Below are 57671 nucleotides of genomic sequence, written 5' to 3'. Positions count from 1 at the left end.
GGTAAAGAAGTAGTCGCTGAGTTGGTACTTATGGGTCGCCGAGTAAATCCCGATGGGAATAGCCACCATCCAAGTTAAGACAAGACTGCTCAAGGAAATGGCCAGGGTGGCTCCCAGCCGGGGCCAGATCACTTCTCCCACCGGCCGGCCATATTGGAAGGAATAACCGAAATCTCCTTTGAGGATAATGTTTTTCATCCAAGTTAGATATTGATAAAGAAAGGGCTTATCGAGGTTATACTGCCGCCGTAGGTTTTCTACCAGCTTCATAGCTTCCTCGCGATTAACCCCTTCCTGGGTGATCAACGTTCGCTGATAGGTGCTAAGGAAATCGCCCGGAGGCAGATTAAGAACCACAAAGGCAAGAAAGCTGACCAGGAGCAATAGCGGAATCATGTATAAGAGCCTGCGTGTGAAGTAGTTCAGCATGATAAAGGCGGGTCCTAAGATGGGATTACCCGTATCTTAGGACCCCTTACCTCCCCTCAATAACGGAAGCAATTATTGAAGCTCTTCAGGAATCCAGATCGTCCAGGGGACTGTATACTGGCGGTCATCCCAAAGCATCTGAATCGCAGATGGGTGCACGTTTCTAAACCGCTCCGAGACTGCATGGGCCCGGCGTCTGGCAATCAGCCCCACACAGTAGACGTTCTCGGTGTAGACCTTGTGCAGCTCATTCATAATTGCCTTTTGCTCCTCAAATTCAACGGCAGTCTCCAGTCTAAAGGCCAGATTCCGCAGCTCCACTTCAAAGGGCATTAGATCCCGCTCATCATCGGGACTGGCCATATGCCATGCCGGCGAAGACTGAGTAATGGGAGCCAAGGTGTCCAAGTTAGCCAAGGGTGTAGCACCAGAACTACCGCGATCGATAGTAATGTCATAGGTGCCGGCATCCTGTCGACTGGCAATTAGATTGGGATTCTGCACCCGCAGTTGAGCATCCAACCCGACCTTCTGCAGCTCCCGACAGACCAGTTCAGCCATGGTTCGGATGTCGTTGGCATCGGAAGAGGCCAAAATAGTGAAGGTAAAGGTCTGTCCCGCCAGCGGCGAATCGGCGGGGTAATCCCGGAGTCCATCGCCATCGACATCAATCAGGCCGATCTCATCCAGTAGAGCACTGGCCTTGTCAATATCATAGGTGTAGGCAACTTGGATTTCAGGGTTGTAGAACTCCGACAGCGGCGAGATGCCGGCCACCGGGGCCACCGACAACACCGGGGCAGGTCCAAACAGAGTCATGATCCGCTCTCTGTCAATAGCATGGGACATCGCCTGGCGGAACTTGAGGTTGCGGAAGATGTTGCGAACCTCTCTATCCCTCTCCGGCTCCTGCATGCTTTCTTCCCACGTCATATAGTTGAGGCGCAGGGTGTACACTTCATGGGCTTCGGGTATTACTACCCGGTAGTTACCCCTCTGCCGATTGGCCATCCAAGTCGGGAACTGAGAGGGATCATCCATGTTAGCCCAGTCAATGTTACCAGCCATCAACTGTAGGGTGGATTGGGCCGTTTCTTTTCCAAAGATGTAGTGAATTCGGTCAAGATAGGGTAGCTGTTTTCCTTCCTCATCCACTTTGAAGTAGTAGGGATTACGGATCAACTCGGCAACTTCATCGGTCTTGAATAGATAGGGAATGAAGGGACCAAGGACTACCGGAACGCTGGGAACCATAAAGGCGTTTCGGAAGTCTTCGTAGGTTGCCTCGGGATTGTACTTCGGATGATACTCCTCATAGACGTGCTTGGGCTTGGGATTCAGTTTCATCAAGCCGTAGAAGATCTGATTGGTCTTCTTAGGCAGATGAATGTTGAAGGTGTAATCGTCGATCTTCTCCAGCTCCGCGTAGACCCCACCCACGGACCAGCCGCTGATGGTGGCAGGGACATTACCATCTCGATAAACATCGTAATAGGTGAACAGGACATCATCGACTGTGAACTCGACACCGTCAGACCAGCGAACACCTTCCAACAAGTGAACCGTCAGGATTACTCCGTCGCCGGATTCCTTCTCAGACCATTCCCAAGAGACTGCCAGGTTAGGCTGGGGAACCATACCCTCTTCAAGGAAAGTGGCTTTGAAATCACCGATCAGCGGCTCGAAATACATGTCGTCTAGACCAAAGGCACCGGTAGATAACCCAGAGCCCCAGTTGTAACTAACCGGAGGATAGGCCGAGAAGTCACGCCAGGTACCCCCGTACACACCGATCCCATCTGGCATCGCTGCAGCCTTGATCACCTTCGGTGTTTTAGGCAATCGTTCAGCTACGGGTTCCAGAGTTTTACCCTTGAGATATGGAATCTCGTCAATCGGGAACTGTCCAGAGCTGATCAAAGGCGACTCTTGATAACTATCAAAGGCCCTAAACTCCATGGCGTCTTTCAACTTGATTCTGGGCTCCGCCGCCGACACACCTAGGGTTAGAGCGCAAAGCACTAGAATAGCGGCCCATAGGCAGAAAATCGAACGTTTCCTCATCAGCATTTCAACCTCCCTGTTTTCCGCGAAATCATGGGACTCTTCTGGAACACGTCTCAGCTACTTGTTCTAGGCTAGCAAATTATCGTCTGGCCCTAAGAGATTTGGTATCGATTCCCCCCTTCCCCAAGCAAAAGCTCAAGCTTAGAAGACCTCGCATCAAATTCACAGTTTCGTCTTAATCTTACGCCTTCCTCTTATTTTCCGCTGCTTTCTGAATACGCAGTACGGGTTTGAGTGGCATAACGATAAAGGAAAAACCCCATGGTGGAGGACGCCTTCCTCCTCCACCATGGGGTGCAGGTTCAATAACTTGATTTCCAACTCAACAGTGTCCGCTGTCGCAGCAGCGTCACGCTAATCGACTTCGACAATCATCTCAATTTCAACGGTGGTATCAAAGGGAAGTTCATGGGCAGAGACCGCGGAGCGGGCGTGCTTACCCCTTTCGCCAAAGATCTTCACCAACAGCTCCGAGGCCCCATTTACCACCGCCGGTTGCTGGTTGAAGCCCGGGGCGCTGTTGACCCAGGCCAAGAGCTTCACTATCCGCTTCACCCGGTCGAGATCCCCAATTTCTGCTTTCAGGACCGCCAAAGCATTGAGGATCACCCATTGCGCCGCCTGATACCCTTCTTCCACGGTGTAATCGGAGCCTACCTTACCTTGGTACTTCCACTCGCCATTGACATTGGTGCCTTGACCGGAAATAAACACCAGGTTCCCCGTTCGCACGGCAGGAACATAGGCAGCCACCGGACTCGGTGGTGTCGGTAGTTCAAATCCCAACTCACGCAGCTTATTTTCCACTTGACTCAAATTATTCACCTCACGTTTTTCTGGACCCTGGTTCATATCTATCCCTGAGTTTGCCGCAACTGCCCCACAATCTCCCGCAACCGATGGATAATTACACCCACCTCATCCTCCCTCAAGGTCATGGGATTGAGATATATTCCCCCTTCATCGGCGGGTATGGTGTAGATGGCCGGTGTGCCGGATTTCAGGAGGGCAATTAACTCCGCAGTGGGAGGAGCCCATGAAGCAATAAGCCGAAAAATAGCTCTGGGTAGGGGTTGTCCCGCCTCATTGGGGAAACTGCGAACCACCTCGACATCGGCATCGTCGGCAAAGGCCTCGATGAACCTGTTCACTTGTGTCTCACACCAGGCCCTCCGGGCGATGTGATCACAGCTGACGTATTGTTCTACGGCACTTAACAGACCTACCATTTCCTCCCGCCCCACCTTCAGCATCCGGCCGATTCCATGGGTGGGGAATCCGGTATCGAGAATTAGGTCCACTAACCACTGTTTACCCACCAACAATCCACTAGCCTGGGGACCCCTCAGATCCTTACCGCCACTGAACACCGCTGCCGCAGCTCCGGCTTCGGTGAAGCGCCACAGGTTTTCCATGGGCGGCAGCTGCGCCGCGGCATCGACGATGACGGGAACGTTGTAACGGCCGGCTATCTCCAGAGTTTGGGCCAAGGTCAAGGCTCCTGGAGGCACCCACCCTCCCGGCTCCGTCCAGGCATAGAACAATGCCACGGTGTTGTCATTGATAGCCTCCAGCAAATCCTCGGGTTGGGTAGGAGACATGTCGTTGGGATATCCGATGTCAACTATTTTCACCCCTAGCTGGCGCAGGGCCCAGTCATAGGCATTGCGGTGGGCCCGATGTACGATGACCTCACAATCGGCAACCACATCGGGAGTCAACCGCGCCAAGGGGCGCTGCAGCTTCTTGGCTGCGCAGGCTGCGATGCTTAAGTACAGTGCGGCGGCGGCTCCGCAGGTCACGTAGGCCGCTTCGTTTCTTGTTAACTCAGCCAAGCGCCGCCCAACGGCCCGCTGCAGCTGCGGCAGATCTACATGATATGCCGCAGCTTCTGCCATCGCCTGTAGGGTGGTTTGACTCATCCGGGAACCGCCAATCACAGTATAGGTGCCCGCGGCGTTGATCATTTTCTTTACCTGTAACCGCTCGTAGATATCCATTTTGCCCTCCCCTATTGCTCCAACTCCCTTAAGAACCGAGAGCTAGCCTGCCACCATTTCGTACCATAGATAGTATACCTAGGTTGAAAGAATCTGGAAATACTGAGGCCATCACCCAAGGAGTCTGCAATGACAATGCCTCCGGCACCGTCGGTTCCAATTCTTTCTACCAATTCAAATACCGTCAACCGTGCCTTAGCTCCCACCTGAATTTGCCCCCAGTTTGGCCGACGCAGAAACTCTGCGGGTTTGACGGTGACCGCGGCTATCACCGATTCCAGAGGCATCCCCAAAGCTAATAGTTTGGACATGGTGGTAGGTAAGTCCCAGACCGGTCCATCTACACTCCAGCCATGGAGATCAGTAGAAATTGTGTGGGGATAGATTCCTGCCTCGATGGCTTGTCTTGCCACTCGATAGGAAAAACTAGCCACACCGTGACCGACATCAATCCAGATACCCCGTGCCAGCGCTGCCTGCACTTCCTTCCCATAGTGAAGAAAAGTGTTGTTCTCTTTACCATGGAAAATGTGAGTCACCATATCCCCTGGCCGCAACAAAGAGAGAATCTCCGGTAACGTCGGCTCTGCCAGTCCGATATGGACGATGAGAGGCAGCCCCAGGACGTCGGCAACCTCTCGGGCCTGACGCAGAGGTGTAATCCCAGCTTCGCCAACCACCTCGCCACAACTGCGTACCTTGATGGCGCAGATGTAATCCGAATACCGGCGAGCACATTCGATGGTTTCCTGGACATGAATTGAGGTTGGAAAGGCTACCTCACTGACCCGATTGGCAGCAACTAAGCCAATGGAGCCGATGTTCAAACTTGCTAGGATGGGAAACTCTGCCGGTTCAATGACGTACCGGACTAGGCCGGAGAAGTTTCCCTCACCGGCACTGCCGGCATCAACTAGGTTCAACACTCCCGTTGTTGGGCCGATTAACTCCGGCGATAAACTAAAGTCGCTTCCCCCGGTATAAATATGAGTATGTAGATCTGTCCATCCAGGGGAGATCATCAGCCCGGAACAATCTAGACTAGGACACTCAAGGGACAGGCTAGACCGAGGACCGGCTCCCACTTGAACAATATTACCGCTGTCGTCAATGAGGATGTCTACGATGGCATCGCTGACAAAGACCTGCTGGGCCGCCTGCACTTTGACTCCAGGCGCCGGCCGGACCCCTTCTAAGAGTAGCGACACAAGGCTCACTTCCTTCACAGCACACTGAATTTTTCGTATAAGAGTGGCGCATTATTTGGATATTTTTAGAACGATTTATGCAGGGTTATCCTGGCCTAGTTCGAATATGAGAAGGTGCGTTGCAATATAACCGCAATTTACCAAATATTCCGAGAGTGAGGTCGAAGCACTTTGGCACTAAAGGCACTTCATGGCATCCGCTGCAGTCTAGTTGACAGGCTTGGCAGACTATTCGATTCAGGTTACGATCTATCCAGTCCTATTGTTGTGGAGATATCAGAGATACTAGATGAAGTCATCCATGAAATCATGAAACAGGAGCATCAGTATACCAGTGACAGTACTATGCTAAACGCAGCCTATCAACCTGCCCGTGCCTACCCTCAAAAAAGCAGTCACACAAAGGTTTCCTAGCAAGTCCCAGCGCAAGCACCAGCCATGGTCCATGAAGGTTCCCAAGGGTTTCTCCTGCTCAGGAGTTCTTCCCTCGCGCCTTCCAGCAGGGAAATCCTTGAGAGCAGCGCTGGTTAAGCCCCCCACTAATTCTCCACAAAGTCCGCCACGCCAGCAATGCCGAGGGAGAATTGACTGGCGTCCTACTCTACTTTCATAGGTTAACTCCCGGCGCACTGCCACCCACCGCTCGCCCTCGCGGTTGACGCACAAACCGATTCAAGAAGGTAAGGGGAACATGGTATAACAGTGCCGTCAAACCAAGGGAGACCAGGAACACCACCGGTGTATACACCAGCTCAAACCAAGGATTCTGGTGCAGCCGAGGGCTGTAGAAACGGGAAAGGATCATGTGCGGCGCTAAGTGCACCAAGTAAATCCCGAAACTATACTTCGCAAGCCGCGTCAGCACAGTGTCCTTCATCCAGTGGGGATTGACCAAGCATACCAGCAGCAAGGATACCGACAAGGGAATTAGGGACAGATAGATATTATAGTCCTTGGGAATTCCCTTCGCCTCCAAGGTCACCGCCTCGACGATAAGCAGCGCCAGGGAAGCCACCAGGGCGAGACCGTAAATCCGCCGGCGGTCCCTTTCCACCGGATAGAAACTAACTAAATATCCCGCTGCAAATAGGGGAATCCCGAAGAAAAAGCCGTTGCGGGTCGTCCACAACTGACGGGTAATCCAGGCAATCAAGGGGTTCTTGGCAAAGAGTCCGTAATAGGTGTCCCCCATTACACCGATTCCATACAGGATCAAGGCGATCACAACCAAAGGCCACCTTCTGTCCCCCAGATAGCGATGGTACAGCGTGATGGCAACGATGGCCATGATGAGAGCTGCCATATACCACAGATGGTATTGAATACCGTTAAAGAACAGATTAATTAAGAAGTTCTTTACTGCCCAGCGAGCAAAGAAGATCCGATGCCCCTCGACAAAGATCTGGTACATGCGATACACCAGCGACCACAACAGGTAGACACTAACAAGATAGGAGAGTCTGCGGCGCAGAACGGACCAAACACTGGTGGCGGCCTGCAGTCGTAATGCATACAAATACCCCGAAACAATAAAGAAAAAGGGAACGGCAAATCGTCCGAAAATGTTAGTTAAGGCGAAGGTGAAGTTAGGATAAATCTGTTCAAAGGGAACCGTATGAATCGCTACAACGGATAAAACCGCTATTGTCCTTAGAGCATCGATGCTGTACCAATACCCTGACCCTGGACTCGTTGCTTTCCTTTTTTCCATCATCCCTGCCCCCATCTTGTAAAGTTCAAACAAGTCCTATTCTCCCGATATATTAGGGGCAACTAGCCTGAACCCTCCCAAGAAAAATAGATACAACAAAAGGGCCCAGGGTTATCCCCAGGCCCTTACTTGACTTAGACCAATTTATCAATGCTTTTCTCTTGCGTCCTGATGGGGATCAAGGGCATCCCTTAGCCCATCACCGACGAAGTTAATACTCAGCACAATCAGCAGAATGGCAATCCCCGGTGGAATCCACATCCAGGGCATATTCCGCAGAATATGCAAGGGCCGCGCTCTATTGAGCATATTACCCCAGGAGGGCGCCGGTGGTGGCACTCCCAATCCTAAGAAACTCAGTCCCGCCTCTGACAGAATCGAGGATGCTACACCCAGCGTAGCCGACACCAACAGGGGAGCAATCGCGTTGGGAAGCATATGCCGGAACATCGTCCGCTTGCTCTTGGCCCCAATGGCAACGGAGGCAGTGACAAACTCCACGTTTTTCAACCGGAGAAACTCCGCCCGCAGCAACCGAGCCGGACCGGGCCAGGACAGGACACCGAGGATCATCATGATGTTGTAGATCGACGGGCCCAACAGTGCCGTAGCCGTGATGGCGAGAATCAAAAAGGGAAAACTGTAAAACACATCGGCCACCCGCATGATCAGGGCATCCACCCAACCGCCGAAGTATCCCGACAGGGCACCCAGAATCACACCGAGACTTAGGGAAATTCCCACCGACACCAAGCCCACCGACAGGGAGATCCGACCGCCATACAGGGTTCGGGTTAGGATATCCCTACCCATGTCGTCGGTTCCCAACCAATGCTGTCGAGACGGAGGTTGGTTGCGGGCCCGAAAATCCGCTCGGTTGGGATCATAGGGAGTCAGGAAGGGAGCAAAGATCGCCAGCAGCACAAAAATTATGATTACTACCAAACCAATTACTGCCAAGCGATTGCGCTTAAATCTCCTCCAGACTGCCCGCATCGGAGATTCAATGGTCGGAGACATCTCCTGTTGATTCACTTCTACCTCAAGACTAGCCATCGATATCCCTCCTTTACTCATAGCGGATCCGTGGATCGGCTAGTGCGTAGGATACGTCCGCGATGATGTTCCCCAAGAAGATCAAAACAGCAAACATCAAGTTGATCCCCATCATTACCGGGTAATTACGCTCGTGGGTAGCTTGGATCGCCAAGGAGCCTAAGCCCGGCCACGCAAAGATATCTTCGATGATCACCGCCCCGGAAAAGATACTGGGAATCATAAACCCGACCAAGGTCAAAATCGGCAGCAAGGCATTGCGCAGGGCATGCTTGTAGATCACAATTCCCTCACTTAATCCCTTGGCCCGGGCTGTCCGGAGGTAATCTTCTTGGATCACGTTCAAGAGAGCCGACCGCATATAGCGGGCAATACTGGCGATACTTCCCAGGCCCAAGGTCAAGGCCGGCAGACAGAGATAGCGAAACATGCCCAAAATGGTAAAGGGTTCTCCGGCCATGAAAAAGCCACCGGCGGGAGCTATATTCAATCGCAGAGCAAAGACATATAAAAGGATTAGTCCAAAGAAAAAGCTGGGAACTGAGATACCCAAAAAGGCCAGAACGGTGATGGTGTAATCTAGCACCGTGTACTGATACCGCGCCGATAATATTCCCACCGGAATTCCAATTGCCCAACTCAAAATAATCGACGTGGAGGATAGTAGAATCGTGGCTGGCATCCGCTCGGCAATTAACTCCGCCACCGGTCGGCGAGAACTGTCGAAGGAACGCCCCAAATCCCCTCGCAAGACGTCACGGAGCCAGTTAACGTACTGAACGATAAAGGGCTGATCCACTCCCAACTGGGCCTCACGCTGGGCAATGACATCGGGGTCTAGATTAGGTACCCCCCGCAGATGTTGAACAGGACTACCGGGAGCCAGGGTGATTAATAAATAAAGCAGCAGGGTAAAGCCAAAGAGCACCGGGATGCCTTGGACAACCACTCTGCGAACCAAATATTTCCACATGGGACCACCTCATGAAACGGGAACAGCAAACCGGATATCCAGTTGCTGTTCCCCCATATATCTTGACTTATTGAATCTACTCTATTTGCCCTCAGGCGAGAGCCACAGGCTGCGCAGCAGCAAACCACCCTCTAGCGGACCCAAGGGGCCGGGATTCTCATCGATACCCTGAACCCTCTCATGGATGGCACCGATGACTACTCCGTAGCTCAGGAAAATGTCCGGCAGTTCATAGTTGATCACTCGCTGCCACTCAGCATAGATCTCCTTCCGCTTTTCCGGATCCGTCTCCTCCCGTCCCATTTCAATTAGCTCGTCGGAACGTTCGTTAAAGAACCCGGGGTCATTCCAGACCGAAGAGGAGTGCCAAATTCCGTAAGGATCGGGATCCACGCTTAGGCTCCAACCCATGGTGAACATGTCGAACTCACGGGCGTCAACCCTGTCAACGGCAGCGTTGAACTCCATAAAGACTAGGTTAATCTTAATGCCAAGGTCCGCCATGTTCTGCTGGAACAATAGAGCCATTTGCTCGTTGGCTCGAGAGCCCTCGGGAACAAGAAGCTCTAGCTCCAGACGCATACCATCCTTCTGCAAAATTCCATCTCTTCCAGGCTTCCAACCGGCCTCAGCCAACATCTTCCGGGCCAACTCAGGGTTATAGTCGTAGGAGTTGATACCCTCATCGGTAAAGGCCCAGGAAGCCTGAGGCATCGGTGCATTGGCCTTGATGGCAAAACCTTCCCGAATTACTTCCACATAGGTATCGCGATCGAATCCATAGGTCATTGCCTGCCGGACCCGAACGTCGGCCATTCGCTCCTGCCGCAGGTTAAAGGCAATGTAATTGTAGCTGAGAGCCTCGTACACATAAAGGTCGACAAAATCGATTGCATCCACCTCAGGATACTGTTCCGGAGCAATCTCAACAAAGTCTACTCGACCCTGCTGGATCCAAATCGGCACAGCATCGGTGGCAATCTTTTGAAATACCAGGGTGTCAATATTGGGACGACCCCGGAAGTAGTTGTCGTTAGCCGTGAGAATCACGTGCTGATCAGTCTTGAACTCTTGGAACACAAAGGGTCCAGAACCGATGGGATGGCTGTTGAAGTCTGCCGTCTCCAGCTCACCCACCGGAATATCGGCTAGCAGATGAGCCGGCATAATTCCATAGCCAAAGGATGTCAACAGCGGTGCATGGGGCTTTTCTGTGTTAAAGCGAATTGTGTAATCATCGATAACTTCAATGCCCGGCACCTCGTCGGATTCTCCGTTCTTATAGGCTTCCGCACCTACAAGCACACGGAAGTCACCGTACCGAACCCCAGTATAGTGGGGATGAAGGATGGTCTTGTAAGTATACTCCACGTCTCTGGCGGTGAGCGGAGCTCCGTCATGGAAGGTAATTCCTTCATGGAGGTAAAAGGTAATTGAGCGACTATCTTCGGAGATCTCCCAACTCTTGGCAACGCAGGGTTGGGGAATCAAGTTGCGATCGATTTCAATCAAGCCATCAAAAACTTGGTCAACAATGTACCGGTCGTAAACCTCGGTGTTCAAAATGGGATTGAACATGCCCCGGGGATTGGTGGTAATTCCATACCGGAAGGTTCCACCCTGCACAGGTCCTTCGGCAGCAAAGGCCATGCTGGACACTGCGAAGATCACAGCCAACAACAACAAACCAATCTTCTTCACATCACTACCTCCTTAACTAATGCCTTCCCCGGTGGGCCACGGTAAACTATGGACCCCGGCCGGTGGTCTCAGCCATCGGTTCAGCGGCACTTTCTTTATAATTATGCACTAACCCGAAATTTCCTTGTGTAATCATGCAATTAATATAATGTTAACATAGTTGGATTCCCAAGGCTAGAAAAATCGAAGGCCTAGGTTCGGAAGGGCCTGTGGCCTGCCACGGGCTCACCACCGACCACAACTAGCTATCATCTTCAGGACTCAGCCAAAAGTACATAAGGGATCCGCTTCTCCCTAGTATAACGCCAAATCCCTGCAACGGAAAGCCTTAGTTACCTAGCCAATTTTTCCACGGCAAGCAGCCTGCCATCGGTGTCACTGCCTCATCCCCACTGCGCTTTATGCCCTTAATGCCGACTCATATCCAGTGAAACCAATTATGACCAGAACTATCCATTCTGGCACTTGCCGCCTATTCAACGCAGCGGTCCCCCAAAATGCTGAAGTTACCTGCATGATTTCCACCCTTCGGCGTTGAAGTTTGTCCTAAGACAAAGGAGGGACCAGGACAAGATGACACAGCCCGGTTGGGGAACGTTGTTTCCATATATGCTGAGTTTTGCCGTAGTGGTTGCGGTGCCTCTGGTGATATTCCTCAAAAGACAGCGAGAAAATGCCGGTAGCGGCCTCGTCCCCGAGGACCCGGCCGTGGACCAACTCCGTGACCGCTACGCAGCCGGCGAGATTTCCTGGGAAGAGTATCAGGAGGAAAAGGCGAAATTAACCAAATAAGTGCCGGGGTAGAACCCAGTCAACGAATTGGGTTACCCCTGCTCTTTTTTCGTTTGAATTGGGATTTAATGGGTAGATGGTTGATTAAAGAATAATTCCTAACTGGGAAAAGGGGTGACGGACACTAGATGATGTGGAAGGAAAAGTACCGGGTGGGCGTTGATTTAATTGATCACCAGCACTACGAACTCTTCAGTCGGGTCTCCCAATTCTTGCAAGCGATGCAGGAGGAGGGTGACTGGGATAGCAAGCTTGACGAGGTAAAGCGTACCATGGTCTTTATGCAAAATTACGTAGTTGAGCACTTTACCGACGAGGAGAGATACCAGCGGGAAATCAGTTATCCCGGGTACGAGGCCCACAAGAAGGCCCACGACGATTTTAAAGCCACTGTCGGGGAGTATGCCAAGAGTTTTGAGAGCGAAGGCTATACCCAAGAGTTGGTGCAGGAGTTTGGAGCCAAGCTGATGACCTGGCTGATCATGCATGTGGCAGCGGCTGACCAGAGGATTGGAGCCTATGTCCGGCAACAGGGGGGCGAAGGCCAATGAAAGCACAATACATAGATCCCTTCTATCAGGCAACGAAAGAAGTTTTCCGCCTCATGCTAGACTTAGAGGTGCAAAGGGGTGCTCTGCGGATAGCGAAGGACCTCATTCCCAGCAAAGAGGCCAGTGTAATCATCGGGGCCACCGGAGATTTGTCCGGCTCCATCCTGTACAGCTTTCCCAAGGACATGACTTTGACCATGGTGAAAATTATGTCGGGAATGGAGCTGAACAAGCTAGACAGCTTCGTCGTCTCAGCCCTGGGCGAGGTCGCCAACATTATCAGCGGCAATGCGATGACGCTGCTGAGTGCCAACAACTGGCACTGCGATATTACCCCGCCCCAGGTGGTAATCGGGGCCTCCGATTCCCTGTCGATGGCCACCGACGTGGCCCTAGTCATCCCGATGCAGACAGCCATTGGAGACTTTGATATCAATATTACCCTTAGAGAAAACAAAGCCTAATCTTAAGTCCGCTTACCGCCAGAGCTCCCACCCCACCGGTGAGGGCTCTGTTTATGTTTACAGGGAATCTGCCCGTGGGCTGCGAATTGTGACAAAGAAGTTCAAAGAGATGGAGACGATTACATGGACAAGGATAACCAACGCACTTTGAAGGTGTTAGCCATCGGCAACAGTTTCAGTGAAGATGCAACCTACCACCTATATGACATCGCAGCAGCCTGTGGAGCCCAGGACATTAAGATTGGAAATCTGTACATCGGCGGATGCAGCCTAGCCACCCACTGGGAAAATGCCAAGGGGAATATTCCAGCCTATCGCTACGACAAAAACACCGATGGAACCTGGCGATACGCGGAAGACCGGACACTGCTTGAGGGCCTGCAAGACGAAGCCTGGGACATCATCACTCTCCAGCAGGTCAGCCACTTCAGCGGGCTTAGGGCTACCTACACTGAAGACGATGTGTTGACCAACCTAATTGATTATGTCAATACCCATAGGGCCAACCCCGATGCCCAACTGGCTTGGCATATGACCTGGGCCTATCAGGCCGACAGTACCCACGAGTTCTTTCACTTGTATGATCATGATCAAACCAAGATGTATAACGAAATAGTAACCACCGTCAAGGAAGAGATCCGGGGAAACCAAGCCTTCGCTACCATCATCCCCACGGGCACCGCGATCCAAAATGTCCGCACCAGTCCCGTCGGGGACACCCTAACAAGGGATGGTTTTCACTTAAGCTGGAACCTAGGCCGATATATCGCAGCCTTGACCTACCTGGTTGCGTTGACGGGTTGGTCCATCGATGAGCTCACCTATGTTCCCGATGACCGAGAGATTCCACCGGAATATCTTCCGATTATCAAGGAAGCCGTCGCGGCCGCTGTAGAAAACCCCTTCCAGGTCACACAATCCAGCTATCGCTAGAAACTAGGCCCACCCCCTTGGGGTGGGCCATAGCTTTGCTTTGCTTTGCTTACCTTGCTCCCCAGCCATCGTTGGGCCGAGGTCCCATCTTGAGAATAAGCTCACCGCCCTCGACGATATCAGCGTGGTTAACCCAAGGCTGGTCGAGGCTTCTTCCGTTAATCCCCGCCCCTTGAATATACTTGTTCTGCTGGGATACGTCTTCCGCCACGATGCTGAAGCTGGCACCACTCTCCAAGTGGATCCTAACCTCTTCGAAGAGTGGGCTGCCCAGATCGTAGATGGGACGTCCGGGGCACACGGGATACATCCCCATGGCACTAAAGACATACCAGGAAGACATCGCGCCCCCGTCTTCGTCGCCGCAGATTCCCAAGGGTCCGTCCCCGTACCAAAGGTCCATAATCTGTCGGACCCGACGCTGGGTCTTCCATGGAGCTCCGGCGTAGTTATAAAGATAGGGGATGTGAAAACTTGGTTCGTTACCTTGGGCATATTGACCAATCAGACCGGTGGCATCGGGAAACTGCTTGAGGAAAAAGTACTTAGGCACATCATACTGTTCCGTAAAAAGAGCATCTAACCGCTGCTCAAAGGCCTGTGGTCCACCCATCAGCTCCATCAATCCGGCAATATCGTGCTGCACGTGGAAGGTGTAAATCCAGGAGTTGCACTCGGCAAAGTAGTCCCTACCCCCCTGACCGCCACCTAGTTTTGGATCGAAGTCTTCGACCCAGTTGCCAGCAGCATCCTTGGGTGCCATGAAACCAATCTCAGGATTGTACAAGTTCCTATAGTTTTTGGACCGCTCCATGAAGTATTCGTAGTCATCCTGGAGATTAAGGGCCTTGGCTAGTTGAGCTAGACACCAGTCGTCATAGGAATGTTCCAGGGTAACGGAAACCGCCTGCCGCCGCTCGAAGGAGTGTACCTGGGAAACCGTCTCCTCTTCACCCTTTTGTAAGGCCGGAAAGAACCCCTTTTCCAAGTAGATTTCGTCTAATTCCGTCTTGGGCCCTATTCTCCAGGGCAGCTTTGTGCCCTCCATAGCATTTTTCTTCAGGGCTTCATAGGCAAGGGGAAGATCAAAATCCCGGTAGCCCTTCATATAGGTGTCGGCAATCAGTGCCGCTCCATGGTTTCCCAGCATGATGGGTAAGGCTCCCTGCAAATGGGGGAAGGATGGAAACCATCCACACTGTTCATACATTCGCAGATAGGAAGCAATCATTTCCAGTTGCCGCTGGGGCTCAAGGAGCAGCTGTAGTGGATGCATACAGCGATAGGTATCCCACAGGCCATCATTGACATAGAAGTCATGGCCCTGGGTTAAGTGCACTTTCCCGTCAAAACCACTGAAATAGCGGCCAGACTCGGTGATGTTGACCATCCGACCCATAGCTCGGTAAAGGGCAGTATAGAAAATGGTCCGCTGCTTAGTGGTTCCACCCTTGACTTCGATTTTGCTCAAGGCCGAGTTCCACTGATCCCGAGCTCCGCTGACCACCCCGTGCCAGTCCCACCCAGGAATTTCATTATGGAGATTTTCTCTAGCCTGTTCCACGCTTATGTAGGATAGTCCCACCTTCAGTTCAATCACACTGCCTCCTACCCCGGCAAAATCCGCGACAACACCGGATTGCCGCTGGCGAATCTCACCCGTCGGCGAGGACAGCTCAAGATAGAAGTAACTGGCCACACCGGCCAAATCCGCCCAGCCAGCTATTGTGGAATTGTCAGCAAACTCCACCTGCCCCCTATCACCGACGTTAATCCAAAGCCTCACCACTTCCTCGGTCCTGGGAGGATGGAAGCGAAAATAGGCGGCCCTTTCCGTTACGCTATACTCAACGGAAAGATCATAGTCCTCCAGCAGAACGGAGTAGTAGTAGGGCGTGGCCGTCTCAAAATCATGATCATAAAGGGAGGCCAAGTCATCGGGATTGTCGGCAACCCCTCCCACCGTGGCCATCAGGCTGGCACCTCCGATGGGGAAGTCGTAGATTTTGTCTGCTAAGTAGCGATCAACAACTCCCGGGGCGGTTCGGGGAGCGATTCGCATCATACTGTGGGGCAGCATCACCGTCGGAGACGTAGCAGTTAGCAAGTGGCCAATTCCCCCGATATTGGGATTAACGTAATCAACGGGTGACATGGCGTCCTTCTTCATTCCATTCCCTCCTGCACTAAATCCAAAATACCACAGAAAGGGGGGCATGCAGCCCCCCTACATCAAAAGCTACCTGTAGTTAGCTCCTAACCAATAATACCACCGGCTAAACTAGCTCTCCTGCAACCCGACCTTCAAACTAACGGTGCGATAGGGTGCGATGGTGAACGTCGCCCGTCTCCCTTGAACCAAGATATCACTGTCACCGATCATCTCTTCATTGATGTCAACGAAGTAGGCGTATTTCACCGGTTGGGCAAAGTCGATCACCACTTCACTGGACTGCCCCTGGGCCTCATAGAGCCGCAACAGGATTTCGCTGCCCTCGATCTCTGTCTCAGGGCGCTTCACCGCGGCCAACACTGCCCCGCTGACAACCTCCAAGAAGCTCCGATTCAAGGGCAGAGATCCTCCCTTTGCCTTCCTGCTGGCGGAAAGCGCGGTCATAGGATGATTGGCGTCATAGGCCCGGTTAATAGCCAGATGGTTTTCCTCCGACAAATCGGGATACAGCGAGAGTCGGAAGCGATGAATCTTGCCGTTTTCCGGATAGGGATCGGGATCAAAGGAGCTTCGGATCAAGCTCACCGCCAGGGAATTGTCTACCCCACGGAATCCATATTTCGAGTCCGTGACGATGGCAAATTGGCTTTTGCCCGAGGAATTTACCGCCAAGGCCCAGCTGTTGGCGGGAACATCTCTGTCCATGGGCTCCCGCTCCACCACGCCATAGGGAATGTCGTATTTGTACTTGGCACAGTCATAGGCCAAGGGCACACAGTAGTTAAGCTGCGGAACCCCCTTCTCTCGGTTGCCAATCTCGTGCCAATCGCACTCGACGACTAAGTCCAGCTTCGGCGAACCCTTGTCTAGGATCACGGTAACCCGCAGTTTGGAGCTTCTCACTGGAACTTCATAGGTAATGCTTTGGCGAAGCAAACCCCTTTCGATCTTAGTAACCTTCGCATCCTGAGTGATGTTGTCGATCCGCTGATACCGGCCGATGCGCCAAGCGGTACCCCGATCGATATCCTCATCGATCATCCGGAATCTCGCTCCCGACGGGCCGATCAGTTCTTCGCCGGTGTCCTTATTGAGCAAGGATACTAGGTTGCAGTTGACGGGATCCAGCACCGCCTTGAGCCTTTCGTTTTCCAAGGTTAGGTCGGGGATGGGCTCCACCCGAGGATCCCGCGGGAAGATAATTTCTCCCTTGGCAACTGGGCTCTCCGTAGCCGCATAGGTGCTGTAACCACAGGCGGGAACCTTAGCCTCAACTAGCACCTTGACATAGGTGTGACCCCAGTAGTGTCCCTGGTCAATCACCTGATGACCGACCGCATTGCCAGCGGTATCCTTCCATTCCAGGCGCTCAAGGTCATAGTCCCAGTCCCACAACAGCACTTCGACCAACTCCTGTCGAGAATGGGCCGAGGGATTGAAGACATGGAAGACCCTGGTTTTGCCGGCACCAACGGAGGATTGGGAGATCTGGAAGTTCTCAACGCCGAACCCAACTCCGGCGCCCTCGGACCGGGTAGCAGAAATGTCTTCCTCGGGGATCAGCGAGGAGGTGTCGATTTGCTTACTCAGGGCAATTAGGGCCCGCTTCTTGGCGCTGCTGGCAATTCCCATCGCCTCTTGAAAGAGTCCCAGAGCATGCTCTCGAGTTCCGATGACACAGGATCCCGGGAGGATGTCATGAAACTGGTTAAACAGTACCTTCTGCCAAGCGGAGGCAAAGGCTTCGGCAGGATAGGGAGCTCCCACAGTTTGCGCGATACTGGCGAAGGTCTCGGCTTCGTTCAAGGCGGCCTCGCCTACCCGGTTTGCTTGCTTGATGCGGCTTTGGCTGGTATAGCAGCCGGTGAAAATGAAGTTCTTCTCCACCTGGGTCACCGGCAGATTGTCCTTGACCGCCTCCACAGCCTTGAAAAACTCGCCGAAGGTACCAAACCGAAGGCGAGGGAAAATCGGCCAAGTCGCCATATCCCGAATCCTCTCGATATCTCTTCGGGTCGGTCCACCGCCGTGATCGCCCACACCGTAGACCTTAAGCCACGTGGTCAGGCCATATTGCTCACACAGTTGAGGAATGGCATAGGCTAGACTCGGCTCGATATTGGCGTTATACCAGAAGGGCTCCCGATAGACAATGATGGAACTGCCCGAGGGCGCCTTCCATTGCTCCAGGTAGTCTCCTTGGGCACCCCGACAGTGATAGTAGTACTTCACGCCGCCATTGGCCAAGATCTCGGGAACATTGGCATTGTGTCCAAAGGTGTCGGGTTCAAAGGCGATATTCAAGGATTCCGGAGCAATGTCCAAGAGCCTAGACAAATATTGCTTGGTGTACAGGATATGCCGGGCCATACTCTCGCCATTGGGCATGTTCTTGTCAGCCTCGACCCAAGCTGAGGCGGTAACTTCCCACCGGCCTTCCTTGACCCGCTTCTTGATCTGGGCCAGCATCTGGGGATCATGCTTTTCCACGATTTCGTAGACGGAAGCCTGGGATTGAGAAAAGGTATACTCAGGATACTCTTCCATCAAATCCAGCATCGTCCGGAAAGTATCTAGGGTGATGACCACCGTTTCATCCCAGCGCCACATCCAGTTCATGTCGATATGGGCGTGGGCCGCGCAAAGCACTTCATACTTCTTCGCTGCCTCGACTATGGGCTGCAGCTGCCCTTCCGCTTCCTCGACAAGGCCTTGGGTAATTGTCCCCAGTTCCCTGTGGCGCTGGGCGACAAACTCAATTACCTCAACCAGAAGCTCATCATACTTGCCGGCGTTAAGTCGTGAAAGATGATAACCATAGGTGAGTTCCGCTCCGATCCGTTCGCCCCAGTATCCAGCTTGAGCAAAGTCATCTACCTTAGTCAAGAGGATATTTAAGTCCCCCATCGACCTATAACCTCCCTGTGATGGCATTTATGCATTAACCCTTGATTCCCGTTAAGGTAACACCTTCAATAAAGTGCTTCTGACCTATGAAGAAGAAGACAATTACCGGCAGAATCATCAACGCGGTGGCAGCCATCAGCATACCAAACTCGCTGGTGGCTCCTGAGGTCTGGGCTTGAAATAGTCGCAGTCCTAAAGACAGCGTATACTTGCTTTGGTCGTTGATGTAAATCAATGGGCCCATGAAGTCATTCCAGGCTCCCATGAACCGAAAGATGGAAATAGTGGTAAGTACCGGTCGAACCAGGGGAAGCATAATCTTGGTATAGATCTGAAACTGATTGGCTCCATCGATCTTGGCGCTTTCCTCCAGCGACTGGGGTATCGTCATAAAAAACTGCCGCACCAAGAAAACGTTGAAGGCTCCCCCTCCAAACCATGCTCCCAGCCAGAGGGGATAATAGGTGTCAACCATTCCCCACCGGGAGTAAAGGACATACAGGGGAATCATAGTTACTTGACCGGGAATCATCATGGTGGCTAACACCAAGATAAAGAGGGCATCTCGTCCTGGCCAACGCAGCCGCGCAAAGGAATATCCCACTAATGGCGCGGTAATCACTACACCGGTAACATTCATAAATACAACAAACACTGTGTTCTTGAGAAATTGCAGGAAAGGGAAGTAAGTCCACATGCGTACGTAGTTATTCCAATTCACCGGATTGGGAATGATGTCCGGGGGAACTTTGAAAATATCTGTATCCAATTTGAGGGAAGTGGAGAGCAGCCAAATTAGTGGAAACATGAATATGATGGAACCCAGGATCAGAAATATATGTCGGACCAGCTTTGCCACCTGTTTGCGATGGGGGTTGAATAACGCCTGGTATCTCTCCTTAAGCGACGCCGGAGCAAAGGCAGTGTTTTTCGCCACAGTAGGTCCTCCTCTCAAGCTTGTTCATAGTGCACCCAATGTCTCGAACCAATGAGATTGATCAGAGTGAAAATCATGATTATGACAAATAGGACCCAGGCCATACCCGATGCATACCCCATGCGCCAAAACTGGAAGGCATTGCGATACAGATGTAATACATAGAAGAGTGTTGCGTCGTTGGGTCCTCCGCTGGTCATGATAAAGGCTTGGGTAAACACTTGAAAGGATCCGATTATCCCGGTAACCAACTGGAAGAAAAGTGTAGGTGAAAGCAGTGGCAAGGTGATACGCCAAAATCTCGTCCAGACACCGGCTCCATCTAGTTCTGCAGCCTCATAGTAGGTTTTAGGGATATTCTTTAGACCGGCCAAGTAGATAATCATTCCGCCACCGGCTCCCCACAGGGACATGATGATCAGTGAAGGCTTCGCCCAGCGGGGATCCCCTAACCAGGCCGGTGCCTTCAAGCCCAAGGCCTCAACGGCAAGGGTCAGCAACCCGTAATTGGGATTAAACATCCATGACCACAGAATCGAGCTAGCCACAATCGGTACAATCGATGGCATGTAGTACATTGTCCGATAGACCGCAATCCCCTTGATATCTGCGTTCAGGATGAGAGCTATCCCTAGTCCGATGATAATTCCAATGGGCACACTGAAGGCTACATAGTAGAAGGTGTTTCCCAGCGACTTCCAAAAGGCCGGATCCCAATTGAACATCTCAATATAGTTTTCCAGACCAATCCAATAGGGCTCCGAGAGAATACTGTATTCCGTAAAACTATAGTAGATTGAAGCCACAATGGGATAGGCTGTAAACAGAATAAAACCGATGAACCAAGGTGAGGCAAATAAATACCCAGCTATAGCTTCGCTGCGTCCCAATCGATTTCGCCTTTTTCGCCTAATCATATACTAGAGCCTCCCTACTGTGTAAAAGGGTAGTGGGGAGAGCCATCCCCCCTAGCTCAATCTTGGACTCAAACATCTTAGTTTTCCCGATCATACCTCTGCCAGAAGCGGTCAAGCTCTCTCTGAACTACACGATTGGCATAGTCTAGAGCCTGTTGTGGAGTCATCTCGCCGTAAATGCCTCGGTCGAGGGCGCGGGCCAGTTCGACGTAAAGGACCTCTCCAACGGGAGACACTGGACGGGCCCGGGAATACTCAATTGCATCCAACCCAGCCATCACTGCATTCTTGATAACTTCGTTGTCTATCGGTGCCACATATTCAGCAATCATATAATCGTTCGTTGGGTTATAAGCATAGGGGAAGGGGATGTGGTATTGGCTTCCCCGCTCTAGAGTATAGGCCGCGGCCCCCTGCTCTTTGTATTTTGGTCCTTCAGTGGTCAACCAACGAATAACCTCAAAGGCTGCCTCGGCGTTCTTCGCACCCTTAGGAATAGCGAAGGACCAACCCCCGGACCACGTAATCTGAGGTTTCCCCGCAGGAGCCGGCGGAAGGGCCGCCCCAAAATCCAAGTCCGGCTTATATCTGGCGTAACTTTGAGTTGCGTTATTGACATTGATCAGCATTCCCACTAGCCCGGTCAGAAAAGGATTGTTGGCCTCGCCTTGAAAGGTGGACTGATAGGCATTTACCTTCTCGGCACCGCCGAGCATTTCATAGAAGTCCGCCACAAATTGCAGTGCCTCCACCATTTCTGGCGCATTCACTAGAGCGGTCCGTCCGTCTTCGCTCAAGATTTCAGCGCCATTGGCAAACCCGTATAGATAGAGCCGGGAATTACCATATGCCGGGATAAAGCCTATCCTCTCGAATTTGCCTTCGTCATCAACTCGAGTGATCTTCTGGGAGTAGGCAACAAGATCGTCCCAGGTCTTCGGAGGAAGCTCCGGGTCCAGTCCTGCGTCCATAAATACGTCTTTATTCCAATACAATGGCCGTGTATCGGTATCCCAAGGCAGTCCCCACAGCTGGCCATCAAAACGCAGCTCATCAATGGTATAGTCCACATAATTGCTGACATCGAAATTGTGGATCTCGATAAACTGATCGATGGCCATTAGTGCATCCCGAGAGGCGAACTGCGCCGCGGTGAAGCGATCCAACCAGGTCACATCGGGAGGGTTACCACTGGCTATGGCCGCCAACAATTTCGCTACATCTTGGGTAGCATAACCGGCAGTTCCGGGAGTAGATTGCGGCACTAATTCGATATCCCGATGACTGGCGTTAAAGGCATCGATCATTTCTTGGTTTCCGCTACCAATCTGCAGCGGATTGATACCCCAAACAATTACTTGCGTCTTTGCCTGAGTTGGAACCGACAGCATCAGCACCGCCAAGGCTAGGACAACAAGTAATAATCCCTCCGGCCTTCTCACGAATAATCCCTCTTCTCCTTGAAATTCCGCTTTGTAGCGGATAGCCTATCACAGGCAAGTAAGGAGCTATATCTCCACTACATAACTCACCTGCAAAAGGGGCACACAGGATAGCAGGGGGGAGTAATCCCCCCTGGCACTCTAGGTCCCAAGAAGCCTAGTTTTCTTGATCATACCTCTGCCAGAAGCGATCAAGTTCTCTTTGGACTACGCGGTGGGCATAGTCTAGAGCCTGTTGTGGAGTCATCTCGCCGTAAATGGCTCTGTCGTTGGCTCGAGCAAGCTCAACCCAGAGCACTTCGCCGACGGGAGATACTGGACGGGCCTGGGAGTGCTCAATGGCATTCAAGCCACCCATGACCGCCTCCCGGACAACGGTGTTGTCGATGGAAGCTACATACTCTTCAATCATGTAGTCGTTGGTTGGTGTATAGGCATAGGGGAAGGGAATGTGGTACTGGCTTCCCCGCTCCAAGGTGTAGGCCGCGGCTCCCCGCTCCTTGGGCTTCGGTCCTTCGGTGGTCAGCCAGCGAATGACCTCAAAGGCTGCCTCGGCGTTCTTCGCACCCTTGGGAATGGCGTAGGACCATCCTCCCGACCAGGTCGTCTGGGGCTTTCCTGCCGGAGCCGGAGGCAGGGCTGCGCCATAGTCGAGATCTGGCTTATACCGGGCATAGGTTTGCGTCGCGTTGTTTACGGTGACCAACATGCCCACCAAACCAGTCAAGAAGGGATTGTTAGCTTCGCCTTGGAAGGTGGATTGATAGGCATTAACCTTCTCGGCGCCACCAAGCATTTCATAGAAGTCCACCACAAATTGCAGTGCCTCCACCATTTCCGGAGCGTTCACTAGGGACGTACGTCCATCGTCACTGAGAACTTTGGCGCCGTTGGCGTAGGCATAGAGATACAGCCAGGTGTTACCATAACCAGGAATGTATCCGATACGTTCAAACTTGCCCTCGTCATCGACCCGGGTGATCTTCTGGGTGTAGGCAATCAGTTCGTCCCAGGTCTTGGGAGGAACCTCAGGATCTAGTCCTGCGTCTCTAAACACGTCCTTGTTCCAATACAATGGCCGTGTATCGGTATCCCAAGGCAATCCCCAGAGCTGGCCGTCAAAACGCAGCTCATCAATGGTGTAGTCGACGTAACCGCTGACATCGAAATTGTGGATCTCGATAAACTGATCGATGGCCATCAGTGCACCTCGGGAGGCGAACTGGGCCGCAGTAAAGCGATCCAACCAGGTCACATCGGGCGGATTGCCGCTGGCGATGGCAGCCAGCAGTTTCGCTACGTCTTGAGTAGCATAGCCACCGGTTCCGGGAGTAGATTGCGGCACTAATTCGATATCCGGATGGCTGGCGTTAAAGGCATCAATCATTTCTTTGTTTCCGCTACCAACCTGCAGTGGATTAATACCCCAAACGATTACTTGGGTCTTTGCCTGAATCGGAACCGACAGCATTAGCGCCGCCAAGGCCACGACAACAAGTAACAATCCCACTGTCCTTTTCACGGATAATCCCTCCAAATAAGTTGTAGAAATCACACCTACGCAAAGCAACTAGCCAATGCGCAGCCAACATCTTTGCTCCAAATCACCCCCTTTACTGCCTGTCTCAATGAAAGCCGATCTGTTTAAGTAAATCTGTAGTAGGTCTCAATTCATCCTATTCACATCGAGCCCTTAACATGTCTATCACTTACTTATGGGTCCAGAGCTCTGTAGGGAAAGTATGCACGTCGGACAGCTACCATAACAATCATTTTAATTTTGGCAAGTCTTTGCGTATTCGTAAATCTCTTTTCTTTGTCGCCATTTTCTTTCTAATCTCTTGTGGTGTTTCGGCTCGGCCAATCCCCCCTCACCATTGGTCCCAAAAATACCACCCGATTGGCATTTCCAGGACAATGCCCGCTGAGCGCCGAAAATGACAAGACTAGAAAAACATCGGACGTAGGGTTCATATAGAGAGTACCTAAGGAAATGAGGGTCTGTCTTGTTGAGGGGATTTGCTATTTTGCTGGGGTTTCAATTGTTGGGTGAGGTCTTGAGGAGCTTGATCGGCTGGCCCTTACCGGGACCGGTAGTAGGGATGGTCTTGCTAACCATTGCCCTGGACCTGAAGATTGTCCCCCTTAGGGCCGTGGAAGAGGCCAGTGAGATGCTGCTGGGGAACATGGGGCTTCTATTTGTTCCCGTTGGAGTTGGGTTATTGGCCTTTGGTGCTGTGCTGAAGGAGGGCCTCTTGGCAATTGGGATCAGCTTGGTGGCCAGTACCCTACTAACTCTAGCAGTTACCGGATGGGTGACCCAGGCTCTACAATCTAGAACACAATCCAAAAAGAAAGGAGTTAACCAAAGGTGGCAGTTCTAGAAGAACCGGTTGTCTTAGTTGCCATTACGATTATCGTCTATTATTTTTTTGTGGAATTATGCCGCAGGGTGCCTAACCCCATTGCCAATCCAATTCTGCTGGCAATTCTGACGCTCATTGCCTTCGTGAAGCTGGCTGACATTGACCTGAGTGTCTATCAAAGGAGTGGCACACTCCTTAGCTTCTGGTTGGGGCCAGCCACGGTAGCTTTAGCGGTACCTCTCTATCGGCATCTTCCTTTGATCCTGAAACACAAGGCTACCATTGGCATCGGGATTGTAGTTGGCTCGTCTACGGCAGTGCTTTCCGCGGTTGGTACAGCCAAGCTGCTTAAGGCCAGTTCCACAGTCGTCGCGGCTTTGGTTCCGAAGTCTGTGACTACCCCCATCGCCATTGAGATTAGCCGTATGATCGGGGCTGATCCAGAATTAGCCGCTGGCCTAGTCATTGCTACGGGAATCTTAGGCGCAATCCTGGGACCGCAGTGGCTTCGAATCTGTAAGGTCACTTCACCCTTTGCTCGGGGGCTAGCCATGGGAACGGCATCCCATGCCATTGGCACTGCTCGAGCCCTGCAGGAGGGTGAACTCCAGGGCAGTACCTCGGGCTTGGCGATAGGACTGGCGGGACTCTACACCGCCCTAATCTCTCCTTTGATTGTCTGGTGGCTGCTTTAGTGCCCATGCACTAGAGCAGCCACTGGTGTTTTTTAGTGTCTATTCATGAACAATGTACCGAAGCGAGCGATCGAGAGTAGCGGCAATTCGCCCGACAGAAAACCGCGCTGACTTAATTGAAGAATTCAGGTTAAAACTATGGAACTACCTGCCTAGTTAGCTGTTACTACTTATTGACCAAAGGAGGCGGTTCAACACCACAGAGCACCTCCTCAGACAGCCATCCAGCTGCACCTGCAGATCCTCGACGGGGTCCTGCCCCTTCTGAAGCAGGGCTGGTAATCCACCTGTCAATGCAATCCGTTAAGCTCATCGAAGTACCGTAGGTTCGGCCAAAGGGAATCCACCAACAACTAGAAGCAAGGCCTCATGCCCCGATGACCCAGTTCGACAAGCAAAGGAATCGGGGCATAGGGTGCCTTGGTGGAGTGGTTAATCTGGGCTGGCTTCTAATCATATTCATTCTCTGGACAGGATATAGGTGGATAGAAGCTTATACATTAAGCGGGAATTTCCCCGCAGATGCCTTTGTCGAAACCGCGGAATACTATGCTAAGTATCAAGTCCGTACCCGATGGTGATGATGGAAAGTCTGGTCAAGAGGGCTGGTATTAAGGCAGGGGCAAGATTGCTTGACATTGCCTGTGGCTCTGGATAAGTCTGCATTCCCCTCGCCGCTGCCTTTGAATCCGTACTGGCTGTGGCTCTTGAGCGGAAATGATAGAAATAGGGGAAAAGCTGCAGGGGATCAGGGAGTAACTAATATTCGCTGGATAGTTGATAAGGCGGAGAATCTCGAAATAGAACGCGTTTCAATTCAACTAATTACTATAGGGGAAGCCTTTCACCGACTGAATCAGTTTAGATCGCACCTATTCCTTTGTTCACTCCCAGGATTGGACGATTGATTCCATCATAGGTTGCTTGTATTCTACCTTGCTCGAAGAGGGGCTTAGGGGCAAAAATCGATGACTCCGAGAAGAATCTTTATGAGGCATTGGTTGCATACGATCCACGGGGTATCTATCAGGAGACGATGGTCCTTGGCTATACCCTCGGCAGAAAGCCCCATTGACGAAAAAAGAGTGCGAGAGACTATGTCCCGCACTCTTCTTGTTGTTGACTTGGATTCGGTCCCTACCGCTTAATAAAGTATTGCTCAGGGTAGGTGTTTCCAGGACTGCCTAAGAGGTAGTCCTCGGGCGCAACCTCGGGCACATTGCGGAAATAGTCCTTTACCACAACCAACGCCGGGTCGGAACCCACGGTACCGATAAACCACAAATATTCACTTTGAAGCTGGAGGATCTCCTGCGTTAGGCGAATCTGCTCGGCTTCATCGGGAGTAGACTTTGCCTGATCATACAGTTCAAAGGCTTTCAGGTAGACACCCGTTGGTTTGACACCCCTAGTTCCACCGCTGTCATACCACAGATTCCAATCGTGGGCAATCTCCCTACGGTCTCCCCGGGGCAAGAGTTTATCGGGGTTGACCAAAGGGGTCAGCTGGTAGTCCATCGTCCAAAAGGTGACCTGTGTGATGCCGGCGTCAGCCCTGGTAAACCAGTAGGAACGTTCCAGTACTTTAAAGTCGGTACTGATTCCCACCGCCTCCCAATAATCCTTGACTAGCTCGGCGATGTCAATCCAGGGTCCCCATCCGCCCTCAGGAATTTCAATCAGCACCTGCAACCGCTTGCCGTCGGGACGTAGGCGATATCCCTGGGCATCTCTTTTATCTAGGCCAATGCTGTCCAGTAGGCGATTGGCCTCGTCGGGGTTGTAATCGGCATAGGCCCGAGCAAATTCTGGCTTGTAGTAGACTGATTCTGCCACTACCGTTGCCTGTCTCGGCTCCCCCAGGCCAAAAAACATCAGCTCGTTGATTTCATCACGATTAATCGCCAAGGAAGCCGCCTGTCGAAACTTTTCATTCAGGAATATGTCCCGCAGAATCGGATCGTCAGGATAGTTCAGGTTGAAGGCAATATAGGGATTGGCTCCGATCCCCCGAGGCCACATTAACACTCGATATCCCGATCGCTCGCTGTTTTCCATTAGCAAAGGATAATTGAGAAACTGGATGTGACGCAGCTGCATATCGATATCGCCGGAAACAGCCATTAAATTGATTACTTCGGCGTTATCGGCATAGTGCTGCACGACGCGATCAATATAGGGCAGCTGATTTCCCTCGGGATCGACCTTCCAGTAGTAGGGATTTCTCTCCATGATATAGGGAGGCTTAGCAGGATCAGAAATCAACTTCCAGGCGTTGATCGTCGGCTCATCGGGATTCTTTAGTGGGTCAGCCTTAAGGTTAAACAACTGATACCAGGCCTCTAGGCCCGCGGCCCGAGTTGCCTGCATCAGCTCCTCCTCATGAGCATAGCGAGGATGGAATTGACTGAGGTAGTGTTTGGGCCGTGAAACCATCTGAATTGTGTTTGGCTGGGTCAGCATCTGCGGAAAGAGCCCATAGGGACTGGCAAATTCAACCCGAACAGTGTAATCGTCAACCTTACTTAGGATCCCCGGTACCCCTTCAATGGTGAACCAGGACGGAATCACCGGAGTAAGCTCTTCGTTCAAGATAATGTCTTCATACCAGAATAGGATGTCATCGGCGGTGTAGGCAGCTCCGTCGGACCAACGCATCCCTTTGCGCAGATGAAAAGTGAATACCCGCCCTTCGTCGGCGACCTCCCAACTGGCAAAGACATTCGGCAAAACTTCAGAACCATCGATATTTCTGCGCAGGGGCGGATTGTAGGTGATTCGGGTGACCCCTGCCAGGTCACTGAGCCCCAGGAAGGCACGGTTCCATGTGCCTCCGTACTGCCCTATCTCCTCTACTACCGGTACAACCACTGGATTTTCCGGAAGCCGCTCCTCAACGGGAGGCAACTTCCCCTGTTGGACCAATTCCCTGAGCATTGGTGCCTCGTTGTAAGCCCACGCTGCTGCGCTCCCAGCCAAGAACAGAACAATGAATAGAAGAACAACCCTCCAAGCAGATCTGTTGACTATCGATTCAGCCCCCTTACCCTTGGTATTCTTGCAGACTTATCTTTATTTTCTGCCATTGGATTTCCTCCTATTGACCGATTGTCCTCTTTTGTTCAGTGAGAAGAAGCGGTAGCCTGTATTCATCCCACCACTGGAAGGTGCTGGGCACCGGTAAGAGAAATTCCTACTAGAAGAAATACTAGATACGGGAGGATCAATAGTGAAAAAACGCCCTTTCAGTCCCGAAGATTTGTACCGGTTCAAAAGCCCTGGCGGAGTCCAAGTCTCCTCCGACGGACAATACACTGCCTACGTGGTGCAACGCTGTGATCAGGAGAAAGACGAGACCCTAACCGACATTTTCATCACTAACAACACCACTCTAGCCTCCAAACAACTGACCTTTTCAGGGAAGGAGTCTGCCCCTGCCTTTTCGCCCGACGGGAAGCGGCTGGCTTTCATCTCATCCCGGTCAGGCAAAAGCCAAATCTGGCTGATCCCCATCGATGGTGGAGAGGCCTGGTGCCTTGAGACTAAAGAGGCTGTTTCCGGCCCCCTGGTATGGACCCCCGATGGCAAGCACATCATCTACAGTGCTGAGGTTTTCAGTCAGGATCGGCAAACCTGGACGCCCTACCCCGGAGCACCGGACTATGACCGGGAGCGGTTAGCCCAGCTAGCTGACAAGGTCCATAGGAAAAACACCAAGGATGAAAACGAAGAAGACAAGAAGGCCAATGAAGTTAAGGTGATTACCCGCTTTCATTACCGCCATGATGGTGAGGGTTATTTCGGCCACAGTCGCAGGCAAGTGTTCATCACTCCTGTCCCCGGGGCACCGGTCCTCGATTGGAAACCCCAGAGCCGGCAGATTACCGAAGGAGATTACGATCATAGCAGTCCGACAGTGTCGCCCGACGGCAAGTACATCGTCGTTAGCGCCCGACGCACCGACACCGCCGACTATGATCAAAAGTCCGATCTCTGGTTATTTGAACTAGCCAGCGGCCGCGGTCATCTTCTCTATGATGCTCCCGGACCCTGCTACAGCCCTAAGTGGTCCTGGGACGGTAAGTATATCGCCTTCATGGGTCATGACAGCAAGTTCAGTGTCTCCACTACTACGGACCTGTGGATTATCGATGTGAGTCAGTACCTAACTCAACTGCAAACCCAGGGAGAGTCCCAACCCCTTACCGCCGATGCAGCGCAAAACATAACCCGGCCCATGGATCGACCCGTCGGAGGCGCGGGCTCCGAGATCGGCTTCCGAGGCGGAGCCAGCATCACCTGGCAAGGGGACCGACTGGTTTTCCTGATGTGCGATCGGGGTGCTGGGGGAATCTATCAGGTTGTGCCCGGAGGGGAGACCCAGGCGTTACTGGTGGATAGGGCCCTTTCCGTAGCCAGTGTTGCCGCTGGCCAGGAGACCATCGCCTATATTGCCTCTGCTCCCAATCAACCCGATGAACTGTATCTATTGCGGGAAGACCCGGTCCCCGTTACCCAACTTAACACCGAACTGATGGCCGGCATCACCCTGGGGGACTGGGAGGAATTCCAGTACAGCAGCGATGACGGTCAGCCCATCGACGGATGGCTCCTATACCCGGCGGACTTTGATCCCGCAAGGAAATATCCCTTGGTGCTGCTGATTCACGGAGGACCCCATGGTTCCTATGGGCCTACCTTCATGTTTACTGCCCAGGTTTTTACCGCCCAAGGCTATGTAGTCCTGTACACCAACCCCAGAGGCAGTGACACCTACGGGCAAGAATTCACCAAATGGATAGATAAGAACTGGGGAGATAGAGACTACGCCGACGTCATGGCCGGCGTAGATGCAGCCATCAACCGTGGATTCATTGATCCAGAGCGAATGTTCGTTCATGGCTGGTCCTACGGTGGATATTTATCCTGCTGGATAGCAACTCAAACGAATCGGTTCAAAGCGATTTGTGCCGGGGCCAGCGTCACCAATATGCTCAGCGGCTATGGCACCTCTGATATCACGTTAGCCGATGAATACGAATATGGAGGGCAACCCTGGCGTGACTATGAGCACTTGATCAAGCACTCTCCCATCGGCCACGTGAGCAATGTGGACACACCAATCATGCTCATGCACGGGGAAGGAGACCTCAGGGTAGCTCCCTCCCAAACGGAGGAGTTCTATATTGCCTTGAGGCGGCTGGGCAAAGAGGCAATCATGATCCGATATCCCGGCGAGTATCATGGGCCACGGCGCCTGATCCATCGTCTAGACCGGTTCCAACGACTAGTCGCCTGGTTCAACTACTATCGGGATCTCTAGCGCTCCAGATAGATAGAAGTGAATCCCCCACCGGAAGGCTGGGTGGGGGATTCGGTTATCCCTGGTCAGGAAAACTCCAGAGAGTAGGTTATAATAAAGGCGGTATTCTCGGCCTGAACTGAGGGTAATGGAGGTTGTCTAATGGACATAGATTTTGTTATTACTTGGGTAGATGGTAACGACAAAGAATGGCAACAAGCTAGAGCAGAGTATGAAGTGCCGGCTAACAGCGACGCTGGAGGCAATAGATATAGAGATTGGGACAATCTCCAGTATTGGTTTCGAGGGGTAGAAAGATTCGCGCCGTGGGTGCGGAAAATACATTTTGTGACCTGGGGCCACATCCCGCATTGGCTTAATACTAGCCATCCCAAGCTTCGTATTGTTAGGCATGAAGATTATATCCCTGCGGAATATCTCCCCACCTTCAGCTCCCATCCAATAGAGCTAAATCTCCACCGCATCGAAGGTCTCGCCGAGCACTTTGTCTATTTTAATGACGACCGCTTTATCATTAGGCCGATTTCTCCATCGATTCTTTTTAGAGATGGACTACCCTGTGATTTCGCTGGACTCCGAGTAATCTATCCCCTGGACCTCTTTTCACAAATAGAGTTCAACAACATTCGAGTCATTAACAATCACTTCAGCAAAAAAGAGGTAATCCGGAGACATAGAGGTAAGTGGTTAACGCCAAGATACCTGCTTCACCACTCAGACCCGTTACTTCGCACGCTCTTGCTGCTACCGTGGAAACACTTTACTGGACTGATCGATAAACACATACCGGTAGCATACAAGAAATCTACCTTTGAGGAAGTTTGGCGAGAAGCAGGCGAGGTATTACATGAAACCTGTGGCCATAGATTTAGATCCGGAGGGGATGTAAGTCAATGGGTGTTTCGCTATTGGCGGATCTGCAAAGGTGAGTTTTATCCCCTTACACAATCCCAAGGTAAGAACTACAAAGTTAGCTCCAATCTAAAGAGAAACCAACGGGCCTACCGGGCCATCACTGAACAGAAGCATCCCATGATCTGTGTCAACGATGAGCTAAGCGACCCCTCGCTCTTTGCGGGCATCAAAGAGGAGTTAAACCGGTGCTTTGCTCGCGTCTTGCCTGACAAATCTAGTTACGAGAAATCCTGAGTTCCTGCTGTTCCTGATTGGGACTGGCACATCACAGAAAGGGGTAATTTGATGCAACCAACGCCAGTGGATCCCTTTCGGCCCAAGTACCACTTTTCACCGAAGGCTAACTGGATGAATGATCCTAATGGACTGGTCTATTACCAGGGCGAGTATCATCTTTTCTATCAACATAACCCCCACGACACCGTCTGGGGGCCGATGCATTGGGGGCATGCCGTTAGCCGGGATCTTTTGCGGTGGGAGCACCTTCCTATCGCCTTAGCACCGGACGAAAAGGGGACCATCTTCTCCGGTAGTGCTGTGGTGGACTGGAAGGACACCAGCGGTTTCTTTGGTGGCAAGTCCGGCTTGGTCGCCATTTTCACCCACCACTATGAGGATCCCACTACCGGAGGGACTACCCAAAGCCAAAGCCTGGCCTATAGCACCGACCGGGGACGCACCTGGCATAAGTATGAACACAACCCCGTCCTACAGGACGCCACAGCCAAGGACTTTCGTGATCCCAAGGTCTTTTGGTATGAACCAGACAGTAAATGGGTGATGGTCTTGGCGGTGGGAGATCACCTTCGCTTCTATTCTTCCACCAATCTAACGGACTGGCAGTATCTTAGTAGCTTTTCCGCCGGCTCCCGGGAGGGAGTTTGGGAATGCCCCGACCTTTTCCCGCTGCCCATCGAAGGTACCAATCAGAGGAAGTGGGTGCTGGAGGTAGGCATCAACCCCGGTCATATTGCCGGCGGTTCCGGTGGCCAATACTTCATTGGCGAGTTCGACGGCAAGCACTTCATCAATGACAACCCACCGGAGACAGTTCTCTGGCTCGATTACGGCAAAGATCACTACGCCGGGACCTCGTGGTCTGACATACCGAAGGAAGATGGTCGGCGATTGTGGCTCGGCTGGATGAGCAATTGGCAGTATGCCAATCACATCCCCACCAAAGGATGGAGAAACGCCGCTACCCTTCCCCGGGAACTGACCCTAAGGAAGGGGCCCGAGGGCTTACGCCTTGTCCAACGTCCCGTTAGGGAATTGGAAAGCTGGCGCCAGCCCCTCTACACCGGGACCCATAAGGTCCTGACTCCCGGCTGTAATCCTCTGCAGCATCTAACAGCAAGGGCATATGAAATTCGAGCCGAATTCGAGCTGGATGCTGCCACAGAATTTGGCTTTCGCGTCAGACGATCCGGTGATGAGTTCACTGCCATCCGATATGACGTCCGGGGCAAGAAGTTAATCGTCGACCGAACCCATTCCGGCATAGTTGACTTCAGCCAAGACTTTCCCAATCTGTGCAGTGCGCCCCTGGCCCCGATTGCAGGCGTTATTCAGCTTCATATCCTTGTTGATTCCTGCTCCGTAGAAGTCTTTGGGAATGACGGCGCGCTCAGCATCACAGAGCTAATCTTCCCCGCACCCGATAGCACGGGAATGGAGGTCTACTGTCTCGGAGGACCGGTCAAGTTGCTTAACCTTGAGATCAACCGAATATCCGCAGACTAAGGAAAACGGGAGTATCATGAAGCATACAAGAGAACAGAGCATTGCTGGGCTAGGTCGATAACCTAGCCCTTTGCCCGTGATACATATACCAGCTATTCTTCACTCCTCGTCCAACTCTGAATGATTTCCAGGCCCTTTGGTTTTCCACCCTCTTGCCCAGGAGTACCAACACAGGGAAATAGCTATCTGAGACCACAAAAAAGAGGCCTTCCAGCATTTTCCACGAATATAACTAAATTGCTAGTCAATTGCCTTAAAGTGTAAATTCTGCGTGACCTGTTCAGAATAATTTGGAGGATAAATATGCTTGCTTTCCATGATTTCAGCATTTTAGTTTCGGCCATCTTAGTTACAGTGGTATTATCGCTGCTCATCGAGCTGCGGTACTCCAAAACAGTCAATTTTATCGCCATTACCGGCCAATTAGCGGTCTCGATGCTGGTCTTTCTGCTGCTGGTTTCAAGAAATGTAGAGCGGGATCGGGCCGCATTGCTCGCCCTAGTACTTCCTGCGGTAGTGGTGTTTCTGCTCCTGGCTCGACACAGAGACAGTCGGTTTTTCTTTACCATCTGTTCCGTCAAACTGGTCGGGCTGATTATCGTCATCCTTGCAAGAGCGGTGGGGATCATTCTACAGGGCAACCCCATTGTCGTCCCGGTGTTCATGGTTACTGGATTGCTGGGCCTTGCCGTCTATGCCTACAAATGCCGCCGGGAATATCTTTATATTCAAAGGACCATGCCCACAGGCTGGACAAGCCTAGCATCGGTGTTCACTATGTTTTACATCTTAACCTACGTTGTCGTCGGTGATCCAACACCACTAATTCAACCACGAGGGTATCTGCTCGTTGCCCTGTTATTCAGCATTACCCTGCTGTCGGTCTATGCAATGGTACATCAGATCATCACCAAGACCGTCAAAATCGCCGATGAGCGCAAGGATCGGGCTGTTCTGGAAGCAAAACTGGCCCTGCAGGAGAGCGAGATCAAGCTCAAGGAAATCTACCACCGATTAGCCTACACCGACATTCTCACGGGCTTGAAGAATCGGACTGCCTTTGAGGAGAAAAAACGGGAGTTGCGGGAACGCCTGGACAGACTGGATTGCCTAGCCTGTCTAGCCATGGACATAAACAACATGAAGGCGGTCAATGATTTGCATGGTCATGAACGGGGTGACGAGCTGCTGAGGGACTTCGCCAAGATTCTGCAGCAGGGCAGTGAGGCATTGCAGAACTGCTATCGAGTGGGGGGAGATGAGTTCACCGCTTTCTTCGTAGACAACTCCGAGGAAGAGGTGATTGCCCAAGTTAGGGATTTGCAGGAGCGAATCTACAACTACAACTGTCGGCATGTAGTTAAGATTGAAGTTGCCATGGGAATTGCCTTCATGTCTGAACTGAAGGAGCCCAATCTCCGCACTTTAATCAGTCTAGCCGACAGCAGAATGTATGATAATAAAGATAAGGACCTACCGATGACGGGGTTATCGGTTTTAGCCCACTAACAAATAAGGTGCCTGCGCTTCGTTAAGCGCAGGCACCTAGATTTTACCACCATAATCTATGCCACCGGTGATTGGGTGTCATATACTCCCCGCAGGGACAACTCCTTGGCATAATGACAAGCTACCAAGTGACCATCACCAACATCAGTTAGTTCCGGTATCTGTCTCTGACAGGTCTCGGTGGCGTATCGACATCTCGGATGAAAGTGACATCCACTGGGCGGATTAGCGGGATCGGGCACTTCACCTTCCAGCCGAATCCGTCCCTCTCGATTGCGGAACTTGGGATGCGGCTTGGGAACCGCCGATAGGAGTGCTTCCGTATAGGGATGCTTCGGTCGCCGGTAGAGATCATCGGTGGTAGCCAGCTCCATGATCCGCCCTACATACATCACTGCAACCCGGTCACAAATGTACTCAACAACGCTGAGATCATGGGCGACGAAGATGTAGGTCAGATTCAGTTCTTGCTGCAGATCATCGAGCAGGTTAATAATCTGGGCTCGCACCGATACGTCCAGGGCAGAGACCGCCTCATCGGCAACAACCAACCGGGGATTCAGTGCTAAAGCTCGGGCAATTCCAATCCTTTGCCTCTCGCCACCGCTAAAGGCATGGGGATAGCGATGGAGATACTCCGGCCTCAACCCGACCCTTTCCAGAAGCTCAGCCACTCGCCGATTCAATTCCTCGCCCCGAGCCATCCCGTTATTAATCAGGGGCTCACCAATGATTTGCGCCACGGTCATGCGGGGATTCAGGGATGAATAGGGATCCTGGAAAATCATGCGAATCTCCCGGCGATAGGGCTTCAATTCCTTGGTATTGAGCCGAGCTAGATCAACTATACTACCGTTGGAATTGTGGTAATTAATCTGTCCCGACGTTGGTTCATATACTCGCAGGATGCAGCGTCCCGTAGTGGTCTTGCCGCATCCCGACTCTCCAACTAACCCCAAGGTTTCACCCTCATATACGGTGAAGCTGACTCCATCAACGGCCTTTACGTGGCCAACGGTCCGATTGAGAAAGCCCTTGGTAATTGGAAAGTGCATCTTCAGGTCCTTCACTTCGAGAAGGGTTTTCCCTCCGGTCTTTCTCTGTCTACTCTGAGACATTATGCTACCCCTCCCTCAACACCAGTGAGCTTGGATAAGTCACTGTATAACAAGCAGTAGACCTCTCTCCCCTTCGCCACTGCTTCCTTCGGGGGGCGGATCTTCTCACAGACGCCGGGGATCCTCTGAGTACATCTAGTGTGGAAGGGGCACCCTTCAGGCCGTCTAAAGGGAGAGGGTACCATTCCCTCGATGGTCTCCAATCTAGTGTCTCCCCCTAATCCCATCCGGGGAATTGAGCGCAGGAGAGCCTGGGTATATGGGTGTTTGGGATCATCGAAGATGTCATGTACACTGCCAAATTCCATCACATTCCCCAGGTACATCACCAGAACATTGTCGGCAATCTCAGCTACAACCCCCAAGTCATGGGTGATGAACATAACTGCCATGCCTAGGCGTTCTCTCAACTCAAGGATTAGGTCAAGAATCTGAGCCTGGGTGGTGACGTCCAGGGCCGTTGTCGGTTCATCGGCGATCAACACCTTGGGCTCGCAGATGAGGGCCATGGCAATCATCACCCGCTGTCTCATCCCGCCACTGAGCTCAAAGGGATAACTATCCATGCGCTTTTCCGGCTTCGGAATACCCACTTGCCGCAGGCACTCTATCGCCCGATCGCGGGCCTCCTGTTTACTGAGATCGGTATGCAGCAGGATCCCTTCCATCAATTGATTGCCAACGGTGTACACCGGACTGAGGGAAGACATGGGTTCCTGGAAGATCATCGAAATATCCCGTCCCCGAATCCTCCGGATTTCCCTCCCTCGAGGATCGAGCTCCGCGATATTCACGGGACCCTCCTGGTGTCCGTGATACCAAATGTCTCCCTCAACGATCCTTCCCGGTTTATCAATCAACTGCAGAATCGATCTCGAAGTAATAGACTTTCCACAACCAGACTCACCCACTATGCACAGGATTTCATGGGGTGAAAGGGAGAAGTCAACACCGTCCACGGCCTTGACCACCCCTTCATCGGTGAAAAAGTGAGTCTTCAGTCCCCGCACTTCCAGTAACGGATTACCGTCATTCATAGTCGGCTCTACCTCCTATCGCGAGTATGGATCAGCGGCATCGCGCAATCCATCTCCCAGGAAGTTCAAGGACAATACTGCAAGGATCACGCCTACCCCTGGCAACAGCAGCCAAGGCGCCGTCGCAACGGACCTAACATTCTGGGCTTCCTGCAGCAACACGCCCCAGCTTACCACCGGGGGACGTAGTCCTACTCCAAGGAAGCTCAGAGAAGTTTCCGATAAGATCATCGCAGGAATGGAAAGCGTAACACTGGCAATAATGTGACTCAAGTATGAAGGAACCATGTGACGCATAATAATCCGCAGTTCACTGGCCCCATCTAACCTAGCTGCGATGACAAAGTCCTCCGTTTTAAGGGACAGGAATTTCCCCCTAACCTCCCGGGCCAGGCCTGTCCACCCAATAAAGGAGAGAATAATGGTGATCAAAAAGTACACCGTTAACGGCGGTACACTAAGGGGAATTGCCGCCGCTAGGGACATCCACAAGGGGATTTGCGGCATAGCCCGGAGAAACTCAGTAAGTCTTTGGATGAAATTGTCAACCACTCCCCCAAAGAGTCCGGAAATTCCCCCGAGGAGAATTCCCAAGAACAGGCTGATGGTGACTCCAACCAAGCCAATGGTCATGGACACTCGGGTACCAAGTATGATCCGGCTGAAAAGGTCCCTACCCATTCGATCAGACCCCAATAGGAACATCGGGTCCTTTGGATTTAAGGGACCGATGAGATGCCGGTCGGTTTCAAACAAGCCAAAGAGCTTATATGGATGTCCTTTGATGAAGAAACCAACGGGTATGATCTTGCTCTCGTCCAGGACATAAGTCCGCCGCAACGCAACGGGATCTACCTCGGTCCTATACCCATTGACATGGGGTTGGAACTTCCGGCCTTCGTCGGTATGAACAATGAACTTCAACCTTTGAGGCGGTGCATAGGTGTAACGCGCGATATACCTATCGGAGGCAAAGGGCGCCAAAAAGTCTGCAAATAGTGCGACAAGGTAAATCAATATGGTCATCACTGCGCCAGCCATCGCCAGCTTGTGTCTGCGGAATTTCCACCACATTAACTTCCATTGGGAAGCTACTTCAGAAGAAACGCTGGCCTCCTCGATGACCAAGTTTTCATCCTGTGCCATCCCTAACTCCCCCCTTATTGATAGCGAATCCTTGGGTCTAACCAGGCCAGGAGAATGTCGGAGATCAATGTCCCGATCACCGTCAACACACTGAGCAGCAGCAGAAAGCTTCCGGCCAGGTACATGTCCTGGGATTGCAGGGCTCTCAGCTGCATCGGCCCAGTAGTTGGCAAGCTTAGAACCACCGAGACGATAGTTGACCCCGACACCAACTGGGGCAATAACCATCCTAGTCCGCTAACAAAGGGATTGAGAGCAACGCGCACCGGATGTTTGAGCAGCAATTTCAGCTCCGAAAGCCCCCTAGCTCTAGCAGCAACCACATACAGCTTTTGCAGTTCGTCCAGCAGATTGGCCCGCATCACGCGGATCAAGCTGGCAGTGCCTGAGGTTCCAATTACAATCATGGGGATCCAAAGGTGGCTGATCAGATCCTTCACCTTGGCCAAGGACCAGGGTGCATCGACGTACTCCGGCGAGAATAGCCCACCGACATTTTGACCGAAAACGGCAAAGGCAACGTACATCAACACCAAGGCCAACAGGAAGTTCGGTGTGGCCAACCCAATGAAACCAAAGAAGGTGGCAATATAGTCCCCAATGGAATACTGTTTGACTGCCGAATAGATTCCGATGGGAAACGCTATTGCCCAAACAAAGAGCAAAGTACTCAAGGAGATCGTTACTGTCAACCCCAGGCGCTGCCAGATCAGCGAGCTAACCGGGCGGCGCCATTCAAAGGATTGACCAAAGTCACCGTGGAGCAAGATTCCCTTAATCCACTTAAAGTACTGGACATAGATGGGCTGATTCAGCCCATACCGTTCCTCCAGTGCTTTTAGCTGAGCCTCGTCCACGCTGATGCCTTGGTTTTGGAGACTAGCTACCAACGACGTGAGGTAATCACCCGGTGGTAGTTGAATCAGAATAAAGGACACGATAGAGATGGCAATCAAAGTGGGTATCATGTACATTACTCTGCGAAGAATAAACGGAAGCACAACTAAAGCCCCCTTAGTTAGAAATCGATGGCTACCACTTCATGTTCGAGAATCCTTGGAACTACTACCTCGAGATACCCGCCATCCATGGTGTAATCAAGGGTTTGCTTAGCCTTTAAGAGCTTAACGCCCTTGACCACCCTACCCTGGGGCAACCTAACCCTGACTCGCTGCTCACCGACAGGGATGAACTTGCGAATCGGTCCCTTCATCATCATGGGATTGGTTAAGTTCACCAGGTGTACAGTCATTGACTGGGCCTGTTCCCAAACGGTGACATCCAGGACACCTTCTCCCGTCACCGTTACTACCGGTGCTCCGTCGGTAACCCAAGCCACAGCATTACCCAGCAATTTCCCGTGATCGACGCACAGCACTTCCCAGAAAATGCGGTCAATGTCCCAGGGGAAATAGACTACCTTCCCTTTACCGTATTCCCGAATATACACTTCAGGGATATCGGTCTTGGGCTGTCTGGCCCATACTTCCTCCATAGGTAGGTCCGGATAGGAGGGGATTAAGGTCAGCGGCATCCCGGAAAACTCGGTGTTAGCCTTAACCTCTAGGCGATAGATACCGTTGATGATCCGATCGGTATTCTCTATCCCTGCCAGCAAGGGGTGCGCCTCGCCCGTTACCGGATCTTTCTCCAAACGCAGGTAGGAGTTTTGCATCGGACCGGGGGTGTGCTCAACGTAGTCCACTCCAAAGAGGTTTGCCAATCCGAAATTGTCCCGCTTGTTACCCCACTCATCGTACAGAGACGTCTCATAGGTGGCCACTAGACTTCCGCCCTGCCGCACAAACTCCCGTAACTGATCACACTGGCAGTCGGAAAGAGCGGCAACGTTAGGCAGAATCAGAGTCTTAAACTGACCAACGTGCTCGGCGTCAAGGAGTCTATCGTGCACCATCTCAAAGGGAATCCTCGCCTCGATCAGAGCATGGTACATCCCCAGGATATGGTCCTCAACCTTTTGCTGAGCCTTGGGTCCGCCGTAGTAGGCTGCCGTCTGTTGGGAGAACACCATCGCCACATCGGCCACCGGTCTGGTGTTTCTTAGGTAGGGTTCAACCTCGTAGGCCCAGTTGTAGATGTCCTCCACTACCCCCAGCCAGCGACGATCGTCAATGGTGGCAGCAAACTTGGTGTACCAGGGCCGCAATCCGTTGGCGATGAAGTCCGCCACCCACATCCGGATCTCCTCATCGTTTTGTACGGAATCCTTCCAGCGATAGGGCTCCTCCAGTCCTACACTGAAGATCCCACCGATGGGCTTGTTGCCCAGGGTGGAACGCAATTCCTTGCCATTCTTCCCTGCCGCCCATGGTACCGCTACGCTCCGTCGCGCCTGACGATCGGCAAAGAGGGTATCTGCCCTCCGGCCAATCTCTGCCATGTCTAAGTGATGGAGGGCTCCACCACCGGAGTTGGGAATGAAGCGGGCGTTGGAGCGAATCTTCTTGGCCTCACTGTTCCACAGATCATACAGTTCAAACAGGCGCTTTTGGTTCCACACGACGTAGGCTCTATAGGCAGGATCCTTGGGATCGTTGGTGCGAGGCAACTCCATACCATACTCCGCCCGGAAGAGCTCTTGGCAGCTTTGGCAGTAACACATGCCCGATCCGGCCCAACGATTGCCAAAGATCCCATCGACATCATACTTTGAGAGAATCTCATTGTGTACTTCCGTCATAAAGTCAAAGTTGTAGGACCCCAGGGCGCAGGTCACCCAGACATCGGGGTTTGCCCAATGCCGACGATGATTGCCTTCGGCATCGACGGCGATCCACTCGGGATGAGCTTCATAGACATCGTGATGAACGGCATGGGGATCCGTCCGGGCGATTACAACCATCCCCATCTTCTTGCAGCCTTCGACGAGATAACCAAAGGGATCGCTGTCACCTAGGTACGCACTGCGATAGTGTAGCGGGATCTCCGTAGGATAATAGGCGATATAACCACCGGCACTGAGACAGACAGCATCGGACTTCGTCCGCTTGAAGTAGTCGAGCCAGAAATCACAGTCGATGGTGGCGGGGTCTGTTTCAACCAAGGTTAACTGTGACCAGCGCATCGGTTTGTCGAACCACTCTGCAAGTTGTCCTGTGACTTGGTGTTCCATCCTCTGTTCCTTCATGTGGATTCCTGCCTTTCTTGGTAAGAGGAGCGGCGATACTCCTCCTGCCCCGAAACGAACCCTTTTCGGAGAACATACCGCCGCACCTCAATTCTGATGGTTTCTTCCTGGTATGATATTTAGCTACCCTTGCTTAGAGTCAATCGGCATCGATGCGTTGTGCCCCAAGGCAGTCCGCAGGTGTTATTCAAAGAAGAAGGTCTGCGGATTTGCCGGTGCAGGGGTGGGATAAATCCATGACAACGGGATAGAGTCGGGAACATTTCTTAGCCGCTTGTTGACGATGCCATATCCGTTGGGCTCAGTGGTAACCCCAATGGCATAGAAAATGTCGGCAGAAAGCTCCAGGATCTCTTCCATCAGCGCCTTTTGCTGCACCGGGTCACCGGTCAGTGTCAGCTGATCATACAGTTCCCACTGCTTCTTGACTAGCTCCGGTGGCTCCATAGGCTCGACAGCAGCACTGTAGTTGGGATTGGCCTGCTTCTCGCGGTAAATCTGCCAAGCCCGGGCGTAGAAGGCATTGTTGTCAAAGGGGAAGTAGTACCGGGGATCTAGATAGACCACGGAACCGGTTCCGCCTCCGAACTTATGGATCGTTGCATCGTGCTCAGCGTTGGTTCTGACGCGAACCTCCCACAGGGAGCGATCCATCGTCCGTACTTGGACCTCAATCCCAACATCCTTCCAGTAACCCCGCAGCAACTCCGCGATGTCGACAAAGGCTAGACGGGCGGAGTCGATCTCAAAGGTGATCCGGATGCGCTCTCCATCGGGACCTAGGCGATACCCTTCTCTGTCCCGAGCACTGTATCCAGCCTTGTCTAGGTACTCGTTGGCTAGATCCACATCATATTCTGTGTACTGTTTGGACAACCGCTCATTATACAAATCCGACTCCGGTCTCGGCCCAACCTGATGGGGCTCACCTTGACCAACATAGACCATATCGATGATCTCCTCGCGGTCAATGGCATAGGACAGACCAATGCGGAAGTCCTTGTTCTGGAAGATCTCCCGTTTGACTGGATCGGGATGGGTCAAGTTAAGCATGATGACGGCATCGTTGGGATAGGTCGGAGTTGTAGTATAGAGTCGATAGCCGCCTCGATCCATGTTGTCGTAAACAACGGGCTTGTTGGCTGGAGTTGCAAAGTACTGATCCAGCAGGTCAATTTGTCCGCTGATAACTTTCATCAATAGGACTTCAACGTCCGTTGGCAAGTCGTAGACAATCCGATCGATGTAGGGAAGCTGGTTCCCCTCGGTGTCCACCTTCCAGTAATAGGGGTTGCGGACGGCGATAGCCCGGCTGCCATCCCCTTCTCCTGGGGCAACTTCCATATACCAAGCGTGGATTGTCGGACATCCGGTGGTCCGGAAGAAGTCATTACTAAAAACCCCGCCCTTGGCCTCAAACAACTCTGCCCAGCTTGAGAACCCTTCCGCTTTCGCTAGTTCATTGGCATTGGGATTGTACTTGATATGGAACTGCTTCAAGTAGTGCTTCGGGAAGTTAACGGGATTGCCAAAGTTGACATCAGCCATTTTCAGTGGGAACAACCCTTCTGGCCGAGCAAACTTGAATACCACGGTGTAGTCATCGATCTTTTCGACAACCACAGGCTCTCCCTGAGAGACCCAAGGTCCACCCTTAGCCGGCGTCAAGTCGTCATTCATGAAGACATCCTCGTACCAGAACATGATGTCATCGGCAGTAAAGGGATGGCCATCAGACCACTTCATACCCTTGCGAAGATAGAAGGTGTATTCCGTAGCGGTATCATTGACCTCCCAGGCCTCGGCTACGTTGGGGATCGGCGCACTCCAATCAGCGGGCCACCGCAGAAGGGGTTCGTAGCCTTGATATCTTTCCATATCCGTCATATGACCGCCTACTATCGCAGTCCTGAGGTCGCCACCATACTTACCAACGGCCTCTAGAGGGGTCAGAACCATCGGGTTCTCCGGCAGCCGTTCATGGACGGGAGGCAGCTTACCGGCCTTAACCAGTTCTGCCAACTGTGGTGCTTCATTGTAGGTCTTGATTTCCGCCGCAATCGCACTACAAGCAAAACCAACTGTAACTAGTAGAAGCATTACTACCAGACTGAAAACAGATCGCTTGGTCACATAGATTCCTCCTCTAGTGTGTTTGTGAACCGATAAGCTGGTATTGCCGAGATCCTTGCCAACGGTCACCCCCCTTCGAGACCCGATACTTACTAGGCCTGACCCTTTTTCCGAAGCCCTGCGATTACTTCATCCTTTACACTGTCGATATGATAACTGAGCATCTCCCGAGCCGCCGGCAGATTACCCTCTAGGAGTAAATCGAGAATCTCCAGATGCTCCTTGGCTGCCCGCTTCACTCGTTGGGGAGACACCGCCACCATCACCCTAACCAGCTGGGTCTGATCCTTGAGCTGACACAGCAAGTTTTCCAGGACTACGTTACCGGACAACTCCACCAATCTCGTGTGAAAGGCATCGTCTGCAGCCACGTAGGGTGCCATATCTCCCTGCTCCAAATGGTCATAGGGTTCCAGCAGGATATCATTCAGGGCACGGATGTCCTCGGGTTCTGCGTTTTGAAATACCGCTTCTAGGGCCTCACACTCCAGGGCACGCCGGACATTGTAAATGTCTGCTACATCCTTGACAGTGAAGGCCTTCACAAAATAGCCGCTGCGAGGCCCATGTTCGGCGAGGCCCTCCGTTGCTAAACGAGCTAAGGCGTCGAGAACGGGAGCTCGACTGATGTTCAGCTGTTCCGCCAGCTTTACCTGGCTTAGATGTTCACCTGGTCGTATTCTGCCTGACAGGATTGCCTTCTTGAGCTCCTCATAGGCTTGTACGTACAAGGGTTTGTCCTGAAGCGCCGAAACTACGTTCCTTCTTCCACCAACCATTTGATCAATCAGTCCTTCTGTTCTTCATGTCGTTTATCGATTGTCGTCTGTCGTCTGTCGACACGCTGTAACAAAAAAATAAACAAAGACATACTCTTGGTTTATATTTCCCTATTAGGCACTAATTTCCAACCTCCTGCAAAGTTTGGTAAGATTTTTTCCTTCCCTACCGGATACACAAGGCAACGAACTCCATTCTGATAGAAAAAAGCCCCGATCAGATCGGGGCTGAAACTAAGTATCCTAGTTTTTCGTCTACTCCCTAGTGGCGGCAGCCTCCAGGGTTGCTGCTTGACCGGTGACACATTCCTCCACAATCCGGCACATGATATCGTATTTGTCCAACATGTCTTGAGCCAACTTGATTTGGCACCGGGCTCTGTCTAGGTTATGGTTCTCCCGATGAATCTTGAAGTATTTGTCTCCATCGATGTGATCGGCCAGAAAGCGTGAGGCCAGCTCGATGGTGATAGTAACTGCCCCCAAGGCCATGGTTTCGATTTCCCCTTGGGTCAAGAACCCTTGGCAAGCACCAAGAAAGCCCCGGGTGAACTCCCGGTAATGCTCTAGATTCAAGCTAACCTTGGTTAAGTCCCGCTCATCCTCGACGGCAGTATTGGCAGCAAACCGAATGGCATCACCGAAGTCATGCATCGCCAGACCCGGCATCACGGTATCTAGGTCGATAACACAGAGGGGCTTTAGGGTCTGCTCATGCATCAAAATGTTATTGTACTTGGTATCGTTGTGGGTAACTCGCAAAGGGACCTCCCCGGCTTCCAGCAGGTCACAAAGTCTTGTTGCCAGATCATACTGCTCCCGGAAGAAGGCTATTTCCTCCTGAACCTCCTTGGCCCGACCCAAGGGATCCAACTCTGCAATGGCAAAGAAGTCCTCCAATCGCTGTCTGGTGTTGTGAAAGTCGGGAATGGTTTCGTACAATCGGTCCATCGGTAGATCCGAGAGGATCGCCTGAAATCTCCCAAAGGCATAGCCGGCACTGTAGAGAACTTGGCTGTTCTCGACAAAATCATATGTAACGGAGTCGGGCACATACTGACAGACCCGCCAATACTGATCCTGAACCTTGGTGTAGTTGGCTTGATCCTTGTTTTCAAAGAAGGAAATAATGTCACAGTCATAGTCGCCTTGCTTTGCCTTGACATGCTCGGTGATGACCTGGATATTATGCATCACCAAAGCAGGATCCTTAAAAACGTAGTTATTAATCCTTTGGACAATCAGCTCTTTTTCCTGACCATCGGGCCCCACCAGGGTAACCCGGTAAGTATCATTGATATGCCCGCTGACACATTCGGTAACTTCGGTAATCTCACCGGGCAAATCGTAGTGACTAAGAACTTCCCTGAGGACAGCAATAATTTTCTTTCTCACATTCACACCTTCATTTCACAATTAGAGCTATCGGGCTACTCCCCGATTTGAATAAATTAGACCTTAAGCCCAAAAACCTACTACCTTCCGTATTCCATTCTCCCCACTGGAGTCCTGCCAATAGTGGGTGCGGGAGCCTGGCTGCTAGCCTGTGTTCTGCTCTCGGGAGAGTTCCCGCCGGAAGGAGCTAACATAGGCTACCCCCAGCAGCATTGCAGCCGCCACCCAGCCTAAGCCCTCAGCCAGGTACACTCGCCAGGGACCAATTACCAAGGGCAACAGGAACACGGCCCCCACAAAGACCAGAAATAATGATGCTATGCCGCAGACACTGAACAAACACAACCTCAGGGCATGGACCATACCCATTCAAATCCTACCTAGGTTCGCAGCGGCGTAGTTTTGTCCCACATATGTGGCAACGGCACCTTCCAGCGCGCCGCCAATAATTTCCATCGTTCCATAAAACCTCTTAGCGGCGGTCATCCCGGCAACAAACAAAACTCCAAAGCCGTTAATCACATATTGTACCGCTAGCCCCCTACCGAGATGAGTCCATTGCGCAGGGCCAATGGAGCAGCCAATCTCAGGATAAGGCCCGTTGTCTTGAGGTCAAAGCGCCACTCCTGCCGCTGGATATAGCCCGCAGGAGTACCAGGCTGTTGCCCAGGGAGCGCAAGATAGCAGACAGGAGGTTATACACGATGGTGATTCCAATTCCGCCAAAGAGGTAGGTCAGGTAGGAAACCGCACCGGAAAGAATCTCTGTCGGGGTGTTTAACGGAATCAACAGAGGTTCAAGAAAAAGGATAGTAAACAACGTCAAGGCAATGCCCAGTCCGGTACACAACAGGACGGCCGTGGCGATCCCTTGCCGCAGGCCGCCCCCATCGCCGGCCCCAAAGCGCTGAGCAAAGAGGATCCCAAAGCCCTGAGTTACACCTAGGACAACGCTCAAAACCAGCCAGTACAACAGTCCCGATGCACCTTGGCTGCAAAGGCGGTAACTCCCAGAAGCTGCCCGACAATAGCACTATCGGCGATATTATACAGCTGCTGCAAGATATCACTGATCATCAGCGGCCAGGAAAATCCCATCAGCAAAGATAATGGACTGCCCTTCGTCATATCCTGCACCGTATCCATCGAGCTGCCCCCCTTATCCCACCGATACGCCGAGGACTATTACCTGGTTTGCTTCTTCCCCAGTGGCTGTGGTTCTCCTTGTGTGCCGGTATCGAAACACTGGAGACTTAGCAGGTAACCGGTAGTTGCTGCGCAATATACAAAATAATCGCCGCAACAGCATTCTAAGGAGGAGTTAGAGTGGTAATATTTGCCAATCATGCCCACGTCTTCCCCAAGTCCCTGCGTCCCGACGGTAGTCTCGAAGAGCTGCAAAGGCTGATGGAGACCTGCCAGATTGACAGGGCAGTTGCCTTCGCACCCTTTGCCGATCAGGTGCAGGAACTGAGGCTTGAACCCAACCAATGGCTTGCCGAAGAACTAACAAGATACCCTAATATCCTGGGGTTTGGTACCATCGACCTTGCCAAACCCGATCCAGCCAAGCAGGCGGAAGCCATCGCTGCCCTGGGATTCAAGGGAATCAAGCTGCACCCCGCCTACCAGAAGTTCAACCTCGTCGCCGAAGAGCTGGAGAACTTCTACGCCGCTGCGGAGGAGCTGGGGCTGTTTATTTGTATCCACATGGGAGTCCATTGGCACCGGCTCAAGGACTACCATCCCCTGCTCTGCGATGAACTGGCCTACTTCTACCCCAAGCTTCGGTTCACCATCGAACATGTCGGGGGGCTGAGTTTCTTCAATGATGCCTTAGCAGTTTTAGCCAATAATCTAGCCACGGGTAACGTGTACGCCGGCATCACCAGTGTCCTCAACAAGAACCGACATCATCTGTGGTACCTGGGCCAGGAGCGGATGGAACTCTTGGCCGCCTTGATCGGCAGCAAACAGATGGTCTTCGGACTGGACTTTCCCTACAACGGGATTGCAGAAGTTCAAGAGACCATTGAGGCCATCCGGGGACTAGACATCTCCGATGAAGATAAAGCACTAATTTTTGGGGGAAATCTCCAAAGGATTTTGGAGGAGTAAATAGGACAACAAAGGCACCACCGTCAATAAGCTTCGCCCCAGCGCCAGCTTACGTCGGTGGTGCCTTCTGTTAGAAGCGGGCCTGACCGCGCCCAGCCAATGTCTTACCTACTCAACTGCAACAACGACCCGCTGCTCTAGCTGCTCCACGAACACTGCTACTAAGTCTGGATCAAATTGGGTCCCGGCACAGCGCTCTAGCTCTGCAAGGGCCTTGGCATGACTGACCGCCTCTCTATAGGGTCGCTCATGGGTCATGGCATCATAGGCGTCGACGATTGCCAGGATCCGAGACAGCAAAGGGATCTCTTCACCGGCAAGTCCCCGGGGATAGCCCCTGCCGTCCCAATGTTCATGATGGGATAGGATCGCCTCTGCCAAGGGCCGCAATTCCGGAATGGAATCGGCAATGCGGTAGCCGATTTCTGCATGGCGCCTCATCACTTCCCACTCCGCCTCCGACAAAGGACCTGGCTTCATCAAGATGTGGTCAGGAATCGCTAGCTTACCGATATCATGGAGGGCGGAAAGAAGCGCCAGCTCATTCAGCTGACTCTGGGACAACCCGATAACTTGTCCTAGAGTCACACATAGCTCCCGAAGCCGCTGCGCATGTTCCTCCGTCTCGTAATTCCTCTCCCTGAGACTGCTAATCAAGGAAGCGAGGATCGCACTGCGATAGCTCCGGGTTTCCATCAACTTCTGCTGATACATTCGATCTTCCGCCAAGCGAATAACATCCCGGGTGCTTTCCATCACCCTTTGCTTCGTTGCGCATCCCAGGGAAATACTGAGGTTGACCGTTCTCGTCTCCGATGCCGCCTGACAGGCGGCCTTGATCCGGTCAATTACCCTTTGGGCTCCGGCTTCATCGCATTGAGGGCACAGGATGATAAACTCGTCGCCACCCCACCGGGCCACGGTATCGCCCTTTCGGGAACAGGAAACCAGAATGTTAGCGATATCCCGCAGTAATTCATCACCGGTCTCGTGTCCGAAGGCATCATTGACCAGCTTCAACCCGTTGACATCTCCGATGATTACGCTGTAGGGCAGAGTTTGTTCTCTATCAATGGCTCCCAACTGCATGTCAAAATAGCCTCTGTTGGGCAGTCCCGTCAAAGTGTCGTGGAGACTCAAGAATTTGACTCGCTCCTCCGCCTCTTTGCGTTCGGTGATGTCCAAGAGGGAGGCAACACTCTGTCCCGTTCCCGAGATCAAATCAACGGTAACCAGGCAGTGTTTGATTGTTCCGTACCGATCAACAAAATCGAATTCGTATACTCTGGGGGCTGGTTGGCGCTCCCGCCGTTGCCGATGATACTCCCGCATCCTGGCTGTGTCCCGGTCGGAGACCAAGTCAAAGAAACTGCGTTTGCCCTCTAGTTCCTCCCGGCTGTACCCAGACAGTATTTCCATCTGCTTGTTTACGTGCCTGATAGTAGTATCGGCCTCAATAATCACCATCGCGGTTCCGGTATTTTCGAAGGTGGTACGATACCTTTCCTCGCTGGCTTTGAGCAAGGCCTGGGCCTGGCGTTCCGCCGTTACATCCCGAAAGACCAGCACTACTCCTTCAATCTTTCCCTGGGCATCCCTGATGGGAGCCGCCGAGTCGGCGATGGGTATTTCCCTGCCATCGGCGGCCACCAGCACAGTGTGATTGGCCAAGCCCACTATTTGCCCGGTGGTGAGGACTCTATCGACAGGATTGTTCACCGGTTGCCGGGACTGCTCATTGATTATGTGAAATACTTGATCGAGACGCAGCCCCAGGGCCTGCTGGTTATCCCAGCCCGTCAGTTTCTCGGCGACTGCATTCATGAAGGTGATTCGAGCCTGTACATCGGTGGCGATCACGGCATCACCGATGCTTTGTAGGGTGACCCGAAACCGCTCCTTGGCTTCATATAGCTCGTCCCGATACTGCTGCAGAGCCTGTTCCGCGAACCTTCGCTCCGATATATTCCGAACGACACTAATTAGAACCCGCTGACCATCGACGAAAGCCCCCGTCGAGCTGACCTCTACAGGAATTACACTACCATCCTTGCACACATGCAAGGCTTCATATAACAGGCTTGCCGTCATAGCCCGATTCATCACAGACTGAACTGGATCATGACCTTGCTGCGGATGGAGATCGAAAACTGTCATAGCCAAGAGTTCGTCCTTGGTATATCCATAGGTAAGAGCCGCCGCTTGATTAGCATCGATAATCTCCCCGGTGGGACGCATCACCAGCATGACATCTCCAGCAAGTTCAAACCAAGGCCCCTTAAGATTCACCGGCTAATTCAGCACCTTTCCAGCTTTGATTAGTTCGATACACTTCTCAGCAATCTCAGGATCAAATTTCTTGCCAGATTCCGCCTGTAACAGTTCAATAACCTCTTCCCGGGTAAGGAGTTCCCTTTCGTAGGTCTGGGGGCGACTCACTTCATCGACGACATCGGCAACGGATATAATCCGACTAAGCAAGGGGGTCCTTTTGCCCCTCAACTGGTCGGGATAGCCACTCCCATCAAAGTGCTCATGATGATGACGGATAATCGACGCCAAGAACTTAATAGCTGGAATGCTCTTGACCAGATCGGCACCGTAAACCGTGTGCATCCGAATTCTCCGCTGCTCTTCCGCCGACAATGGTCCCCTCTTCTCCAGCAAGCCTCGTTCAATCTCAAGCTTGCCTAAGTCGTGTAACTGGGCAGCCTGATACAGTATCTGCAGCTGTCTGTCCGACAACCCCAGAGCTATCCCCAATTCCTTGGCAATGGCCGCGGTGTCGAGACAGTGGCGGAAAACCGCCTCATGCTTTGCGACAAGTAACCTTTTCAAAGTGCCGACAGAGCTTTCCACCACGGGATCGTTGAAGGATAACGGCATTCTCCTGATGGACCTGGGACGGTCCTTAAGCTGTTGTTCGTTGACCAACCGGATAATCGCTGCATAGTTCTGGGAGGTGAGGGAGTAGAACCTGATCCCATTCAGCCACTGGGATTGATCGCAGCGTCGCTGCCAAACTACTTCTCCTTCACACACCAGACGCTGGGAGCCATCGATAATGCTTACCTGGACAGTGCAGTTTAAGGGCAATTGAACTGGGCTGGAAACCTGAGTTCCACCGAGACTTAGGTCTACCGTTCGCCCCGGCACTAATTTGCTTGTTACCTCCTCGGGGAGAGGTTGCTCAGATTCCAACTGCAGCAATCGCAGTTCCACAGCCAGATCGATGGCCACTCGATGGTAATCCCGACGATCTAAGGAAAGCCATCCATGTCGGGGGTGAAATCCGCATTGATATTGATAGGGACAATAGTCAGGGTTTGGAACCCCAGGTCTAGTGGCACACAAGCACCGCATTAATTGCTGGGCATGTTCATGGGTGATATGCCGAATCCATTCCGTGGACCGATATCCCAGTTTTTTCGCTAGCTCCTGGGTAAATCTTTGAGAGACTCGCAGGTCATCCTCCGCCCTTTGTCCATTAACCCCTACCGTATACAGCACGCTCCCGGTAACTTGATCGGAATCATCCTTTAGGAGCTTAGTGGTAGCAATGTAGTTACCGGTGCCTAGCCGCAGTAATTGGGCCGGCATTTCCTGCTTCGTTGCCAGCGTGCGGCCCAGCAAAGTGTCATTTAGCCTACGACCTAGGAGTTTCGCCACAGAAATGTCGGTGAGATTCTTGGGCAAGCGCCTTTGCCGCTGAGCTGATGCAAAATCCTTCGACCCTGCTCGTTGCAGAAGGTAATACATCCTGTCTCGTCTACTGCAACAATTCCAACTGCATCTTCCGCCAGAGATGCAACATCAACACTTTCTTCATGTCCGCGTTTTAGACCGAAACGCCGGAATAACTCCATAGAATCCTTTCCCTCCAACCAAAAAGTGTTAGCTATATATCATCGGTATTAACCTCCAGCCCCATCATCTGTCTAGCAATTACATCCAAACGTACAGACAGTCGGATCATATCCGGCGCATGGAGCGCCGTTCCCCTCGCCCTCAGCTTGTCCATCTCCGCTAGGAGTGTGTTTCTTTCCAGCATCAGAGCAATCGTTTGACCCAAGGGAAGATTTGCTACCGATGGCTTCAAGACTTTTCTACTCCTCAAACCTACCATCGTCCCCGCCTCCTTGGATTCCATCCTAAGTCACTGGAGCTAGTTAGGAATCAATCCCAGTAACAGCAAGCAACAAATGGACGGCGAAATAGCGGGCAGCGGGCCGTTATCTTGACGCAACCCCTATTATCACAGTCTTTAAAATTTTATACCCACTTTTGTCGCCAGTCACTAACCTTTGCCGCAAAATTAACAAATTAGTGACAGTTCTCATTATTGCTAGCCGATTTCCGAGCGATATTCGGATCTTAGATACTCTGAACTAACCCTTACAGTTCAAGGAGATAGCTTTACGAGAATACCATGGATTGCCATGGAGTTGATTAATTCTATGAGAAAAGGATGAGACAAAATCGTGGGGGAGTTTGGCTAGGGACTAAGCGCCACAGGCCCTCCGGGGAGATTCCTTGACCTTAGCCAAGGGAGGCAAGTATTAACAAAAAATAACAGGCAAATTGCAAACAGACCCGGATGCCCGGGTCTGTTGTCCTTATTTACACACAAATGATAAATTATCCCATTTGGGCTTCGCTGTCAATAGTTTCTGCCTTTGCCAGAATTTAGGCACCGATCATCCTTTGCCTTGGTCTCCTACTTGGGAAATGAGACTGAAGGACAACGGAACCGGGGCTCGTCTCTTACCGAATACACTCCCATTTTCAGCGATTAAGACTCCCGAATCATCACCCATCAACCGGCTACGAATAAAATACAATATCTCATCCAGAAGGGAGGATATCTATGTCTGAAGACGCTCGATACTATGATGAGGTAGCTGCTGAATCCGGCCGACGACGCCGGAAGGAGGAACGTCCTAAACTTCCCGGAACCCTGTTGCGGATCTTTATTCCCGCTGGGGCGGTAATCAATATACTCAATCTCCTTGAGCTGCGGTCCCCCAGCGGAATTTGCCTGCTGGTCAGAATACCGGCTCTCGGTGGATTGTTTCACAACGTCCTAGATTCCGTCAAACAGGCCGGCGGTACCGTCGAATTTGTTTACGACTAACGAACCATCCTGTAGAGCCTGTTCGGGATTCCCCGACGGGCTCTTGTATCTTCACCGCGGCCAGGAACCAGGGAGCATTTTTGCAGGAATAGGGAATTTGTCTCTAAGATTGCAAGGATAAGAAACCACCACTGGGGCTAATGCCTCACCGAAACTACCCCTATTTTTCCCGATACAAACTACTAACTGACACCCATTGAGTCCTGGGGAATATCATGCAATATCTCACCGAGAAAGGAGGAGACCTATGTCTCAGCAAATGCAACGCTATTACCCAATCTACAAGGATCCCGATAGGGCGACCTTGAGACAAATTAATCGAGATCGCAGAGAGCAGCGCAGGCCACGAGATCCCTATGATTACTACGACTGGGACGATGACTGGGATTGGGGCAGGGATTGGGATAGATGGGATAGGGATGGATGCAGGGACCGGGACAGAGATCGTGACCGAGATAGATGTAAAGACAGAGATCGTGACAAGGGCAAGGATCGAGCCTGCCCACAACTGCCTGGGACTCTGCTTCGCATCTTTATCCCCGCTGGTGCGGTAATCAACTTGCTCAACCTCTTTGAAATCAGTTCACCCAGTGGAATCTGCCTGATCGTAAGGGTCCCCCAGAAGGGCAAAGGTCACAAGGGCCTCTTTGACCAAATTCGTCAAGCCGGCGGTACCGTTGAGGTGCTTGCTTAGTAACAGCCGGACAGGAAATCCTCCGTTGACACTGGGTTCTATCAGCCTCTCCCCACATCACGGGAGAGGCTTTCTTCAAAGCTGAGTCCCTCAACCAATTGCTTCATGTTTTGCATGTAGACTAGATTGTGACGGACTTTCTCCTCGGTGCCGGCCCAGAGACTAAAGTCTTCAATACTGATCCAACCCCTATAATCCAAGGCCCGCAAAGCAGCCAGGATCTTGCGCCAATTAACCAGACCATGGTGAATCGGTGCCGAAAGGGGATAGTAATCGATGACACCGGACTCAGCCTCTTCATCGAGACGCCACTGGATGTTCTTGCAGCGCACCTGGGCCAAGTAGGGACCAAGGAGTTCAAGCCCCTCGTGATATTCCTGCCCACCACCAAAAGGCAGATAACCGGGTTCGTAGATCAACCCTACAAACCGGGGATCGAAGTTAGTCGCCAGCCGGTAGCCTAAACTCTCGGTGGGGGCACAGCCACTACAGCGCAGCTCAATACCAGCCTTAACTTCGTACTGCCGGGCCAGCTCCACTACCTTGGCGAAGTGATTCACCCTCCGCTGGTATTCCGCCTCTGAAAGCGGGCTAGCCGAGTATCCCGCAGCATTCACTCGTACCAAGGGACAGTGCAGGATCCTGGCGGCCTCGAAAACCTCCTCCATCCGGTCCAACTGGGTCACCGGCAGATAGGAGGCCAAGCTGGCCACAGCAATTCCGTTACTTCGGCAAATAGGCTGCAGGGCTTTGGCTTCGGCAGTGAGATGGTCTAAATTGAGAGTACACAGGTTTACATGCCCAATCGACGATCCAGTGGTTGGCGAGTTCCCCACTGGCGCAACCCGCAGTTCGATCCCATCGTACCCCATTACAGCTAGTTTTCTAATCGCTTCCTCGGTAGTCCATGCAGGGAGCATCGTCGTGAAGACGGCAAACTTAACCTTCAACATAAAGTTCCCCTTCGGTGCTATCGATTCATCCTCTCCAGTGACCCATTCCCCCAGGGAAAACACAAGGTAAACTCTCTATGAGGGAAAGGAATTCCACCAGCTAGGTGCATAGCTCTGAATGTGACTGCGCTTCACACTACTTGAATCGACAGCCCTAGGGGAAATCCTTAGCCCACAGGCAAAATCTAGGGATCCTGCCTTGATTTAGGTTATTTCTCCTTCTGTCCAAACTCGCCGCAAAATCTCCTCTACCGTTTCTTGGGGAGTTTGCTCCGAAGTATCCAACCACAATCCAATTCTTGGGGTTTTTTCACGAAACTCACGATCCAGCTCCTCCACCGTCCACTCACCGTACCCCCGCTTACCACGGCTTGCCTCCCGGGCAAGAACTACCTCGGCCCGGGGACAGAGGACAACTACATATAAAGGGCGACTGCAGATCAGCTGAATGAAATCGATAAGATCAGGACCGTAAATATTATCCTGGACAACGACGCTGAATCCCGCGGCAAAATAGGCCTCAGCCGTTGCCGCCGCCAATCGATAGCGCAGCTTCAACTGATCGAGAGCCGCTTGGGAATACCCCGGTGTCATTTCCTCTCGCCCGGAGACAATCATCCGCCGAAAGATATCACCTCGCACATGTACTCCTTTGGCAAACCGCTCAGCCAACAACTGAGCAATGGTTGACTTGCCGGCAGCCATAATTCCGGTGATGACAAACAATCCCTGTCGGTCTAGTCGGGATCCCGCAGCCCTGTCTTCTCTTATTGTCATCGAATCACCTCACTAAGAATTGTTTCCTTCGTCGATAGGGCAGACTGCCCTGCTTGAAGCATGGTCTGCGCCGACTCTTCCTGCATAATAAATCCAACCTTACCAAAGAATAGTACTAACAGGAAGAAAGGAGAGTTGATCATTGAGGCGCATACGTGATTTGAGTTTGGTGGTCAGTATCAGTCTTGTCGTCCTGTGTCTTTTCGTCGGTGGAGCGTTGGCCTACAATGAATCCCCGATGTTGGCTGCTTTGGTGGAAGAGGGTGTATTGCCGCCGGTGGAGGAGAGGTTACCCCTAGAGCCCTTGGTAATTGAGCCCTTGGATGAAATTGGAGTTTACGGCGGTACCCTGAGAACCGCCACCATCGAGCCCAATTCTCCCTCTAGCGATGGACACTCTCATATTCGAATTCCCTATCTGTTCTGGGTCGATCCAGACAGTGGGCAGATTATCCCTTATATCGCCAAGGGGTATGAGTTTACCGATGACAATCGCACTCTGACAATCTTCCTACGGGAAGGGCTAAAATGGTCCGATGGACATCCCTTCACCGCCGATGACATCATGTTCTGGTGGGAAGATGTGATCCTCAACGACGAGCTGACTCCGGTCAAACCAGCCATCTGGCGTCCCGGCGGCGAGTTAGCTAGATTTGAAAAAGTCGATGACTACACCATCAGAATTCACTTTGCTGTTCCCTTCCAACCCATCATGTCGTACTTGGCATACTGGGGTTCCCGGCAGGGGAATATGTTCCATCCCAAGCATTACCTGAAGAAATGGCATATCAATTACAACCCCCAGGCCAACGAATTAGCCCGACAAGAGGGATTTGAATTCTGGTATCAGGCCTTCGGGAATCACCGCACCATCGGACCGGGGCAGTCAGACCTAGACCTGCCAACGATTAACCCCTGGGTGATTACCGCTCGCCGGCCCAACCGCATTGTCTTGCAGCGCAATCCCTACTATGGCGCCGTTGACCCCGCCGGTAATCAACTGCCCTATATCGATGAAATTACCGTCGAAGTTCTCGAACGGGAAACTATGGTGATTAGAGCCAGCAGCGGAGACTTGGACATCTGCGGTATGAACCTGGAGATCTCTGATATCCCCGTTCTCAAGGAGAACGAGGAACGGGGCGATTACCGCGTTCACCTCTGGCCCAGCACTGTCCCGGCGGAGATTGGAATTGGCTTTAACCTCAGCCACAAGGACCCGAAGCTCAGAGAAGTCTACCAACAGGCCAAGTTCCGTCAAGCCCTATCGCTGGCCATCAATCGGGAAGAGATCAACGACTTGGTCTTCTTTGGCCTGGGAGTACCGATGCAGGCGACGGTACATCCCACAAACAGCTTCTATAAAGAAGAGTGGGCCCAATCCTATGCACAATACGACCCCGACAGAGCCAATCAACTGCTGGATGAATTGGGTCTAGAGCGAGGTCCTTCCGGATGGCGCCGACATCCCGATGGTACAGCCTTGACGGTGGCCATCGACTATTCCGCTTCCCTGCCCTTTGCCAACTCGGTGCTGGAATTGGTGCAAAGCTACTGGGAGGCAGTGGGCATCCATACAGTGCTCAGCTCCCATGAGCGATCCCTGTATACCACCATGGCCCAGGCCGGTGAGATTGGTGTCGCTGTCTGGCATACCGACCGGATGATGGAGTCTCGGGTGAATCTCCCGGACATGACTAAGTTCAATCCCGGCAGCTCCGATATCCCATGGGCCTATGCCTGGAAGCAATGGCTCAACACCGACGGCGCCCAGGGCATGGAACCCAGTGGTCCAGCAGCGGAGGCCTTCATGGAGTTCATGAACGCGTTTCAAGCATGGTATACCGTGGAGACCGAGGAAGACTACCAAAGACTGGCCGATGAGATCTGGTCCAGTCAAGCGGAGAATCTGTGGATTATCGGAACGGTAGGACTATCCCAAAGACCCATTGTCTCATCTAATCGCCTGCACAATTTCCCAGAAACCCGACCCTGGGGCGACGATATGGGCTGGTGGCGAATAGCCTATCCAGAGCAGTGGTTCATCAAGTAGGCGGTAACACTGGTTCTATAGTCTAACTCGTACCGACAGGGGCTGTCTTCATCTTCCTTGAAAGACGAAGACAGCCCCTTCTTGTGTATTCAATTAAGCCAGCCCAGTACTATGCAGGCCCTCTACCTGCAAGGGCGAATATTGCAGCAAAGATCTTTAGGAGGGATTACAGTTTGAGCAACACAATTGCCCAGGAGAAAGTGCGACAGGCCGTTGAGGTCCTCAGAGAAAGGGATATTGACTGCTGGCTGACCTTTACCAGGGAAAGCGACTCCTCGGGGGAGCCCGCCTTGGATCTGATCCTCGGCGCTAACGTCACCTGGAATTCGGCCTTTATCATTACTCAGGGAGGAGACAGCATTGCCATCGTTGGC

Annotated in this window: 47 protein-coding genes (2 of these 47 cut by a window edge); 15 read left to right on the top strand and 32 right to left on the bottom strand. The window is 52.2% G+C overall.

Annotation, left to right across the window (positions count from 1 at the left end):
• The 9 genes from GX030_01825 to GX030_01785 form a co-directional block, all read right to left on the bottom strand.
• On the bottom strand, nucleotides 1-429 hold the beginning of the coding sequence (locus tag GX030_01825; protein ID NLV91120.1) for an ABC transporter permease. It extends 570 nt beyond the left edge of the window; only the first 429 of its 999 coding nucleotides appear in the window; its start codon is at nucleotides 427-429; its stop codon lies off the left edge, out of view.
• Between the two features lie 72 nt (nucleotides 430-501).
• On the bottom strand, nucleotides 502-2493 hold the full coding sequence (locus GX030_01820; protein NLV91119.1) for a hypothetical protein: 1992 nt from the start codon (nucleotides 2491-2493) through the stop codon (nucleotides 502-504).
• 357 nt (nucleotides 2494-2850) lie between these two features.
• Nucleotides 2851-3312 carry a RidA family protein gene (locus GX030_01815; protein NLV91118.1) on the bottom strand — a complete coding sequence of 154 codons (462 nt, stop codon included), beginning with the start codon at nucleotides 3310-3312 and terminating at the stop codon, nucleotides 2851-2853.
• A gap of 38 nt (nucleotides 3313-3350) precedes the next feature.
• The gene (locus GX030_01810) at nucleotides 3351-4496 is read right to left on the bottom strand and encodes a hypothetical protein (protein NLV91117.1); all 1146 of its coding nucleotides are present in this window, start codon (nucleotides 4494-4496) and stop codon (nucleotides 3351-3353) included.
• 11 nt (nucleotides 4497-4507) lie between these two features.
• Nucleotides 4508-5704 carry an amidohydrolase/deacetylase family metallohydrolase gene (locus GX030_01805; GenBank protein ID NLV91116.1) on the bottom strand — a complete coding sequence of 399 codons (1197 nt, stop codon included), beginning with the start codon at nucleotides 5702-5704 and terminating at the stop codon, nucleotides 4508-4510.
• A 607-nt stretch (nucleotides 5705-6311) separates the two neighbouring features.
• On the bottom strand, nucleotides 6312-7415 hold the full coding sequence (locus GX030_01800; protein NLV91115.1) for an acyltransferase: 1104 nt from the start codon (nucleotides 7413-7415) through the stop codon (nucleotides 6312-6314).
• A gap of 147 nt (nucleotides 7416-7562) precedes the next feature.
• A complete protein-coding gene (locus GX030_01795; protein ID NLV91114.1) occupies nucleotides 7563-8492 on the bottom strand; it encodes an ABC transporter permease in 930 nt (309 codons plus the stop codon).
• Nucleotides 8485-9444 carry an ABC transporter permease gene (locus tag GX030_01790; GenBank protein NLV91113.1) on the bottom strand — a complete coding sequence of 320 codons (960 nt, stop codon included), beginning with the start codon at nucleotides 9442-9444 and terminating at the stop codon, nucleotides 8485-8487. Before GX030_01790 ends, GX030_01795 begins: the two co-directional genes overlap by 8 nt.
• 81 nt (nucleotides 9445-9525) lie before the next feature.
• Nucleotides 9526-11145: a peptide ABC transporter gene (locus GX030_01785; GenBank protein ID NLV91112.1), complete on the bottom strand. Its 1620-nt coding sequence runs from the start codon at nucleotides 11143-11145 to the stop codon at nucleotides 9526-9528.
• A gap of 573 nt (nucleotides 11146-11718) precedes the next feature.
• On the opposite strand from GX030_01785, the gene GX030_01780 reads away from it, so the two are divergent.
• The 4 genes from GX030_01780 (at nucleotide 11719) to GX030_01765 (ending at nucleotide 13885) form a co-directional block, all read left to right on the top strand.
• Nucleotides 11719-11937, top strand: coding sequence for an SHOCT domain-containing protein (locus GX030_01780; GenBank protein NLV91111.1), 219 nt, complete (start codon nucleotides 11719-11721; stop codon nucleotides 11935-11937).
• Nucleotides 11938-12065: 128 nt separating this feature from the next.
• A complete protein-coding gene (locus GX030_01775; protein NLV91110.1) occupies nucleotides 12066-12488 on the top strand; it encodes a hemerythrin family protein in 423 nt (140 codons plus the stop codon).
• On the top strand, nucleotides 12485-12952 hold the full coding sequence (locus GX030_01770) for a chemotaxis protein CheX (protein ID NLV91109.1): 468 nt from the start codon (nucleotides 12485-12487) through the stop codon (nucleotides 12950-12952). The genes GX030_01775 and GX030_01770 overlap by 4 nt, the downstream gene beginning before the upstream one ends.
• Before the next feature lie 123 nt (nucleotides 12953-13075).
• Complete coding sequence (locus GX030_01765; protein NLV91108.1) at nucleotides 13076-13885, top strand: DUF4886 domain-containing protein; 810 nt, start codon at nucleotides 13076-13078, stop codon at nucleotides 13883-13885.
• A 49-nt stretch (nucleotides 13886-13934) separates the two neighbouring features.
• Here the strand turns inward: GX030_01765 and GX030_01760 are convergent, their stop codons facing one another.
• The 6 genes from GX030_01760 to GX030_01735 all read right to left on the bottom strand — a co-directional run bounded on the left by GX030_01760 (nucleotide 13935) and on the right by GX030_01735 (nucleotide 23783).
• Nucleotides 13935-16055 (bottom strand): glycoside hydrolase family 92 protein, encoded by a 2121-nt coding sequence (locus tag GX030_01760; protein NLV91107.1) that lies wholly within the window; start codon nucleotides 16053-16055, stop codon nucleotides 13935-13937.
• Nucleotides 16056-16166: 111 nt separating this feature from the next.
• Complete coding sequence (locus GX030_01755; GenBank protein ID NLV91106.1) at nucleotides 16167-18965, bottom strand: alpha-mannosidase; 2799 nt, start codon at nucleotides 18963-18965, stop codon at nucleotides 16167-16169.
• Nucleotides 18966-18999: 34 nt separating this feature from the next.
• The gene (locus GX030_01750; GenBank protein ID NLV91105.1) at nucleotides 19000-19773 is read right to left on the bottom strand and encodes a carbohydrate ABC transporter permease; all 774 of its coding nucleotides are present in this window, start codon (nucleotides 19771-19773) and stop codon (nucleotides 19000-19002) included.
• A gap of 143 nt (nucleotides 19774-19916) precedes the next feature.
• Nucleotides 19917-20819 (bottom strand): sugar ABC transporter permease, encoded by a 903-nt coding sequence (locus GX030_01745; GenBank protein NLV91104.1) that lies wholly within the window; start codon nucleotides 20817-20819, stop codon nucleotides 19917-19919.
• Nucleotides 20820-20896: 77 nt separating this feature from the next.
• Nucleotides 20897-22210 (bottom strand): ABC transporter substrate-binding protein, encoded by a 1314-nt coding sequence (locus GX030_01740; protein NLV91103.1) that lies wholly within the window; start codon nucleotides 22208-22210, stop codon nucleotides 20897-20899.
• Between the two features lie 208 nt (nucleotides 22211-22418).
• Nucleotides 22419-23783: an ABC transporter substrate-binding protein gene (locus GX030_01735; protein NLV91102.1), complete on the bottom strand. Its 1365-nt coding sequence runs from the start codon at nucleotides 23781-23783 to the stop codon at nucleotides 22419-22421.
• A gap of 484 nt (nucleotides 23784-24267) precedes the next feature.
• Between GX030_01735 and GX030_01730 the strand changes: the two genes are divergently transcribed.
• Together GX030_01730 and GX030_01725 are read left to right on the top strand one after the other, a co-directional pair.
• Nucleotides 24268-24645 carry a CidA/LrgA family protein gene (locus GX030_01730; protein NLV91101.1) on the top strand — a complete coding sequence of 126 codons (378 nt, stop codon included), beginning with the start codon at nucleotides 24268-24270 and terminating at the stop codon, nucleotides 24643-24645.
• A complete protein-coding gene (locus GX030_01725; GenBank protein ID NLV91100.1) occupies nucleotides 24633-25322 on the top strand; it encodes an LrgB family protein in 690 nt (229 codons plus the stop codon). Before GX030_01730 ends, GX030_01725 begins: the two co-directional genes overlap by 13 nt.
• A 1137-nt stretch (nucleotides 25323-26459) precedes the next feature.
• On the opposite strand, the gene GX030_01720 is transcribed toward GX030_01725, so the two are convergent.
• Nucleotides 26460-28259: an ABC transporter substrate-binding protein gene (locus tag GX030_01720; GenBank protein NLV91099.1), complete on the bottom strand. Its 1800-nt coding sequence runs from the start codon at nucleotides 28257-28259 to the stop codon at nucleotides 26460-26462.
• 292 nt (nucleotides 28260-28551) lie between these two features.
• Between GX030_01720 and GX030_01715 the strand changes: the two genes are divergently transcribed.
• The 4 genes from GX030_01715 (at nucleotide 28552) to GX030_01700 (ending at nucleotide 34812) form a co-directional block, all read left to right on the top strand.
• Nucleotides 28552-30645 (top strand): S9 family peptidase, encoded by a 2094-nt coding sequence (locus GX030_01715; protein NLV91098.1) that lies wholly within the window; start codon nucleotides 28552-28554, stop codon nucleotides 30643-30645.
• 141 nt (nucleotides 30646-30786) lie between these two features.
• Nucleotides 30787-31794, top strand: coding sequence for a hypothetical protein (locus GX030_01710; protein ID NLV91097.1), 1008 nt, complete (start codon nucleotides 30787-30789; stop codon nucleotides 31792-31794).
• Nucleotides 31795-31845: 51 nt separating this feature from the next.
• Nucleotides 31846-33303, top strand: coding sequence for a glycoside hydrolase family 32 protein (locus tag GX030_01705; protein NLV91096.1), 1458 nt, complete (start codon nucleotides 31846-31848; stop codon nucleotides 33301-33303).
• 303 nt (nucleotides 33304-33606) lie between these two features.
• Nucleotides 33607-34812 carry a GGDEF domain-containing protein gene (locus GX030_01700; GenBank protein ID NLV91095.1) on the top strand — a complete coding sequence of 402 codons (1206 nt, stop codon included), beginning with the start codon at nucleotides 33607-33609 and terminating at the stop codon, nucleotides 34810-34812.
• Between the two features lie 56 nt (nucleotides 34813-34868).
• Here GX030_01700 and GX030_01695 read toward each other — a convergent pair whose 3' ends face one another.
• From GX030_01695 to GX030_01645, 11 genes are all read right to left on the bottom strand, one after another.
• The gene (locus GX030_01695; protein NLV91094.1) at nucleotides 34869-35930 is read right to left on the bottom strand and encodes a dipeptide ABC transporter ATP-binding protein; all 1062 of its coding nucleotides are present in this window, start codon (nucleotides 35928-35930) and stop codon (nucleotides 34869-34871) included.
• Entirely contained in the window at nucleotides 35930-36967 is a 1038-nt protein-coding gene (locus tag GX030_01690) for an ABC transporter ATP-binding protein (GenBank protein NLV91093.1), read from the bottom strand. The genes GX030_01695 and GX030_01690 overlap by 1 nt, the downstream gene beginning before the upstream one ends.
• A gap of 15 nt (nucleotides 36968-36982) precedes the next feature.
• Nucleotides 36983-38341, bottom strand: coding sequence for an ABC transporter permease (locus tag GX030_01685; protein ID NLV91092.1), 1359 nt, complete (start codon nucleotides 38339-38341; stop codon nucleotides 36983-36985).
• 790 nt (nucleotides 38342-39131) lie between these two features.
• Nucleotides 39132-41261, bottom strand: coding sequence for a hypothetical protein (locus GX030_01680; GenBank protein ID NLV91091.1), 2130 nt, complete (start codon nucleotides 41259-41261; stop codon nucleotides 39132-39134).
• Between the two features lie 183 nt (nucleotides 41262-41444).
• Complete coding sequence (locus tag GX030_01675) at nucleotides 41445-43394, bottom strand: ABC transporter substrate-binding protein (protein NLV91090.1); 1950 nt, start codon at nucleotides 43392-43394, stop codon at nucleotides 41445-41447.
• A gap of 92 nt (nucleotides 43395-43486) precedes the next feature.
• Nucleotides 43487-44173, bottom strand: a complete 687-nt coding sequence (locus GX030_01670; GenBank protein ID NLV91089.1) for a GntR family transcriptional regulator — start codon at nucleotides 44171-44173, stop codon at nucleotides 43487-43489.
• Between the two features lie 255 nt (nucleotides 44174-44428).
• Nucleotides 44429-45556, bottom strand: coding sequence for an aminoglycoside phosphotransferase family protein (locus GX030_01665; protein NLV91088.1), 1128 nt, complete (start codon nucleotides 45554-45556; stop codon nucleotides 44429-44431).
• A gap of 156 nt (nucleotides 45557-45712) precedes the next feature.
• Nucleotides 45713-45937: a hypothetical protein gene (locus GX030_01660; protein NLV91087.1), complete on the bottom strand. Its 225-nt coding sequence runs from the start codon at nucleotides 45935-45937 to the stop codon at nucleotides 45713-45715.
• The gene (locus GX030_01655) at nucleotides 45938-46090 is read right to left on the bottom strand and encodes a hypothetical protein (protein ID NLV91086.1); all 153 of its coding nucleotides are present in this window, start codon (nucleotides 46088-46090) and stop codon (nucleotides 45938-45940) included. It lies immediately after the preceding gene.
• A 64-nt stretch (nucleotides 46091-46154) separates the two neighbouring features.
• The gene (locus tag GX030_01650) at nucleotides 46155-46541 is read right to left on the bottom strand and encodes a hypothetical protein (protein NLV91085.1); all 387 of its coding nucleotides are present in this window, start codon (nucleotides 46539-46541) and stop codon (nucleotides 46155-46157) included.
• Nucleotides 46523-46714 carry a hypothetical protein gene (locus tag GX030_01645; protein NLV91084.1) on the bottom strand — a complete coding sequence of 64 codons (192 nt, stop codon included), beginning with the start codon at nucleotides 46712-46714 and terminating at the stop codon, nucleotides 46523-46525. Before GX030_01645 ends, GX030_01650 begins: the two co-directional genes overlap by 19 nt.
• Before the next feature lie 180 nt (nucleotides 46715-46894).
• Here GX030_01645 and GX030_01640 point away from each other — a divergent pair, with 180 nt between their 5' ends.
• Nucleotides 46895-47686, top strand: a complete 792-nt coding sequence (locus GX030_01640; protein NLV91083.1) for an amidohydrolase family protein — start codon at nucleotides 46895-46897, stop codon at nucleotides 47684-47686.
• Between the two features lie 108 nt (nucleotides 47687-47794).
• Here the strand turns inward: GX030_01640 and GX030_01635 are convergent, their stop codons facing one another.
• From GX030_01635 to GX030_01625, 3 genes are all read right to left on the bottom strand, one after another.
• Nucleotides 47795-49975, bottom strand: a complete 2181-nt coding sequence (locus GX030_01635; protein ID NLV91082.1) for a PAS domain S-box protein — start codon at nucleotides 49973-49975, stop codon at nucleotides 47795-47797.
• Between the two features lie 3 nt (nucleotides 49976-49978).
• Nucleotides 49979-51445 carry an HD domain-containing protein gene (locus GX030_01630; GenBank protein ID NLV91081.1) on the bottom strand — a complete coding sequence of 489 codons (1467 nt, stop codon included), beginning with the start codon at nucleotides 51443-51445 and terminating at the stop codon, nucleotides 49979-49981.
• A gap of 139 nt (nucleotides 51446-51584) precedes the next feature.
• Nucleotides 51585-51812, bottom strand: a complete 228-nt coding sequence (locus GX030_01625) for a hypothetical protein (protein ID NLV91080.1) — start codon at nucleotides 51810-51812, stop codon at nucleotides 51585-51587.
• 741 nt (nucleotides 51813-52553) lie between these two features.
• Between GX030_01625 and GX030_01620 the strand changes: the two genes are divergently transcribed.
• Nucleotides 52554-52820 (top strand): hypothetical protein, encoded by a 267-nt coding sequence (locus tag GX030_01620; GenBank protein NLV91079.1) that lies wholly within the window; start codon nucleotides 52554-52556, stop codon nucleotides 52818-52820.
• Between the two features lie 508 nt (nucleotides 52821-53328).
• Complete coding sequence (locus GX030_01615) at nucleotides 53329-53514, top strand: hypothetical protein (GenBank protein NLV91078.1); 186 nt, start codon at nucleotides 53329-53331, stop codon at nucleotides 53512-53514.
• 41 nt (nucleotides 53515-53555) lie between these two features.
• Here GX030_01615 and GX030_01610 read toward each other — a convergent pair whose 3' ends face one another.
• On the bottom strand, nucleotides 53556-54467 hold the full coding sequence (locus GX030_01610; protein NLV91077.1) for a sugar phosphate isomerase/epimerase: 912 nt from the start codon (nucleotides 54465-54467) through the stop codon (nucleotides 53556-53558).
• Nucleotides 54468-54671: 204 nt separating this feature from the next.
• Nucleotides 54672-55244, bottom strand: a complete 573-nt coding sequence (locus GX030_01605; GenBank protein NLV91076.1) for an AAA family ATPase — start codon at nucleotides 55242-55244, stop codon at nucleotides 54672-54674.
• 142 nt (nucleotides 55245-55386) lie between these two features.
• Here GX030_01605 and GX030_01600 point away from each other — a divergent pair, with 142 nt between their 5' ends.
• Nucleotides 55387-57297 (top strand): ABC transporter substrate-binding protein, encoded by a 1911-nt coding sequence (locus GX030_01600; GenBank protein ID NLV91075.1) that lies wholly within the window; start codon nucleotides 55387-55389, stop codon nucleotides 57295-57297.
• 173 nt (nucleotides 57298-57470) lie between these two features.
• On the top strand, nucleotides 57471-57671 hold the start of the coding sequence (locus GX030_01595; protein NLV91074.1) for an aminopeptidase P family protein. 996 nt of this gene lie beyond the right edge of the window; only the first 201 of its 1197 coding nucleotides appear in the window; it begins with the start codon at nucleotides 57471-57473; the stop codon falls past the right edge of the window.

Source organism: Bacillota bacterium (genome assembly GCA_012727955.1).
In the GTDB taxonomy this organism is placed as follows: Bacteria; Bacillota; Limnochordia; order DTU087; family JAAYGB01; genus JAAYGB01.
Note: the sequence above shows the minus strand (reverse complement) of the source record. Positions and strands in the feature narration are given on the sequence as shown.

What these genes read in the sequence shown, in the direction of transcription:
- GX030_01820 (NLV91119.1), bottom strand. Translation starts at nt 2,493, where the DNA reads ATGAGGAAACGTTCGATTTTCTGCCTATGGGCCGCTATTCTAGTGCTT.
- GX030_01810 (NLV91117.1), bottom strand. Translation starts at nt 4,496, where the DNA reads ATGGATATCTACGAGCGGTTACAGGTAAAGAAAATGATCAACGCCGCG.
- GX030_01800 (NLV91115.1), bottom strand. Translation starts at nt 7,415, where the DNA reads ATGGAAAAAAGGAAAGCAACGAGTCCAGGGTCAGGGTATTGGTACAGC.
- GX030_01795 (NLV91114.1), bottom strand. Translation starts at nt 8,492, where the DNA reads ATGAGTAAAGGAGGGATATCGATGGCTAGTCTTGAGGTAGAAGTGAAT.
- GX030_01790 (NLV91113.1), bottom strand. Translation starts at nt 9,444, where the DNA reads ATGTGGAAATATTTGGTTCGCAGAGTGGTTGTCCAAGGCATCCCGGTG.
- GX030_01780 (NLV91111.1), top strand. Translation starts at nt 11,719, where the DNA reads ATGACACAGCCCGGTTGGGGAACGTTGTTTCCATATATGCTGAGTTTT.
- GX030_01775 (NLV91110.1), top strand. Translation starts at nt 12,066, where the DNA reads ATGATGTGGAAGGAAAAGTACCGGGTGGGCGTTGATTTAATTGATCAC.
- GX030_01770 (NLV91109.1), top strand. Translation starts at nt 12,485, where the DNA reads ATGAAAGCACAATACATAGATCCCTTCTATCAGGCAACGAAAGAAGTT.
- GX030_01765 (NLV91108.1), top strand. Translation starts at nt 13,076, where the DNA reads ATGGACAAGGATAACCAACGCACTTTGAAGGTGTTAGCCATCGGCAAC.
- GX030_01760 (NLV91107.1), bottom strand. Translation starts at nt 16,055, where the DNA reads ATGAAGAAGGACGCCATGTCACCCGTTGATTACGTTAATCCCAATATC.
- GX030_01755 (NLV91106.1), bottom strand. Translation starts at nt 18,965, where the DNA reads ATGGGGGACTTAAATATCCTCTTGACTAAGGTAGATGACTTTGCTCAA.
- GX030_01750 (NLV91105.1), bottom strand. Translation starts at nt 19,773, where the DNA reads ATGTTTCCACTAATTTGGCTGCTCTCCACTTCCCTCAAATTGGATACA.
- GX030_01745 (NLV91104.1), bottom strand. Translation starts at nt 20,819, where the DNA reads ATGATTAGGCGAAAAAGGCGAAATCGATTGGGACGCAGCGAAGCTATA.
- GX030_01740 (NLV91103.1), bottom strand. Translation starts at nt 22,210, where the DNA reads ATGCTGTCGGTTCCAACTCAGGCAAAGACGCAAGTAATTGTTTGGGGT.
- GX030_01720 (NLV91099.1), bottom strand. Translation starts at nt 28,259, where the DNA reads ATGCTCAGGGAATTGGTCCAACAGGGGAAGTTGCCTCCCGTTGAGGAG.
- GX030_01710 (NLV91097.1), top strand. Translation starts at nt 30,787, where the DNA reads ATGGACATAGATTTTGTTATTACTTGGGTAGATGGTAACGACAAAGAA.
- GX030_01705 (NLV91096.1), top strand. Translation starts at nt 31,846, where the DNA reads ATGCAACCAACGCCAGTGGATCCCTTTCGGCCCAAGTACCACTTTTCA.
- GX030_01700 (NLV91095.1), top strand. Translation starts at nt 33,607, where the DNA reads ATGCTTGCTTTCCATGATTTCAGCATTTTAGTTTCGGCCATCTTAGTT.
- GX030_01695 (NLV91094.1), bottom strand. Translation starts at nt 35,930, where the DNA reads ATGTCTCAGAGTAGACAGAGAAAGACCGGAGGGAAAACCCTTCTCGAA.
- GX030_01690 (NLV91093.1), bottom strand. Translation starts at nt 36,967, where the DNA reads ATGAATGACGGTAATCCGTTACTGGAAGTGCGGGGACTGAAGACTCAC.
- GX030_01685 (NLV91092.1), bottom strand. Translation starts at nt 38,341, where the DNA reads ATGGTTATTGCCCCAGTTGGTGTCGGGGTCAACTATCGTCTCGGTGGT.
- GX030_01680 (NLV91091.1), bottom strand. Translation starts at nt 41,261, where the DNA reads ATGAAGGAACAGAGGATGGAACACCAAGTCACAGGACAACTTGCAGAG.
- GX030_01670 (NLV91089.1), bottom strand. Translation starts at nt 44,173, where the DNA reads ATGGTTGGTGGAAGAAGGAACGTAGTTTCGGCGCTTCAGGACAAACCC.
- GX030_01660 (NLV91087.1), bottom strand. Translation starts at nt 45,937, where the DNA reads ATGGGTATGGTCCATGCCCTGAGGTTGTGTTTGTTCAGTGTCTGCGGC.
- GX030_01645 (NLV91084.1), bottom strand. Translation starts at nt 46,714, where the DNA reads ATGGATACGGTGCAGGATATGACGAAGGGCAGTCCATTATCTTTGCTG.
- GX030_01630 (NLV91081.1), bottom strand. Translation starts at nt 51,445, where the DNA reads ATGTATTACCTTCTGCAACGAGCAGGGTCGAAGGATTTTGCATCAGCT.
- GX030_01625 (NLV91080.1), bottom strand. Translation starts at nt 51,812, where the DNA reads ATGGTAGGTTTGAGGAGTAGAAAAGTCTTGAAGCCATCGGTAGCAAAT.
- GX030_01620 (NLV91079.1), top strand. Translation starts at nt 52,554, where the DNA reads ATGTCTGAAGACGCTCGATACTATGATGAGGTAGCTGCTGAATCCGGC.
- GX030_01610 (NLV91077.1), bottom strand. Translation starts at nt 54,467, where the DNA reads ATGTTGAAGGTTAAGTTTGCCGTCTTCACGACGATGCTCCCTGCATGG.
- GX030_01605 (NLV91076.1), bottom strand. Translation starts at nt 55,244, where the DNA reads ATGACAATAAGAGAAGACAGGGCTGCGGGATCCCGACTAGACCGACAG.